The sequence below is a fragment of the Nonomuraea helvata genome (assembly GCF_039535785.1).
Lineage (GTDB): Bacteria > Actinomycetota > Actinomycetes > Streptosporangiales > Streptosporangiaceae > Nonomuraea > Nonomuraea helvata.
Window position 1 is genome coordinate 2,041,721 of the sequence record NZ_BAAAXV010000001.1, and the last position, 54,919, is coordinate 2,096,639.

The window sequence follows — 54,919 nt, forward strand, 5'->3', positions numbered from 1 at the left end:
GGAGAGGGCGCCGCCACCAGGAACGTGCCGCCGACCCGGAATCGGCGGGGCGATCCGATGACGGAGAAGTGTTGATTGCCGCGTGCGTACCTGGATCACGAACCTGCGTCCTTTCGATGCCCTCGCCGTACAGGCGGTGCTCGAGCGAACCACCGACCTCCGCGAGGCAGAGCGTTTCATCAGGCTCTTCCACGCCGAGAACCCCAAAGCCGGAGGCCTGAACGCCCGCCTGCGCGACGTCGCCAGGGATGTGGGCCGCCACGGAACCTACACGCACACGTACGAGGAGCTGGAGTTCGGCGCCCGGGTGGCCTGGCGCAACAGCAACCGGTGCATCGGGCGGCTCTACTGGCGCTCGTTGAAGGTACGTGACCGCCGGCAGGTGACCACGGCCGAGGGGGTGGCCCTCGAGTGCGTCGCCCACCTGCGCGAGGCCACCGGGAACGGCAAGATCAGGCCCACCGTCACCGTCCTGCCCCCCGACACGCCCGCCCGCCGAGGGCCGCGGATACTGAACGACCAGCTCATCCGGTACGCGGGCTACCGCGGCCGCGACGGGAGTGTCGTCGGCGACCCGCGCAACGTGGAGCTCACAGAAACGGCCAAGGCGCTGGGGTGGCGCGGCAGGTCGGGCCGGTTCGACGTGCTGCCGCTGATCATCCAGCCGGGCCTGGGCGATCCGCTCCTGTGCAACCTGCCGGGGGACGCGGTGCTGGAGGTGCCGCTGGTTCACCCCGAATATCCGTGGTTCGAGGAGCTCGGCCTGCGCTGGCACGCCGTACCGGCTATTTCGGATATGTGCTTGGAGATCGGCGGCATCTGCTACCCGTGCGCGCCCTTCAACGGCTGGTACATGGGCACCGAGATCGGCGCCCGCAACCTCGCCGACACCGACAGGTACGACCAGCTCCAGGTGGTCGCCGACCGGCTGGGCCTGGACACCTCCACCGAGCGGACGCTGTGGCGCGACCACGCGCTGGTGGAGCTGAACGTGGCGGTGCTGTACTCGTTCGAGCAGGCGGGGGTCACGATGACCGACCACCACACCGAGTCACGGCGCTTCCTCACCCACCTGTCACGCGAGGAGCAGGCCGGGCGCGTCTGCCCCGCCGACTGGTCGTGGATCGTGCCGCCGCTGTCGGGCGGCGTCACCCCCGTCTTCCACCGCTACTACGACACCCGCGTCCTCGTCCCCGCCTTCGTCCACCACCGTTGACCGCTCCTTGCCTTCCCCGCCTAGAACATGGTTCGGTTAGGGCATGGCAGAACTCGTGCTCTCATCCCTCGACCAGGGCGTGCTCACGCTCACCTTCAACCGTCCCGACACACTGAACGCGTGGACGGTCGCCATGGGGCGGCGCTACTTCGACCTGCTGGCGGAGGCGGAGAAGGACCCGGAGGTGCGGGCCGTGGTGGTCACGGGCGCGGGCAAGGGGTTCTGCTCGGGGGCGGACTTCAAGGCGTTGTCCGCGATCCGGAGCGGCTCCTACGACGAGGAGCCCGACCCCCGGCCGAACACGTTCCCGGCGACCATCGGCAAGCCGATCATCGCCGCCGTCAACGGGGCCTGCGCGGGGCTGGGCATGGTGCACGCGCTGGTCTGCGACCTCGTGTTCACCGCCGCGGAGGCCAAGTGGACCACCGCGTTCCCGCGCCGCGGGCTGATCGCGGAGTACGGGCTGTCCTGGGTGCTGCCCAGGATCATGGGGCAGCAGCGGGCCATGGACATCCTGCTGTCCGGGCGGGTGTTCACCGGGGCCGAGGCGTACGAGCTGGGGCTGGTGAACCGGGTGGTGCCGGGCGAGTCGGTCGTTCCCGAGGCTCAGGCGTACGCGCGGGAGCTCGCGGCCTACAGCTCGCCCGCGTCGATGGCGGTGATCAAGCGGCAGGTGTGGCACGACTGGGACACCACCCTGGAGGCCTCGTCCGCGGCGGCCGTCCAGGAGATGGTCGCCTCCTTCGGCCGCCCGGACTTCGCGGAGGGCGTCGCGAGCTTCCTGGAGCGCCGCCCGCCGAACTTCCCGCCCCTCTGACACCCCTGGGAGGTGTCCCAGGGGCGCGGCGGCGGAGGCTACCGGCCCACGCGGTCGTCCCACACGCAGGTGAGGTGGACGACGCACTTATTGACGACCTTCTTAGCCAGCAGGTCAGCGTCTTCGGCTCTCTGTGTTTACATGAGTAAAACGGACATCAGCGTGGCCTCGTCGCCTGCCGACCGAGGCCGGGCAGCAGCGATCCGGTGGAAGCCGATTCCGCGTCCGTCCGGCGAGCCGGGCGGACCGTGGCTGAGAACCGCGTTGTCGGGGCCTGACTCCGCATTCCTGGATGGGAGTGCGGCTCTTGGGCCACCGCCCCGCCGGACGCTGTCCCGTTGGTGCGGACACCAATGGGGGCGGGGACCGGACGCCAGTCAGGCACCCGGCCGTGACTGAACGTTACCGCCCGATTACCTTCAGTCGCAGCCGATCGTCCCAGAAAGCCAATAACAGTTCTTCGGGCAACTACGGGTTCATGTAGCGGACAGCCGAAGTGATCTTCAGGTACGTGTCAGCCACGGCGCCGTACCAGGCCCAGATCCAGGGCGGCCAGCACGGCCGAGGTGCGGTCGGAGACGCCCAGCTTGCCGAAGACCCGCAGCAGGTACGTCTTGACCGTGGCCTCCCCGATGTACAGCCGCCTGCCGATCTCCGCGTTCGTGAGCCCCTCCGCCACCAGCTCCAGGACCTCCCGCTCGCGGGCCGACAGCACGGGCACCCCGGGCGCGGCCCGCCGGTCGGCCAGCCGCGCGGCGACCGAGGGTGAGAGCACCCTCTCGCCGCGGGCCGCCGCCCGCACGGCGCGCGCAAGGTCGGCCCGTGACACGTCCTTGAGCAGGTATCCGGCCGCCCCGGCCGACACCGCCCGCAGGATCTCGCCGTCGTCCTCGTACGTCGTCAGCACGACCACCCGCTGAGCGGGCCCGAGCCGCCCGATGGCGCCGATCCCGTCGCCGCCCGGCATGCGCAGGTCCATGAGGATCACGTCGGGCCGTAACCGGGGCACGACCGCCACGGCCTCGTCCGCCGACCCTGCCTCGCCGACGACCTCGATGTCCGGCTCGGCCTGGAGCATCCCCCGCAGCCCCTCGCGCACGACGGGGTGGTCGTCCACGATCATCACCCTGAGCACGGCAGCTCCACCGCGACCGTGGTGCCCTCGCCCGGGCAGCCGGTGACCTGTATGGTGCCGCCGAGCCGCGCCACCCGGTTGCGCATGGCGCGCAGGCCGTACCCGTCGCGGACGGCCGAGGGGTCGAAGCCGCAACCGTCGTCGCTGATCGACATGCGCACGGCCGAGCCGGGGACCTGCTCGAGCTCCAGCCGCACGGTGCGGGCGCGGGCGTGCTTGCGCACGTTGGCCAGCCCTTCCTGGGCGGCCCGCACCAGCACCTCCTCCACGGGGCGCGGCACGCCGACGTCCCCCGTGACGGTCATCTCCACCGGCAGCTCGAACCCCCTGGCCAGCCGGCCCAGCGCCTCCTCCAGCGAGGCGCCCTCCAGCGCGGGCGGCGCCAGGGCGGCGATGAGCGCGCGGGTCTCGGCGAGGTTCTCCTTGGCGGTCTGCGCGGCCCGCGCGACGTGCGGGTCGCGCCCGTCCCCGGCCGCCTGCAGCAGCATGAGGATGCTCGCGAACCCCTGGGCCAGCGTGTCGTGGATGTCACCGGCCAGCCGCTCGCGTTCGGCCAGGATCCCCGCCTCCTTGCTCACCTCGGCCAGCTCCTCCCGGGTGCGGTCGAGCTCCTCGATCAGCCGGGCCCGCCCGGTGTTCTGCCGCGCGAGCCGGTCGATGAAGATCCCCAGCAGCGAGTTGGCCGACAGGCCGATGACGATCGCCACCGTGATCAGCAGCGGATGCGCTCCGTTCTCCGCCATCAGCTGGATCGCGGGACCGGCGAACATGGCGACCATCACGGCCACCGCCCGTGCCGCCCGCAACGCCATGAACGTCATGGGGATCAGCGCCGACAGCGCGACGGCGGACTCCGGCGCGACCAGGTAGGCCGCGGTGAACAGGACGAGCATCGCGGCGACGTGCCACCAGCCCTCCTTGATGGGCGCGACGGGCGCCCGCACCGCCTTGTGCCCCCACACCGCGTATGAGGCCGTGATCAGGAGCAGCAGGACGATGGCGACGGGCGCCCCGCCGTCCACCACGATGGCGACGATGGTCGCCACCAGCACGATCGCGAAGTACGCGTCCCAGAAGGGGTAGGAGCGTAACCAGGCGTTCTCCGCCCGCGGGTCCACGGGACCACCCATGAACCGGGATTTTACCGGGGGGACGTGTCCACCGATCAGTGGATACAACCGGACCCTCATCCGCGTGATGGTGTCGGTATGAACCAGAACACCTATCGACGCCTGATGCTCATCCTCACCATCGCCTACGGCGTCCTGATCGCCGCGCTCGCGATGCTCGGGCTCGGCAACCTCGGCCTCGTGGCCATCGTCGGCGGGCTCGTCGTGGGCCTCGGCTGGGCGCTCACCGCCGTCGTCGCCAAGCGCGGCCCCACCCCCTGACCTCTCGATCGGCCCATGATGACGGGATCTGATCGGGTCAGTGGCAGAGGGCCGACCGGGCGGTGTCTCTGACGATCTCGGCCACGCGGCAGGCGGCTTGCTCCAGTTCAGGCTGCACCTTCTCCACCTCCGCCGACCCTATCTCTCCCTCCGCGTACGGCAGGCTCCGCACTCGTTCCATCCGCAGGTACGTCGGCGGGTGCGTGTCGTCCACGCGGGTCTTCTCCTCGCGGGCGGCCTGGCGACGGCGTTCGAGCTCCTCGTCCGGGACCGCGGCCACACTTGCCTGCAGTTGGTCCCACAGGTCCGATGCCCCCAAGAGGACCGCGCTCGGCTCCAGGAAATTCCTGGCCGAGGGGGCGCGGGTGGTCAGCACATCAAGCACCGAGGCCATGGCCCGGGAGCCCGCCACGCGCGCGCCCAGCTCGTCAGCCCGGTATTCGGCACGCTGCGACGAGCGGTACAGCAGGAGCTCCAACGCGAAGATGAGTGCCCGTACGGGAAGACCGGCCAGCACCAGCAGGGCCTGTGCGAAGAGACGGTCCAGACCATCGTCCTGATGCCAGTCGAACCTCGTCACCCCGCGCAGTTCCCTGAGGGAGTCCAGCGCGGTGCCCACGAAGAGCCCGTGCCTGGAGTCGCCGTTGCTGGAGTGGGCCATCTCATGCGCGAGAACCGCGATGCGCTCCTGCGGTGTGAGGATCAGCCAGAGCGGATAGCCGATCATGACCAGGCGCCGGCGCCGCCATCCATAGGTGCCGAACGCCGCGTTCACCGTACCGTCGAGGGCCACGGCGTCGGCTCTCGGCGCTCCCACCCCGGCGCCGATCCGGTCGAGGAGAGCGTACAGATTCGGGGCCTCCTCGCGCGTCAGGGGCTGAACGTCGGCGGGGAAGCGGGGGACGCGGGGGCGGACCAGCCACGCCAGGCCGAGGGCCACGACGCCGAGGAAGAAGGCGAAGATCGTCATGCGGGACAGCAGGTACCCGCCGGCGACGAGGAAGGCCGGGCCAAGGAAGTGGACCAGGCAGGCCAGGGCGTAGGAGGCGATGCGTGCCAGGCCTGCGGATAAGCCGGGCGCTGAGCGTGATTCAGAGGACACGACACAGCAACGTGCCAGAGCGCGGACACGCCAGGGTCACGATTCAGGGCCAACGCCCGGGCGTCCCCGAATGGCTCCCGGAACGACTCAGGCCCCCGGTCCTTGATCTAGGACCGCGGGCCTGAGCCATCTTGTTCGAGCGAAGCTCCCGCGATAGGACTCGAACCAGCTTCTCAATGTTTGGATCAGTTCATGTCGGTCTGGATACGCGGCCAGCCCAGCCACTCAAGTCCAGATCCGTTCGGACCTGTTCATGTGGCCTGGCTCCCGCCTTGGCTCCCCTGCGGATGCTCAGCCAATCACGGCCCCTCGCGCAGGGATAACTCATCTATGCGTCGATGAACATCGATGTTCATGCTCCAATCAGGGTGCATGTAGGTCACACTAGTACCTGTGAGTTGGACACTGGGGCTTGAGTACTTGAAAGTACTTGTATGGCCTGCAATTACTTGTATTGCAATAGTCCTATTCAGAAAGCCTCTCCATGGGCTCATTGGGCGCATATCTAAAGTCGGCGCAGCTGGTGCCGAGGTAGAATTCACCCAAGCCGAAGAGATACTAAAACAGGCCGATGAAACGATAGAGGCAATTGAAAACAAGAGCGAAACAGGAACTTCCGACTCAGTTTCAAATTCCGGTCTAGATAATTCACGGCTTGAAGTTCACAGTACAGTGCATGGAACGACGACCTATTACCTAGCAGAAAATGTGCGCCGTTCTGCAATCGAGCAGGTGCTACGCGAGGGAGCTCGACTCGGATGGGAATGGGCTCGCACTGGAGAGCAGAAGCCTCCGGACTTGGATATTGTCTGGACTTCAGATGGCAGTCCGCAGATTATCAACTCGACAACAAACGTTCGGCAGCGCATTAGCTACCAGGCCTATCGGCGCAAGTATTCTCGATATGAGGATCAGATAGCACTTGCCCTTGAGCGGATACTGCCACAAGCCACACTTGAACGCGATCGGGTGATAGATGATTGCGAGTTCGATTTCATCGTTTCCATGAACGGAAAGAAGATAGCAATAGAAGTTCAATTAATACAGCAACCTGGCGCCCTGTTGGATAAAATGCAGAACAAATTTTCGAGGATGACAGAAGGAGTGCGGAGTACACTCGACGGTATGCTACTGGTTATACAGGAGCTGCCTAAACTGCAGGTTGTAGAACTATTCCATGAGGCAGGGATAGACATAGTCAAATGGATTGATTCGTCAGACGATTTGAGTTTGCGGCGATCCATAGAAAGACTTGCGGAACAGTAGGGGTGGTTATCTCGCACAATCCATCCCGTCTGCCGTCGACCCACCGCGGAGCGGCAGCGGGCCGGCGACGGAGGTGCAAGCCCGGCTTGACGTGTCCCTGCGCTTGGGCGCCTTCCACGGTCATGCGACCCCCAACGGTCACTGCCGGGCTTGCGGCGTAGGCGGCGGTCTGCTGGGCTTGCCTGGGTCGATGGCAGGCGGGATGGGCTTCCGCACCAGTCACCCCACCACCGGCACGTGAGCGCGACGCCATCCCGGAGCCGGAGCGCCCCCGCCGGAGGCATGTACTAAGGCCAGCCCTGTGACGCCTCTACTTACGCTGACCAGCTCGACCCCGTGAGCAGAGCAGTGCGCCCCCATAGCGGCCCTGTCCTCGGCCGCGCCAGCCGACCGGCGTTTGCGGGTCGGGCATGGAGCCCAAGTGGAGTGCCCGGCCCGCGTCGCGTCGGCGGCGCGTGCGGCCCGGTCAGGGCCGCTTTAAGTATGTAGAGAAAGTTCTCACAGGCCACATTCGCTACACGTTCGCTACCGGCTCGTTGGCATGCCGACGGCGGCGGCCAAGTCGGTAAGCTCGGGTAGTTCGACGACCTCGACGCCTCGCTCTTGAAGCAATTCGACGCCCTGACAGTCAGCTACGAATAGGCTGGGCTCTCGCCACGCAATCACGACTCTAGGAATGCCGGATGCAAGGATGAGGTCTGTGCAGGTTGTTGGACGTGATTTCCGGAATGAGCAGGGTTCCAGAGTGCTGTAGATGGTTGCCTCGCGGAGAGAGGCATCCCCGACTCTCGATAGCGCCGACTCTTCAGCATGGACATGCAGATCGATGTCTCTTGAGTACCCGCTGGCAATCTCGTTTCCATCTTTGCCCACGATGATCGCGCCAACAGAGAAGGCCGTCGATGATGGCGGGCACTTCTTGGCGAGCTCGATCGCTTTCATGAGCCACCGGTGATCGACGTCAGGCGTTTGTGCGGAGTTCATGACGTGCTATCTCCGGAGGACTGCTTGGGCAGATAGCGGATCAAGACAACATCGCCGACACGTTGGACGTCAGCGATTTTCATCCGATGGGCAGTCCCGCCCGGGAAAACGCCATCACTGACGAATCGGGGAGCCTTCGAGTCACCAACGAAGATTGGCGCGATTGCGAGGTGAATCTCATCAGCCAGGCCGTGGGTGAGGAACTGGGTATGGATGGTGCTGCCGCCCTCGACCATGAGGCGGTGCACACCACGCGATCCCAGATCGTCAAGCATCGTGGGCAGATCCAGACTGGGCCCGGTCCCCACTACATCGGCGAGATCGTCCAAGCTTTTCCGGACCTTCGACACGGTCGAATCGGGACAGTAGACAACCTTGTCGCCGCCGTAGTGCCAGAACCGGAGGTCGGGGCTTAGATCCCCGCTTTCGGTAACGGTGACCTTGAGAGGGTAGGCAGGAAGTCCCCGGGCTACTCGTTGAGCACGCCGTTCTTCGGAGTTGACCAGCAGACGTGGGTTGTCTTTCCGCATGGTGGTCGCACCGATGAGAATTGCATCGCTCTCGGCGCGAACCTGATCGACGCGGTCGAAGTCCGCAGCGTTGGACAACAGGAGCCGCTCGGGTGTCGTGTCGTCGATGTAGCCATCGACTGACATGGCACAGCTCAGGAGTACGTACGGGCGCTGCTGCATTACCTGATGGTCCTCTGCTCGATGGGCAAGCTCATGCTTGGTGGGCAATGAGTCCGTCGAAGGCTTCCCGGAACTCAGCGACGGCGGGTACTGAGTGCCATCGCTCCAATTGTCCATCGAGTTTGGTTAGCTCCGTGATGATCCGCGCTGACCCGGTTGCCTGACCGATTCCGAGAGCCTGCAGGCCGGTCGAAGCCGCTTGTTCAGGCTCGCGGGCGCCGACGTAGGCAAGTGATTCGCGGGCGAGGTAGACGCCCCGGTCACGGTGGTAGGTGGCCGGAAGGTTCTCGATCGCCGTGCGGAACCCCTCTGCCGCATCGGTGTACTGGCCGACCGCGTAGAGGCTTCGTGCGCGGTGGATCTCGATGTAGGCGTCATCCATCCATGAGCCCCAGGAGAAGGCTGGATCCATGTCCCGGTCGGTGATGAGGTCGTGCGCGAGATCTAGCATCTGATTGGCGTTCCGGTTGTCGCCTGTCAGAGCGTAGCCGTAAGCACCGTTGGTGGCGGCGATGGCACCGAGCCGGGTGTCAGGACGAGCTTGTCGGGCAGCCGCGGTTGCAAGGTCGATCGCGGTGAGCCCGTCGTGCATGTCGCCGGCCAGCTGGCTCTTACGGGCGAGGATGAACGTTGTGAGGTCAGGGACCCCTGTGGCGTACGACCATTCCAGGGCTCTGTCCGTCCAGAACTGTGCGGAGCGGAAGTCGCCGGTGTCCTGGTAGAGCCAACCGCATAGTTCGGCGTACTGCGTCTGGATGTACAGCAGTTCGTTAGCGTCGGTACCTCTGTAGCTGAGTCTTAGCTGGCGAATGGCATCGATCTGACTCTCGACGGTGGGGATGGCCCGGAGCGGTCCCAAGAGGTTGTCGTTGTCGATGAGGACGCGGCGAAGCTGGCGGAAATGCTCGGCAGGTTTGAGATCGGGGGCCGTGATGGCCTGAGGTGAGCCGAGAACGCTTGATTGAGCGGAAGCCGATGGGCTGGCGGACGCTGCCGCCATAGTGCCCAAGCCCAGGCCGCTGAGGAACGTACGGCGAGGCAGAGTCACGAAGATGATCCCTCCGTCTTGTGTACGGCAGGGGATGGTGACCCCCGCCTCATCTGACTCTGCGGGGAACTCGGACGTTGGGGCCACAACCTGGCGCGTGTTGGCCACATGGTCAGGGTGATTGGCCACATGGTTGGAGTGACGAATGCCATTCGGGTTGGAATCGATGAGTTCCCACAGTCGGAGAAGAGCTCCACTGGTGTTGAGTTCTCGGTCCGCTGCCTCAGCGAGTTCGCGTGGTGATTTACGTTCTCCACGTTCAATTCGAGCCAAGTAGCTGGGGTTATAGCGGACCAATTCACCCATCTTGACGAGAGAGAGTCTTCGACGATCGCGCCATGCTCGCAGCTCAGAGCCCCACAGGTGCAAGGGAGAACGATCAGGTGTTAGCTCTCTTCTCGGCTGCCCCATGTTGCCTCCGTGAGGTCAATGTGGTCATCCGCCTGGGCCACTTAGAAAGTATCGCCGAATTCATCGGGACGCGCCAACCTCGAAACATGGGAATTCGCACCACAGGGGTGCGGCCCTCGATTCGGAGGTGAGCTCCGTGAAGCTCTTCATCGACGTCACCGGCAAGTCGTTCATGGTGACGAAGGAAGCGGTCGAGAAGTCCGACCAGAACGGGCGTCAGAAGTCCGAGCGGGAGACCGGCCGACCGATGTGGGTCACGCAGGTCATGGCGCTGGACGAGACGGGCGGCGAGATGATCAACATCACCACGGCCGGTGAAAGGCCCACGGTGACCGTTGGTTCTCAGGTCGCCCTGTTCAAGCTGGAGGCACTGCCTTGGGCGACCAACGGTCGCAACGGCGTGGCCTACCGCGCGGCTGACATCAAGCCCGCTGGTGCTCCGGCCAGCAAGTAGACCGCCTTCCTCGACCCCATCCCAAGGAACGAAAGAGTTCCGTACGCAAGGTCGAATTCGAGATCACTCACCACAAAAGCCCACACGAAAGGACATCACGATGGGCCTGTTCAGCAAGAAAGACACCGGCACTCAAGCTTCGTCCGGAAAGTCCAGCAAGAAGGCGTCCCCCAAGTTCAACAAGAACGACGGATGGCACAGCACCGTCGAGCAGTTTGACGCCTTCCGCGAGTGGCTCTACAGCGACAGCGCGGAGCCGAAGAACAAGTAGCACATCGTGAAACGCCGGGTCTGGAGGTTGCACCCTCCAGCCCGGCTCACAGCACGGGATCGGTCCTAGTTCTCACACTCGACCGGCCGTGTTCTCAACCCCCCACCCTCGCCACGAGGAGGAGAGCCATGTCCAAGCGTACCTTCGGGACGCATTACAACAACAGGGGCGGCGTCGGCCGTCGCGGCAGCTCCGTCACAGTGATCCAACAGAACGTGCAGTACAGCTACCTGCGCACCGCAAAGATCACTTTCTACGTCGTGATGGCCATCGTCGGCCCTTTCACGGCTGTGATCTCCACTCAATACCTGCACCCGCTCGCCGCCGTGCCCCTCGGGCTGATAGCCGGCACCATCGTCGGCGGTCTGGTCGCCTGCATCATCGCCATCTGGCCCGTCCTGCGTGCCATCTGGTGGTGGCTGCCGGAAATCACCCTCGCCATGCTGCTGATCGGCGGCTGGGTGTACCTCCAAGACCAGATCAACCCGATCATCACGGGCATCGTCTACGCCAGCACCATCGCCGCTATGGGTCTCATCCCGGTGGTGCGTCGCTACCTGCTGGCGCTGCTGTGGTGTCTGATCGTCCGGCACCGCCTGCGCACCTGCTTCAGCTCCTTCCTTCCCGCTGACCGGCACGGCCACCTGCCCTTCATCGGCCTGGCCAAGCCCATCCCGGTCGGGGAACGTGTCTGGGTCTGGCTGCGTCCCGGCCTGTCCCTGGAACAGATCGAAACCCAGCTCGACAGAATCGCTGTCGCCTGCTGGGCCGCCTCGGTCACGGTGACCAAGGCTCGCACCTCCAACTCTGCCGCCATCTATCTGGACATCAAACGCCGCGATGTCCTCGGCGGCCTGGTCGGCTCCCCCCTCACCGAGGACCTGCCGACTGACGTCCCGGCCATTCCCCGGCCGGTCGCAACCGTTCCGGCGCAGCTTGACCTGGCTGACGTGCCGGACATCGACGACACCGACCCCACCGAGCGTCCGGCCAAGAAGAACGGCCGACCCCCGGCCGTCACCGGCACCCCTGTCAAGACGGCCACGGACAACAACCCTGACCTCGACTGGATCTGACGCGTCGTCGGCTACCGGGAGAACCTCGTTTGCCCCTCCCGGTAGCACCTCTGCCACGCCTTCAGACACGTAAGAGGTGACGCTGCCATGCACGCGGCTCTTTCTGAACTCACGGTCACGATCCCGGTAGCGCCGTCGATGTCCATGTTCGACCCGGTGTTCGTCGGGATCGATGAATTCGGCAACCCGGTCTACCTCGACCTGGTGTATCACAACCTGCTGGATGCCGGAGAACCCGGCGGCGGCAAGTCCGTACTGATCCAAAACCTCGTCGGGCACGCCTTCCTGTGCCACGACTTCACCCCGGTCCTGCTGGACCCCAAATGGGTCGAACTGGGGATGTGGATGGAAGCCGCCGAAGCAGCCGGCGGCGTCTTCGTCGGCCCTGACATCGAGGCGGCCCTTCGCGTCCTGCGGCGCCTGCAAAAGGTGATGGACCGACGCTATTCCTGGCTGGTGGCGCACGGCCGCCGCAAGTTCCTGCCGAGCGACCTCATCAAAGTCATCGGCATCTTCATCGACGAACTCGCCTACTACACCGCCACCACCGGCACTCCCGAGCAGCAGAAAGAGTTCATCGCTCTCGTCCGCGACCTGGTCGCACGAGGCCGCGCCTGCGCCATGCCGGTCATCGCCGCCACCCAGCGGCCCAGCGTGGACATCATCCCCACCTCACTACGCGACCTGTTCGGCTACCGGGCAGCCTTCCGCTGCACCACCCCCAACAGCTCCGACATCATCCTCGGCCACGGCTGGGCCTCGGCCGGATTCAACGCCCAAGCCATCAGCCCGACCACACCCGGCGTCTTCTACCTCATCGCCGAAGGCGGCATCCCTCACCTGGTCAAAGCCGCCTACCTCACCGACGCGCAAATCCACCAGCTCGTCGACTACGTCACCTGGATCCGCCGCAACGGCGATCCGGCCCCCGTACCCCTGGCTGCCTGAACGGAGAACCACCATGTCCCACGACCACGACACGGTCCCGGCCCTGAGTGAGGTGCCCTGGCCCGATCAGCCACCCCACGACCTGGAGGTGCTGCCCCTGTGCTGCGTCGAGTGCAGCAATGACACCTTCATCGAGATCACCATCACCACCGACCGAGGCCGCGAAAGCGCCCTGGAATGCACCTGGTGCCGGGAGGTGTACGTCAATGACCGCTGACACCATCGCCGCGATCACCTGGCTGGAAAGCCCTCAGATCATCGGCCACACCCGCTGGTACGACGAACTCAGCCGCCCCTACACCTGGCGACTGCCCATGTTCTGGCTCAAGAACGACATCGACCCGGGCGAGGAACTGACCGCGATGACCGTCCCGGCCTCCGCTTACGACGACCCCCACTGGAGGCCGCTGTGATCTACAAGGCCTACCACCCCAACGGCAGCCCCGACCTCCGCAACTGGATGGTCCAGTGCGACAACGGCTGCCCCAACATGATCCCCATCCTGAACGCGACCCCGTCCGGCTGGTTCATCGGCAGACGCGAGAACTCCCGCTGTTACTGCCCGGCCTGCACCGAGATGCTCGCCATGTGCCTGATCTCCTGGGGCCTGGTCTGCCCGGTCTGCGGCTCCCCGCAGCTCACCCTCGGCACCGACAGCGATGGCACCGCCGAATTCGTCCTGTGCGACGGAGAGTGCCGCTCCACCTATCTGGCCACCGACGGCTGGCACTGCGCCTGCTGCGGCGATCCCATCACCCTGCCTGACGGCAACGACTGAAAACACGAGCGAGGGCCGGACCAATCCGCCAAGATCTCCGGCCCCCGTCTCTCAAGCCCACTCCCAGCGACCAAGCAAAGGAGCAGAACCGTCATGCACTCTATCTCCGCGTCGGCTGCCCGGATACCGCAGCTCGATCGGCTCAACGCCACGCCTGGTACCCGTGTCGTCTTCTACGACCCCACCGGCAGCGAGTATGGCCTGCCCACCTACCCGTGGAAGTGGGCTCCCAAGCACCTGAAGACCCGACGCCAACTCGCCGCCCTCGGTCTACGCCCCGGCGGACAAGCCCCTGTCGCCCAGATCCTGTGGCGCAAAGGCGGACGCGTCGCCTACCTCTACGACATCGCCCGCGCACTGCCCAAGCGCAAGCCCACCGGCAAGCAGCTCGACGCCCTCGGTAAAGCCCTGCGCGCTCGCCGCGCCCGTCGAAGCGAGCGGAGCGCATCATGAGCCGTTCGATCGAAAACCCTGACTACGCCGCCTTCCTCAGGCGGATCATCCGCGCCTACAGCAAGCGCATCGCCGACGGCGACATCGAAGCCCTCGCCGACTTGGCTGGCGTCGTCGCCGAACTCGACCACGCCATCGCCCAGGCCGTCATTCAGCTGCGTGTCCAGCACGGCTACTCCTGGGCCGACATCGCCCGCCCTCTCGGCATCACTCGCCAGGCCGCGCAACAGCGCTGGGGCGGTGAGAGTTCATGAGCGCCAGCGGAACCGTCTACCTGCTGCACTTTGACCGGCCCTACAAGCATGCCCGCCACTACATCGGCTGGACGCCCGGTGACCTGAATCGGCGACTTCGCCAGCATCGCAACGGCACTGGCGCCCGCTTGCTGCAAGTCATCACTGCCGCAGGCATCGACTTCGTCGTCGCCCGCGTCTGGAACGGCGGCCGCAACCTCGAACGCTCCTTGAAGAACCGGGGCGGAGCCTCACGCTCCTGCCCGTTATGCGGAGTCATCCCGCGCGTCACCGGCTGGGAGCCGGTAGACCACGACCACCCGGCACCGGCAGAGACCACCACGCCCGACGCGATCACCCTCGTGGACGCCACCTGCGCATGCAACCGGATCACCACCGTCGTCGCAGCCCTGCTCGCCACAGCCTCCTTCACCTGCGGCGACTGCCACCAACCCGTCGTCCCACTCACTCGCGACGTACAGGGAGAACACCATGCCCTCACCGTCTAACCACGCCGAACGCATCGAATCCGGCGTCCAGCTCCTCATCCTGCTCCTGGTCGGCCTCATGGCCGGAGCAGCCTCCTTCACCCACGTCCACGATTGGACCATGGCCAACAGCCCCGAAGGAACCGGCGAATGGTTCGGCTGGGCCAACGCCGTCATCTCCGAACTCACCCCCACCGCCTCCGGCCTGGAAGTCCGACGCCGCAAGCGCAACGGCCAACCCATCGCCTACCCAATGATCGTGCTCATCGCATCGGCCATCCTGTCCGTCGCGGCACAGATTGCCGTCGCCAAACCCCACCCCACCGGCTGGTTGATCGCCGCCATCCCCGCACTGGCCTTCCTCGCCCTCACCAAGCTGGTGCTCTCACGCACCACCACAACCGAATCGGCGACACCCCAAGAGGCCACGGAACTCGAACTTGTCCTGGAATCCACGCCCGAACCTGCGGTAACGCCCCTCGGCCACGAGCGCCAGGACCACGCGCCCACTGACCACCGCACCCTCCAGGAGCAGCCCCCGGCCCTGCCAGCTCTGCCGGTCCTCCAACTACCCACTCCCGCCCTGGAAGGACAGCACTAACCCATGCCCACCCAGCTCGACACCGCTTCGGCGCTGGCTCTCACCCCCGGGACCACTTCTCCGGCCCCGGGCGTGGGGGCGAACACCGAAAGCCGTCTGTCCAGCCCCTTCGCCCGCGAACCCAGCCAGCAGATCCGCACCGCTCTGCAACGCGCCGCACGACCCGGCTACTCCGCCTGGCTCCGCCACGTCGAATCAGCCGCCGCCTGCACGCACCCGGTCCGCCTGCACGGCCACCTAGCCACCGTCGACGCGAGCACTGGCGAGATCCTCACCCACCGGCACACCTCGACCCTGCCGGACGGCGTCATCTACAAAGCCTGTGGCAACCGACGCCACACCGTCTGCCCCGCCTGCGCCACCACCTACCAACACGACGCCTACCACCTGGTCCGCGCCGGACTCGTCGGCGGCAAAACCATCCCCGACAGCGTCCGCACCCATCCGGCCGTCTTCGCCACCCTCACCGCCCCCTCCTTCGGCCTCGTCCACACCCGCGACGTACGCCACTGCGCCTGCCGCGACAAGACCCGCTGCACCTGCCGACCTGCCCCCTGCCACGCCCGACGCAACGCCCCGACCTGCCCCCACGGAACCCCGTTGGCCTGCTGGCAGCGCCATGCAGCTGGTGACGAACAGCTCGGCCGGCCCCTGTGCGCCGACTGCTACGACCACGCCCACCATGTCGTCTGGAACCACCACGCCGGAGAACTCTGGCGCCGCACCAAACAACACGCCGAACGCCACCTCAACCAGCTCGCCCGGCAACGCGGCCTGCCCAAAATCCGACTCTCCCACGGCAAAGCCGCCGAATACCAAGCACGCGGCGCAGTCCACTTCCACATCCTGCTCCGCCTGGACGGCATCGACCCCAACAACCCCGACGCCATCATTGCGCCTCCCGAGGACATCTCCGCTGACGATGTGATCGCCGCCGTCACCCTGGCCACCACCACCATCGCCTACACCACCGACCCCCACCCCACCCGCCCCGACGGCTGGCCCATCGCCTGGGGCGACCAACACGAGATCCGACCCATCACCCTGTCGGCCTCCGGAGACGCCCTCGACGACCAGGCCGTCGCCGCCTACCTCGCCAAGTACTCCACCAAAGGCACCGAAGCCACCGGTCACACCTCCCGGCGACTCACCCCCGACACCATCGATCTGTACGCCAACCCCCGCGGCACCCACCCCGAACGGCTCATCGCCGCCGCCTGGACCCTCGGCCAAACACCCGAATGGGCCGGACTTCGCAGGTGGGCCCATATGCTCGGCTTCGGCGGACACTTCCTCACCAAAGCCCGCCGCTACTCGATCACCTTCGGCTCCATCCGGCAAGAACGAGCCGCCTACAAACGCGCACAAGCCCTCAACGACGGCCACCCAAGGCCAGAGGGACACCCCGAAACAGCGCCATTCCAGCGTCAAGCAGACCTTGACACCAAAACCGAGGAAACCACCCTCGTCATCGGATTCCTCGCCTACGCAGGCACCGGCTGGCACACCACCGGTGACCGACTCCTCGCCAACACGGCAGCGGCACAAGCCCGCGAACGCACCCGAGCAGGACTCGAAGAACTCGCCCACGACGCCTGGGAACAGAGCTCGTCCATACCGCTCGCAGCCTGATCAACCCTCAGAACGCGAACGGAGTTCACGCATGACAAGCCCCCGTACGTCCCCTAGCGAGCCAGCGGTCGTGCCGCTGCTCTACAAACCCGAGGAGGCCGCAGTCCAGCTTCGGATCAGCCGTACGAAGGTCTACGCCCTGCTCCGCACCGGTCAGATCCGATCGGTGAAGATCGACGGGTCCCGCCGCATCCCGGTGGCCGCCCTCGTCGAGTACATCGAGAGTCTTGAGAGGAGGGCAGCGTGAGCGACTTTTCGATCTACTTCGACGCGAGCAAGAACGCGTGGATCGCTGCGGTCTCACTCGGCTTCGACGGTGCCGGCCACCGTGTCCGGCGCAAGGTGTCGGTCGTACTACCTCGCAAGTGGCAAGATCGCCCGGCCGACGAGCAACGCGAGCAGGCGGCCAAACTGCTCGCCCCCAAGGTCAAGAAGCTCCTGGAAGAGGCCGAGAAGGGCATCAAGACGCAGGCCAACTACCGGGTGAGTGACGCCGTCGAGGACTTCCTCATTCACGGTCTCAAGGGCCGCAGCATCGGCACCATCACCCACGCCCGGTCGACGGCCGAGAACCAGATCAAACCGAAGATCGGCAACTACCGGCTCAAGGACCTGCGAGCCGAACACGTCGATCTATGGCTCGACGAACTGGCCGAAAGCCTCGCCACAAAAACGATCGTTCAGATACACGGGTTGCTGACGCGCGCGATCCGCATGGCCGAGAAGCGCGAACTCGTCGGCCGCAACGTCTCGGCCCTGTGCGAGACACCATCCGGACAAGAGGGACGGCCGAGCAGGTCGCTGACGCTGGAGCAGGCCGTGGCCGTTCTGAGAGCCTGCGAGGGCGAGAAATTCGGCGCGTACGTCATCACGTCGCTTCTGACCGGTATCCGGCCTGAAGAGGCCCGCAAGCTGCTCTGGAGCGCAGTCGACCTGAACGGCCGGCCGAACGCCGAACCGCCTGTCCCACCGTCCATCTCGGTGCTTCGCGCCGATCGGGTGGGCGGTGATACCAAGACCAAGAAGTCACGACGAGCACTCGCCCTGCCCGCTCTCGTGGTCGACGAACTCAAGCGGCACCGGACCCGTCAGAACGCGCAACGCCTGGCCGTTGGTGAGGCGTGGCGGGACCATGATCTCGTCTTCACTCGCGAGGACGGAACTATGCTTGATCCCATGCGTGTGTTGCGCGGCCTGCGCGTCATCACAAAGAAGGCAGGCATTGGCAATCGCTGGAAGGTGCGGGAGCTCCGGCACTCGTTCGTGTCGATCCTGAGTGACGGGGATGTCTCCGTGGAACGTATCGCTGATCTCGTCGGGCACTCGACACCCACCACCACGCAAACCGTCTACCGGCACCAGATCAGGCCGGTCATCGTTCATGGCGCCGAGACCATGGACGCCGTCTTCGGCAATGGAGATCAAACCGGCTAGTGGCTCCCCGATTGGCTCCCGGAACGACTCAGGCCCCCTATCCTTGATCAAGGAAGGGGGCCTGAACTGTGTGTCCTCAGCTCAACCGAAGCTCCCGCGATAGGACTCGAACCTATAACCTGCCGGTTAACAGCCGGCTGCTCTGCCGTTGAGCTACGCGGGATCGTGCGTCTGCGCACTTCGCCGGGGCTGTTGGGCCCCTTCGCTGTGCGCAGGAATAGATTAGCGCACTCCTGGAGTGCGTGTCGCATCGTAAGCGGGGTAGGGCCGGAGACAGCGGAGGTGCAAGATGCGTTATCGGATGACATTCGCTGCTGGTATGGCGATCGGCTACGTGCTGGGCAGCCGGGCGGGTCGCGAACGGTACGAGCAGATCAAGCGGACGGCGCAGCGTGTCGCCGACAACCCGAGGGTCCAGGAGGTCGCCGGTGTGATGGGCGCCCAGGCGTCGAAGCTGGCGGGAATGGCCCGTTCCAGGGTGGGCGACACGCTGCAGAACCGCATTCCCTTCCTCAGTTCCGACCGGCACGATCCCGACACGGGCACGGGCTGGCCGGATGAGGACGTCGTGGACCGCAAGGCTCGCGAGAGCGGCATACCGTACTGATCATGCGCGCGGCATGGGCGGCTCAGACGCCCATGCTGCGCCGCAACCCCTCCAGGGCCTGCTCGGCCTGCGCACGCAGGCCGGGGTCCTCGGGGTCGAGGCCGTCGTCGAAGACGAAGGTCCAGCCGAGCACCTCGCCGCCGGGCCGGCGCCTGGCCACCAGCCGCACACCGCCCCTTCCGGGCAGCTTGACGTGCTTGTTGACCACGATCGTGGAGTTGACGCGCTCGCGCACGGTCTCGGGCACCAGCCGCGGCTCCGAGATCTGCTCGGCGTGCCACGCGCCGTCCATGGTGAGCACCCGCACCCCCTGCTCGTCCCACGACGCCTTGTCGATCTCCTCGTACGGCACCCGCGTCCCGTCCGTCAGGTAGAGGGCGAGGTTCGTGGCCACCACGTAGCCGGAGGTCGCGCCGGCGGCGTAGGTCAGCACCCGCTCCCCCGGCTCGGTCTCCAGGGACTTGCGCACATCGGCGGGCAGACGGCGGAAAAAGCTCATTCCACCACGGTATCGGCGAGCAGATCGAGGGTGAGCGCCGCACTCCACGAGAAGTCCCGGCACCCGCGCCCGCTGCCGTCGAAGGGGTCGAAGCACTCGCGGAAGCCGGCCTGCCGCACCAGGCGCAGCGTGCAGTTGGTGAGCTGCTGGCCGAGCTGGTCGAGCGAGTGCACGGCCGCGGCCCTGCGCAGCAGCCAGTTGGTGTTCACCCAGGAAGGCCCGCGCCAGTAGCGCGTACGGTCGAACTGGGTGGCGCGGATCTCGCAGCTCGGCACCGGATAGCCGGTGGCCCCCATGAACCTGGCCGACTCCAGCACCTCCACGGCCGCGCGCAGGTGGTCGCTGGGCAGCCCCGGGTCCAGCAGCGGACCGAAGGCGCCCACCGTGCAGACCCGGATCAGCCGGTCGGTCCGCAGGTCGCGGGCGTAGAAGCAGCCGTCCCAGAGGCGGTCGAGCATGGCCTGCCTGATGCGGTCGGCCTGCTCGGCGTGGGGCGCCGGGTCGGCGCCCGCCAGGGGCGCCAGCTCGGCCAGGGCCTGGCAGGAGGCCAGCCAGATCCCGTTGAACATCGGGTCCTCGATCGCGAACGGGTGCTCGTCCCGCAGGTACTCGGCCCGGTATCCGGCGTCCCGGTAGCGCATGGCCAGCCAGACGTAGCGGTCGTGGTCGCTGTCCGGGTGGCGCTCGTCCAGCTCCACGTTGCGATAGCCGTACCTGATCGCGGGCAGCGCGGCCAGCGCGTCGTCCCAGGACGGGCTGTCGTCCATGCCCGACTCCCACGGGTGCACGATCGCGGCCAGGCCCGCGCCGCCGAGGTCGCGGGCCGAGGAGAGGTAGGCGTGCTGGGCGACCAGCGCCGGGAAGGCCCTCCTGACGAACGCGACGTCGCCGGTGTGCCGGTAGAGCCACCACAGGGCCAGCGCGTGCATCGGCGGCGAGGTGAGCCCCGAGGTCAGCACGTGTGGCGCGGCAGCATGCTCCTGCGAGCGCCACACGGAAGGACCAGGGAAGTACGCCTCTCGCGTGTGGAAGACGATGTGCGGCACCATGCCGGTGGCCCACTGCCCGCGCAGCAGGCTGAGCAGCTCGTCGCGGGCCCGGTCGGGCCGGTGCCTGGCCAGGCCGATGACGACGAACGCGGAGTCCCAGCTCCATTGGTGCGGATAGAGACCTGGCGCGGGCACGGTGCCAGTGCCTGTCCAGTTCGCCTCGAGCACGGCCAGCGCCTCGCGCCCGAGCGCGGCATCGTCGACCGCGGGCCGCGCCTCCATCACCCAACTATGCCCGCGGATGCCGCAGGAAGCTATGTCCTCTTGACCCACTTCGTGAGGAGCATGGCGCCCAGCGCCACGGCGCCGATGATGAGGCCCCACTTGAGCAACGTGAGGGCGAGGCCCACGAGGGGGCCGAGGAGCACGAGCGCGGCCACGATCGCCGCGGCGAACAACAGAATTCGTCCCATGTCCGCAACGGTAAGAGATCCTTTAAGCAGATTGCAGGCGAGACAGGGTTGAATCAGGGACAAGTCAGGGGTCTCCCCGACTCTTGGAACCAACCGGCCGAATCCCCCGTTTAGCCGGTAGGACCAAGGGGGCATCGGGGGCCCGCTTCACCGGGGAGCGTGATGAACCTGGGACCACCCATGAGCAGGGAAGGCGTCGAGCACGCACTGCGCGCTCGCGCCGACGAACGTGACCGTATCTCCGGTGACCTGCTCGATCTCGAATCCCACACCACCTACCAGTTGCTCAGAGGAGCCTCCTTACGCGGGGCGACCCAGCGGAGATGGGCCGCGGCGCAGGAGTCGCTGGCCACGCTGTGGTCGCTGAACGACGCGTACCGGGCCGTGTTGCGCGACGCCGAGCAGATCAGGGCCGCCCGCGCCAAGGTGGGCGCCGAGCAGCTGGCGGAGCTGACCGAGCTGCTCGCCGGCGTGTCCGTGGTGCTGCGGGCCGCGGCCAAGCCGGTCGAGCAGCGCTCGCTCCTCCCCCAGCAGGACGAGCGGCTGACCCTCGACCAGACCGTGGCGCGGATGGACGCCGCCTTCCGCGAGGTCACCTCCGCCCTCAATGACATCGACGCGGTGTGGAACGCCGTGCTGCCCCGGCTCGACGGGGCCGACAGCGACCTGCGCCACATCCGCGACCTCGAACGCGACCTCGGCGAGAGCGCGGACCTGACGGCGCACGAGGCCGAGCTGAGGCGGCTGCGCGCCTCGGTCCTCGAAGACCCGCTCGGCGCGCCCGTCGAACAGGACCTCGACCGGCTGGCCCGGCTGCTGGCCGGCTCCCGCGCGGAGCTGGAGCTGGCGCTCACCGTCAAGGCCGAGTACGCACGGCGCAGGGAGGACCTCGTGGCCGCGCTCGACCGGGTCCGGGCGGCCGAGAGCGAGGCCCGGCTGGCCCACGGCGCGGTCGTCGTCAAGATAGCCCTGCCGCCGCAGGCCCAGCCGCGCAGCCGGGCCGAGTCGCTGGCCGCCGGGCTGGACGCGCTCGACGCCTCCGCCGACACTTGGGTGCTGCGGGCCAAGCGCCTGGCGGGGCTGGAGGAGGAGGCCCGCAAGGCCGCAGACCAGTCGCTGGCCACGGCCAAGGCGCTCTACGGCCTGGTGGGCAGGCGTGACGAGCTGCGCGGGCGGCTCGGCGCCTGCCAGGTGATGGCGGTGCGCAAGGGCCTGGCGGAGGACCCCGCGGCCTCCGAACTGTTCGAACGGGCGCGCGTGCTGCTGTGGAGCGCGCCCTGTGACCTGACGAAGGCGGCGGCGGCCGTCGAGACGTACCAGCGCGCGATACACGGAGGTAAGGGATGACCCGCTGCGCGCAGCCCGGCTGCACGGGCACGATCGAGGACGGCTACTGCGACCTGTGCGGCCACTCGGCCGGCGCGCCCGCGCCTCCCTCCCCATCTTCGGTCCCGGTCCAGACCCAGCCGGTGAGCAGGTCGGTCACCTCGCCGGTGAGCAGCGGCCGGTCGCGGGCGGGCAGGCTGGCCACCATCGCCGACCTGCCGTCGGTGCCCTACCGCGACCCGACCACGGCCGTCATGAGCGACCCCGTGGTGCCCGAGGACAAGCGGTTCTGCGCCAACCCGGCGTGCGGGAAGATGGTCGGCCGGTCCAGGGAGGGGCGGCCCGGGCTGACGGACGGGTTCTGCCCGCACTGCCGTACCCAGTTCTCCTTCACCCCCAAGCTGGGCAAGGACGACCTGGTGGCGGGCCAGTACCGGGTGCTGGGCTGCCTGGCGCACGGCGGGCTGGGCTGGATCTACCTGGCCTCCGACGAGAACCTCGACGGCATGTGGGTGGTGCTCAAGGGCCTGCTCAACACCAACGACGCCGAGGCTCTGGCGGCGGCGGAGGCGGAGCGGAAGTTCCTCACGACGATGGACCACCCCAACATCGTCAAGATCCTCAACTTCCAGCGCTCCGGCGGCTTCGGTTACATCGTCATGGAGTACGTGGGCGGCCAGTCGCTCCACGAGCTGCGCCGCCAGGGCCCGCTGCCGCTGCGCGAGACCCTCATGTACGGCAGGGAGATCCTGCAGGCGTTCGCCTACCTGCACGAGCACGGCATGGTCTACTGCGATCTCAAACCGGCCAACGTGATCAGGGTCGGCAAGCGGCTCAAGCTCATCGACATGGGCGCGGTGCTGCCCATCGGCTCGCCGGCGGGCTCCGGCTGGGCCACGCCCGGCTACCACGCCCCGGAGGTCGAGACCGCTTCCGCCGCCGCCACCGCCGACCTCTACACCGTGGCCAGGACGCTGGCGGTGCTGGCCGTCCCGGGCTTCGTCCCGTACGCGAACGGCGTGGCCGCGCCGCTGCCCGACGACTGCGGGCACCCGTCCTTCACCCGGCTGCTGCGCAAGGCGACCGCCGTCAACCCCGCTGACAGGTTCCAGAGCGCGGAGGAGATGGAGGAGCAGCTCATCGGGGTGCTGCGGGAGGTGAGCGCGCTCGAGGACGGCGTGCCGTACCCGGCGCCCTCGCCGATGTTCGGGCCGGAGCGGACCGCGGTGGGCACGGCGCTGTCGGAGGACGGCGACAAGGTGTTCGGGCCGCTCGACCCGGCAGAGGTCGCGGCCGCCCTGCCGGTGCCGCTGGTCGATCCGGCCGACCCGGCGGCGGGCGCGCTGGCCGGGCTGCTCGGCCGCGACAGCAAGGAGCTGATCGACCAGCTCGCCGCGATGCCGCAGACGCCCGAGACGAAGCTGATGCGGGCCAGGCTGCTGGCCGAGGAGGGCGCGGCGGGGGCTCCGGTCGTGCTGAGCGAGCTGGACAGGGAGCTGCCGGGTGACTGGCGCGTGACCTGGTACCGCGGGGTGCTCTCGCTGACCACGCGGCAGACGGACGAGGCCGTGTCGATGTTCGACTGGTGCCTGTCGGCGCTGCCGGGTGAGCTGGCGCCGAAGCTGGCGCTGGCGTTCGCGCTGGAGTGCGCGGGCAAGCCGGCGGCCGGCTGGTACGAGGCCGTCTGGCGGACCGATCACTCCTACGTGAGCGCGGCTTTCGGGCTGGCCAGGTCGGGCCGGATGAGCGTGCTGGACGAGGTGCCGTCCCACTCGATCTACCGGGTGTCGGCGCAGGTGGCGCAGGCGATCTCCGTCGTACGGCGGCCCGATCTGAGCCTGCTCACCACGGCCGACCTCGTGGGCGCGGCCGACCGGCTGGACCGGCAGACCGACCTCCACCCGCGCCGCCGCGACCTGCTCACCGCCGAGCTGCTCACCTCTGCGCTGACCTGGCTCGACGGCCATACCCCGTCGTCCGGCGCGCAACTGGCGGGCGCGCCGTTCACCGAGACGGGGCTGCGCAGGCGGCTCGAGTCGATCTACCGCAAGCTGGCGGTCGCGGCCGAGTCACGCCAGGAGCGCCACGAGCTCATCGACCAGGCGAACGCCGTACGACCGAGGACGTGGTTGTGATGGATCCGCAGCGTAGCGAGGACATCCATCACAACCCTCCGAGCGAAGCTCGGCAATCGGACGCTGCGATGCGGGTGATTTGTCCTGTATGTGAGGCGGCCGTGCTGGAGGGTGAGACCTACTGCGAGGCGTGCGGCCACACGCTCGGCGCGCCGGCCTGCGCGTCGTGCGGTGCGCACGCCGTGGACGCGGAGGGCTACTGCGAGCGGTGCGGCGCCCGCCAGCCCACCGGCAGGGACCATGCGGAGACCGTGCTCGACGGCGGCGCGGCGGCGGCCGTCACGGACAAGGGGCTGCGCCGCAGCCGCAACGAGGACGCGGTGGCGCTGCTCACGTCCGGGGCGAACATCGTGACCGTGGTCTGCGACGGCGTGGGCAGCTCGCCCAGGGCCGACGAGGCGTCCGCGGTGGCCGTCGAGACCGCCTCCGCCGCGCTGGCCAGGGGGCTGCCGCACGATGAGGCGTTCGACCTGGCCGGGCGGGCGGTGGCCAAGCTCGCCACGTCCGTCCACGACGCGCCGGCCAGCACGTACATCGCCGCCGTCGTCGAGGAGGGCCGGTTCACGCTCGGCTGGGCCGGCGACACCCGGGCCTACTGGCTGCCGGACCCCGAGCGAGGCTCGGCAATGACACAGGGTGTGCTGCTGACCGAGGACGACGCGGTCGAGACCGGCGAGATCACCGCCTGGCTCGGCGCCGACGCCGTCGACGTCGCGCCCCACGTACGCACCTTCGCCCCGAAGGAGCCCGGCCTGCTGCTCGTCTGCAGCGACGGCCTGTGGCGCTACCTGGACGGCTACGCCTTCCCCACCACCGGAACCCCCATCGAGATGGCCCGCGAGATGCTGCGCCACGCGCTCGACTCCGGGGGCCAGGACAACGTGACCATCGCCTTGATCCCCTTAGGAGTGACGCATGGGTGACCTGCCCACTTTCACCCTGACCATCGACCAGAACAAGTACCTCCCGACCGACGGCCGCGAGGTGCACGCCATCCTCACGGTCACCTCCACCGGCGGCGTGGTCACGCAGTCCGTGACCGCGGAGGCCGCCGAAGTGATCATCATTGACACGTCCGGTTCGATGAGCGGCGGCAAGATCCGCGAGGCCAGGCAGGCGGCCGCGACCGCCGTGCACACCCTGCGCGACGGGGTCAACTTCGCGGTGATCGCGGGCACGGAGCGGGCCAAGGTGATCTACCCGGGCGGCCACGCCAACCTGGTCAAGGCCAGCCCGGCCACCAGGGCCGAGGCCGAGCGGGCGATCAGCCGGCTGTCCGCGCACGGCGGCACCGCCATGGGCGAGTGGCTGAAGCTGGCGGGCCACCTGCTGTCGGCACACCCGTCGGCGATCAGGCACGCGCTGCTGATGACCGACGGCCAGAACAACGAGCGGCCCGAGGTGTTCGCCTCCGTGCTGGCGGGCTGGAGCGGCAAGTTCGTGTGCGACTCGCTGGGGATCGGCGAGGACTGGGTGCCCGCGGAGCTGCGGAAGGTCTCGGAGGCGATGCTCGGCACGTTTGACTTCGTACGGAACCAAGGGGATCTGTCCGAGTTCTTCCGGAGGCTGACGCAGGCGTCGATGAGCAAGACCGTGGCCGAGCTGGCGCTGCGGGTGTGGGTGCCGCAGACCGCCACGCTGAAGTTCGTCAAGCAGGTCTCCCCCACGCTGCTCGACCTGACCGGCAAGCGCACCGACGTGAACCCGCTGACCGGCGACTACCCGACCGGCTCGTGGGGCACCGAGGAGCGCGAGTACCACATCTGCGTGGAGGTGCCGCCGGGCCAGATCGGCCAGGAGATCAGGGCCGGCTGGGTCAAGCTCGTACGCCCCGACACCCAGGACGTCCTGGCCAGCGGGAACGTGCTCGCCCAGTGGACCGACGACCTGGCGGCCTCCACCCGGATCAACAACAAGGTCGCCCACTACACCGGCCAGGCCGAGCTGCACGAGCTCATCCAGGACGGGCTGAGCGCCAGGGCGATGGGCGACGTCGACACCGCGACCGCCCGTCTGGCCAAGGCCAAGGAGCTGGCCGCCGAGTCGGGACGCGAGGACACCGCCAGGCTGCTGGAGAAGGTGGTCGAGGTCGATCCGGCCACCGGCACGGCCAGGCTGCGCAGGAACGTGGACAAGGCCGACGAGCTCGAGCTCGACACGGGCTCCGTCCGTACCAGCCGGCTGCGCAAGGAAGGAAGCTGATGGCCACCTGCCCGCAGGGCCACGCGTCGGGTGACGACGAATACTGCGACGTCTGCGGCGCCCAGATGGCCGGCGCCCCCGCACCCCAGCCGCAGGCCCAGGCCGCGGCGCCGGGGGCCGAGTCGTGCCCGGTCTGCCAGACGCCGCGCGCCGGGCAGTTCTGCGAGGTGTGCGGCCACGACTACACCGGCGGCAGCGCCCCTGTCTCCGTCCCCGTGGGCGGCGGGGCCCATTGGGAGGCCGTGACCGCCGCCGACCGCACGTACTACGAGAAGGTCATCGCCGAGGGGGGTCCTGACGCGACCGCGATGGCGTTCCCGCCGTACTGCCCCGAGCGCTCGTTCGCGCTGGTCGGCGAGCAGGTACGGGTAGGGCGGCGCAGCAGGGCCAGGAACGTGGCCCCCGAGATCGACCTGACCGGGCCGCCCGAGGACCCGGGCGTCTCCCACCTGCACGCCGTGCTGCTGGCCCAGCCGGACGGCTCGTGGACGCTGGTCGACCCCGGCTCCTCCAACGGCACCCAGGTGAACGGCAAGCCCGTCAAGGTCAACGTGCCGGTCAGGATCGGCCCAGGCGACAAGATCCACCTGGGCGCGTGGACCGTCATCACCATCAGGGAGGGCACGCCGTGACCATGGTGCAGGCCCAGTCCCAGGCGCCCGTGGTGGCGCCCGCCGCTCCGGCGCCCGTGCGCCGGAGCGTGCCCGGCAGGATCCGGGTCGTCACCGGCGTCACCGTCGCCTCGCTCGCCCTGCTCTTCGCGGCGCTCGCGGTCGGCAGCATGACCGCCCGCGACGGCCTACGGGTCATCGGGCGCGACGCGGGGCCGCAGGTGGTCGCCACCGCCGATCTCTACCTGGGGCTGAGCGACATGGACGCGCAGGTGGCGAACGTGCTGGTGATGGGCGACCAGTACGCGCCGCAGCGCAAGCAGGCGCTCGACCGCTACGAGCAGCAGCGGTCCAAGGCCGACGAGGCGCTGATGCAGGCGCTCTCGCTCGCCGACACCAGGGCCGAACGGGAGACCGTGCGCTCGGTGCTCGACAAGCTGGGCCGCTACGAACGGCTGGCCGGCCAGGCGCTGCTGCTCGACGAGCGATCCAAGCACGCGCCAGGGCCGCCTCCCCAGGAGGTGGTGCTGACCTACCGCGAGGCCACCAAGCTGATGCGGGTCGAGCTGCTGCCCCAGGCGTACAACCTGACCTTGGAGAGCGGCACGATCGTGCGCGCGACCTATGACGAGAAGACCGTCATGGTGCCGCTCCTGCGGATCGCGGTGGTCCTGGCCGGGATCCTGGCGCTGAGCTGCCTGATCTGGCTCCAGGTCTACCTGGCGCGCCGCTTCCGCCGGGTCTTCGGGCCGGCGCTGCTGGTCGCGACCGTGACGACCGCGATCGCGCTCCTCGCCGGGTTGAACGTGCTCGGGACGGACGAGGCCGCGCTGCGCCAGGCCAAGTCGGCCGGCTTCGACTCGGTGCTGACGCTGGCCAAGGCGCGTTCGATCAGCAACAGCATGCAGGGCGACGAGAGCCGCTACCTGCTGGACAAGGAGTGGGCCGACACCTACGAGCACACGTTCCTGGACAAGGCGATGTCGGTCGTCTACTTCAAGGCGGGCAATCTGCGGACGTACCACAACCAGGTCGCCACGGGCTCCAAGGACTTCCTCGGCATGCTGAGGGCCGACCTGGTCGGCAAGGAGGGCGACGACGCGCTGGAGGCGTACCGCAGCTTCCAGGCCTCCGACACCAAGTTCCGTGAGCTGGTGGCGAACGGAAGGACCGACGAGGCGGTCGCCGAGCGGCTCGGCCCGGTGACCACGGCGTTCGACGCGTACGACCGTGCACTCCTGGCGCTGTCCGCCAAGAGCCAGAGCCAGTTCACGCGCGCGATCGAGCACGGCGAGAGCGCGCTGGACAACCTGTGGCGGCTGCTGCCGTTCGCCATCGGCGGGATCGGCCTGCTGGTGATCGCGGGCGTGTGGCCACGACTCAAGGAGTACCGGTGAAGCGGGCGCTGGTGGTGGTGCTGGCCCTGGTCGCGACGGCGGTCGCGGGCTGCGGGACGGACGGGCAGGAGTCGGTCCTGGACAAGGACAGGATCGTCATCGCGGTACGCCCCGACCTGCCCTCGGTCGGATTCCGCCGGCCCGACGGCACGTTCGAGGGCTTCGACGTGGACGTGGCCGCCTACATCGCCCGCAAGCTGCACAAGGAGGCCACCTACATCGGGGTGCTGGCCGCCGACCGGCAGAAGGTGATCACCAACGGCCGGGCCGACCTGGTGCTGGCCACCTTCACGATCGACCAGGAGCGCAAGAAGGACGTGCTCTTCGCAGGGCCGTACCACATCTCCTACCAGGACATCCTGCAGCGGCCCGACGAGACGATCAAGAACGTGCGCGACCTCAAGGGGCGCAGGATCTGCGCCGTGCAGGGCTCGAACGCGGCCCAGCGGGTCGTGGAGGAGCGCGAGGTGGCGGCGCAGCTCGTGCCGTTCAACGACTACAAGGCGTGCCTGTCGGCGCTGAAGAGCAAGCAGGTGGACGCGGTGACCACCAACGACGTCATCCTGGCGGGGCTGGCCAACCAGGACGGCTCGGGGCTGAAGCTGGCCAACGCGCAGTTCAACGAGCAGCGCACCGGAGTGGGCATGCGCAAGAGCGACGTGCCGGGGTGCGAGGCGGTCAACCGGGCGATCACCGACATGTACCAGGACGGGACGGCGAGCAGGCTGCTGCACCGGTGGTTCGGCAAGGCGGGGCTGGATCTGTCGACCATCGCGGTGCCGCAGTTCGAGGGCTGCTCCTGAGCAGCGGACAGGCTCCCGGACATGGGACGGGCCCGGGCGGCACTCGCCCGGGCCCGTTCCCTTGGATCAGTCCAGGTAGTCCCTGAGCATCTGCGCGCGCGTCGGGTGGCGGAGCTTGGCCAGGGTCTTCGACTCGATCTGCCGGATGCGCTCCCGCGTGACGCCGAACTCCCTGCCCACCTCCTCCAGCGTGCGCGGATGGCCGTCGGCCAGGCCGAAGCGGAGCTGGATGATGCGCTGCTCGCGGTCGGACAGCGTGGCCAGGATGTCGTCGAGCTGGTCCTGCAGCATGATGAAGGCCGCGGCCTCCATGGGCACGACAGCGTCGGCGTCCTCGATGAAGTCGCCGAGGTCGGAGTCCTCCTCACCGATCGGCGACTGCAGCGACACGGGCTCCTGGGCGATGCGCTGGATCTCCACCACGCGATCGACAGGGAGGTCCATCTCCTTGGCGATCTCCTCGGGAATCGGCTCGCGGCCGAGGTCCTGGTGGAGCTGACGCTGCACGCGTACGAGCTTGTTGATGGTCTCCACCATGTGCACGGGGATGCGGATCGTCCGCGCCTGGTCGGCGATGGCACGGGTGATCGCCTGCCTGATCCACCATGTCGCGTAGGTGGAGAACTTGTAGCCCTTGGTGTAGTCGAACTTCTCGACCGCCCGGATGAGCCCGAGGTTGCCCTCCTGGATCAGGTCCAGGAACAGCATGCCGCGGCCCACGTACCGCTTGGCGATCGACACCACGAGCCTGAGGTTGGCCTCGATGAGCCGCTGTTTGGCTCTGGTGCCCTGCCAGACGAGCTCCCTGAACTCCGGGAAGGCCAGACGCGAGACCCCGTTGGCCAGCTTGTCCTCGGCGAACAGGCCGGCTTCGATCGACTTGGCGAGCTCCACCTCCTCCTCAGCGGTCAGTAGGGGCACGCGGCCGATCTCCCGTAGATATATACGGACCAGATCACTGGTCGGAGCCCGCTTGCCGACGTCTTCCTCATCGGCGCGGGTGGATTCCTCGTCGCCCTGGGGCTCGAGGACCTCCACGCCGTTCTCGGCGAGCATTCGCACGACGCGTTCCAGCGCGTCGGACGGCAACTCGGACCGGTCAAGCGCGGCTGCGACGTCATCGACGGTTACGCTCCCGCGCTCCCTTCCCTTCGCGACGAGATCCGCCACCTGATCTACCGATGGCGAACTGCTTGGCAGCACCGATGCACCCACGGGAGACAGTCTGCAGTATTGGTTCCATCAAATGGCAGACCCATTTTTGTCACCGAAGGTAAGGCGATCGTCCTTACCGAATTGAGATCGCTTATAGGTTTGGCCGGAGTTTGATCAGGAAATCAAAGTCAATTACGCAGTCTGGTTTCAGGCGCCCGGCGACACCCCCCGGCCGGACGCGACTCTTCTGCTGCCCTGACCTCGCTGTCCAGCGCCTCCGTCAGCCGTTGGACCGCGCCAGGTTCCCTGGTCAACCGCCCGGATATGCCGCCTGCGACCGCGGCCAAACTGTTATCAACCACCGGCGTGACAGGCCCGGTTCTTGGGGGTTCGGCAGGCGTTCGCGACCGGGCGTCGCGGGCACCGCCCCCGCGAAAGTCGGTCACGAACGCGGGTCAGCTCCCGGCGGCGCGGTCGCGGAGCACGCGGCGCTGCTGCTCCAGGGCCACCAGCTCCCCGAACAGCTTGTTGTACTCCTGCGGCTCCTCCACCGGATTGAGCCGCTGGATCCGCGACTTCACCTGAGCGATCGCCCGGTCCACCGCGATGGCCTCGATGGCCGCCAGCATGGCCCCGGCATAGCGCTCCTCGGCGTGCGCGTCGGCCTGGATCGGCTCCACCGCGAAGCGAGTCACCAGCCCCCGGGCGCCCTCCTCGTGCGCGTGCTCCAGCAGCAGATCGACCCACTCCCGACCGCCGTAGGCACCCGCGACCACACCCCCGGCGGCCACGATGATCCTGTGCAGCAGCACGTGCTCGGGAGCCGTGAACGCCTGCGGGTCGAGCGCGTCGAAGCGCGGCCCGAGCAGCGCTGGGCGCTGCACGGCCAGCTTGAGCAGCTCGCCCTCCACCCGCACGCTCGGGTCGACGGGCGCCGCCTGGGGCGCGCGCCGCGGGCGGCCCTGCTGCGCGCCCGCCGCCTCGGAGATGCGCTGCATGACGAACCGCTCGTCCATGAAGCCCAGCCACCGGTCGAGGTCGATGGCATAGCGCTTGCGCAGCCCCACGTCCTTGATCCCGGCCACGATCGGCGCGGCGGCGTCGAGCGCGGCGATCTTGCCTTCGTTGCTGCGCAGGTCGTAACGGGAGATCGTGCTCCTGATCGCGAACTGGAAGAGCGGCTCCCTGCTCGCGATCAGATCCCGCACGGCCGCGTCGCCCTGCTTGACGCGCAGGTCGCACGGGTCGAGCCCGTCGGGCTGCACCGCGACGTAGGTCTGCGTGACGAACTTCTGCTCGTCGGCGAACGCCCGCAGCGCCGCCTTCTGCCCCGCCGCGTCACCGTCGAAGGTGAAGATCACCTCGCCCCGGAACTCGGCCTGGTCGAGCAGGAACCTGCGCAGGATCTTGATGTGCTCCTCGCCGAACGACGTGCCGCACGTGGCCACCGCCGTCGGCACCCCGGCCAGGTGGCACGCCATCACATCGGTATAGCCCTCGACGATCACCGCCTGAGCCCGCTTGGAGATCTCCCGTTTGGCGAGGTCGATGCCATAAAGCACCTGGCTCTTCTTGTAAAGCGGCGAGTCAGGCGTATTCAGATATTTCGGACCTTCATCGGAATCGAGCAACTTTCGCGCCCCGAATCCGATCACGTCCCCGGTGGCGTCCCTGATCGGCCAGATCAGCCGCCCCCTGAAACGGTCCATGGGGCCCCGCCGCCCCTCCTTGGCCAGGCCGCCCTTGACCAACTCCTCAGCGGTGAACCCGCGCCCCAGGAGATGGCGCGTGAGCGCCTCCCACTCGGCGGGCGCGTACCCCACCCCGAACAGCTCGGCGTCGGCCCGCTCGAACCCCCGCTCCGACAGGAACCGCCGCCCGGGCGCCGCGTCGGGCCCGAACAGCTTGTCGGCGTAGAACTCCGCGGCCGCCTTGTGCGCCTCGATCAGCCTGGCCCGCTCGCCATGGTCACGCCTCGGGACATAGCCCCCTTGCTCATACTGCAGCTGGATGCCTGCCCGCTGTGCAAGCCGCTCGATCGCCTCGTTGAACGGCAGATGCTCGATCTTCTGGACGAACGTGATCACGTCGCCACCTTCGGAGCATCCGAAGCAGTTCCCGGTCAAAATATTGTCTTCTAGGACAAACGCATGCCCATGGTCGACAGTGGCACAGAACACCTCCTCGACCCGGTCGGTCTCCTCGATCGACTGCACCACCCAGCCACGCCTGGCGAACGCCTTCACCGCTCCGGTGAACCTCAGACGATGCTCGTCGATCAGGAAGAAATCTTCGGTGAGGTCCTCGTTGACAAAGTGAACACGGAAGATCGAGCTTGGCTCCCTACCGGGAAAGCCAACCCTGACCTGCTCCGTTATGCCGTACGTGCCGATCCCGAGCCTGGTGCATACGGCGCGGACGAACTCCAGCGTCGCCTTGTCCGCGCAGTTGAGCATGATCGTTCCGTCTTTGGCGACATGTCCGTCGGCGGCCAGATAGCCCGCGAGCCAGCCGTAAAGGTACGGCACGGACTCATCCAGCGAAGGGAGCTCCTTGAAGAACCGCGGCAGGTGGTGGACCAGGAGTTGCCTGCTGTTTCCCGAGGCCCCTTCGGAGCCCTCCGTCACATAGCTGAGGGGAAACCACTTGAGCAGTTGCGCGTCCTTGACGCTGTCAAGCGTCGCCCTGCTTCCCGTTGCGGCTCGGGTGCCGTCACCGAAAGTGATTCCATGGGCGATGCCAAAGGGCGATGGGGTGGTGCGCTTGATGCGCGAGCCCGGGAACACCGTGACCAGCCGCTGGCGCGGCTTCAGGTCCTTGGTGATCACTTCTGCACGTTTGTCCTGCTTGCGCCCGGATCGCACGAACCAACGATGCTCGGGCGTGGCGAAGATCTCCTTCTGCTGCCCGTTGCGGGTCACCACGATCTTCATGAGCGACTGAACACCGAAGGACATGAACGGCGCGTCCACCCACGTGCCGTCCGATGCGAGAATCCGGTGCACCCCGCCCGCAAGCTCGGCGATGGGACGCACGCCCTCCCAGGTCATGACCTGCGTCTCCGCCGCCAGGCAGAAGTACATCCCGCGCTCGGGGGTGACGTTGAAGGACGGGCTCTTCTCGTCGTGGAAGGGGCACAGGCCCTTGAGATTGCCGCCCCCCGCGTTGCGCAACTGGATGTGTTCGCCGATCACATCGGCGATGGGTGAACGCTCGCGTACGAGCGCGATGTCGACATCACGGATCCGGCCAGCCACGCCGGTGAGTCTATGCCGCCCCACCGACGCTTCCGGCCGGTACGGGTGCGGTACGGGATAGGCGGGCATCACCTGTGCGTTGCTAAAGGGGGAAAGCGGCTCTGCGAGGTCTCCCGGTCGGCTACAAAGGTAAAGGTTGTCGGTGGAAACGGTGACACAGGTGGAGATCATGCGATCGGGGCATCTCGGACGATGGGCGGCCGTCATGGGCGCCGTGCTGCTGGCTGCCGGCTGCTCCCAGGCCACCGGGCTGGCCGGGGTGAGCGTCCAGTCGCCCGCCGGCCTCCGGCCCTCCGCCGCCCCGTCCTCGACCGTCGTGGCCTCGACGGGCCCGGCGACCTCCGCGACGCCCAGCCCGACGGCTGAGCACCAGGCGGCCGAGCAGCCGCCCAAGGGGGACGACCCGGTCAGGGTGCCGCCGCCGAAGCTGTCGAAGTACGAGTACGCGTTCCCGGTCAAGGGCTGCAGGACGACCTATCAGCGCCAGCTGCTCGTGCTGCCCAAGACGACGATCTGGGCCCAGCAGGGGTGCGCGTTCGTGGCGCCGATCGGCGGCGTAGTGGACGAGGTGAACGTCCAGAACAAGTGGCGCCCGGCCACGGACAACGGGGCCGACCGCGAGGGCAGGTTCGTCACGATCATCGGGGACGACGGCGTGCGCTACCTCGGCGGCCACCTCGACTCGATCGCGGACGGCATCAAGCCGGGCGTCCGCGTCAACGCGGGCCAGTTGCTCGGACGGGTCGGCAAGTCGGGCAACGCCCGCGACACCGGGGCCAATCTCTACTTCGCGATCTCGTGGAAGACGGGCCCGGCCTTCTGGTGGGTACGCAGGGGCATGGTCAAGCCGTGGGACTACCTCGACGCCTGGCAGTCCGGCAACCGCACGTACTCGCCCAGGGACGAGACGCTGGCACTCCGCGGCAAGCTGGGCGAGACGCCGCGCTGCGCCGTGCAGTGCTCGTCGAAGAAGACCCCGCAGGCCCAGAAGACGAAGCGGCCGAAGCGAGACAGCGGCACCACGGTCACTGTGACCCCGTCGATAGCTCCTTTTGGTCAACAATGACGCCTGACCTGATGAGCTCCTGGATCTCGTCCACGACGTCCCAGACGTTGACGTTCATGCCGGCGATCACCCGGCCGCCGCGCAGCCAGTACGCGATGAACTCCAGGCTCTCGGGCTCGCCCCGGTAGACGATCTCGTCGTAGCCCTCGATGTCGCCGGAGAACTCCATGCTCAGCTCGTACTGGTCGGTGTAGAAGTACGGGATCCGGTCGTAGACCACGTCCTGGCCGAGCATGGACCGGGCGGCGGCCGGGCCGCCGTGCAGAGCGTTGGCCCAGTGCTCGACGCGCAGGCGGCGCCCGTACAGCGGGTGGTGGGGCTCGGCCACGTCGCCGGCGGCGAACACGTCGGGGTGCGAGGTGCGCAGGGCGGCGTCGGTGAGTACGCCCTGGCCGACGTCGAGCCCGGCCTCGCGGGCGAGCCCGACCTCGGGCACGGCGCCGATGCCGGCCACCACCATGTCGGCGGCGAGCCGCTCGCCCGAGCTGAGCCGCACGCCGGTGTCGGTGATCTCGGCGGCGGCGGTGCCGAAGCGCAGGTCCACGCCTTTGCCGGCGTGCAGGCGGGCGAACAGGTCGCCGAGTTCGTGGCCGAGCGCCCGGTTGAGCGCGGTGGGCTCGGGCTCGACGACGGTCACCTCGCAGCCCGCCGCGCGGGCGGCCACCGCGGTCTCCAGCCCGATCCAGGACGCGCCGACGATGAGCACGCTGCCGACGGCCGCGAAACGCTCCTTGAGCGCCTCGCTGTCCTGGACGGTACGCAGGTAGTGAGCGGGTCCCGGCAGCCGTCTGGGAGTGGCTCCGGTGGCGATGAGCAGTTTGCCGTACGGCTGCCGCGACCCGTCGCTGAGCCTGACCAGGTGGTTGTCGGGCTCGATGCGGGTGACGCGGGTGCCGAGCCTCAGGTCCACGCCGTTGTCGGCGTACCACTCCGGACCATGGATGAAGATCTTCTCGCGTTCGCTCTTGCCCTGGAGGTACTCCTTGGACAGGGGCGGTCGTTCATAGGGCCGTTCGGACTCGGCGCCGATCAGCACGATCTCGCCGTCGAAGCCCTCCTCGCGCAGCGTCTCAGCGGCCTTGGCCCCCGCGAGTCCGGCGCCGACGATCACATATGTGGCCATGGGCGCAGTATCCGCCCCCTCGGGTCAGGGGAAAAGGCTGGTGACCAGGCTCATGGAGAAAGCTTGGTCAGCGGGAGAGCCTGCGGTGCCAGGCCACGGCCGAGGTGTCGGTGAGCGAGGCGATCTGGTCGATCACGACGCGGACGCGGGCCGCGTCGTCGGAGGCCTCCAGGTACGCGGGCCTGAAGGCGGGCTCCAGCGTGCCCGGCGCGCCCAGCGTGATCATCGCAGCCAGCTCGGTGATGAGCTCACGCTGCCTGGCCTGTTTGGCGTTGTGGTCGCTGGTGGTCATGACGTAGTGGGCGGTCACGCCTTTCAGCAGGGCGCACTCCAGGCGCGTGGCGTGGGGGACGACGAGGTCGGCGCGGTGGCGGGAGCCGTACACCTCCTTGGTGGCCGCCTGGGCGGAGCGGCAGAAGCGGCCGATGAGCCCGCTCGTGAGGGCCTTGAGGCCCGCCAGGTCGGCGAGCGTGGCCTCGAAGCGGCGCGGCCAGAGCGGGTCGGTGATCAGCCGGGCGAAGATCTCGTCCAGCTCGTTGAGGTCGGCGTACGGGGCGTACCACGTGCGGGTGGTCTCGCACACCTGCGTGCGTTCGACAGGCGACCGGAGCACCTCGGGGGTGACGTGGCCGGAGTGGAGGGCGTCTTCGAGGTCGTGCACGGAGTAGGCGACGTCGTCGGCCCAGTCCATGATCTGGGCCTCGAAGCTCACCCGCCCCTCCGGCGCGCCGTCCCTGATCCACCGGAACACGGGCAGATCATCGTCGTATACGCCGAATTTTGGGGATTTTTCGCATGTCCAGGGATATTTGATGGAAGCGTCGAGGGCGGCCCGGGTCAGGTTGAGCCCGGCGCTGCGGCCGTCCTCGGTGAGGACCTTGGCCTCCAGCCTGGTCAGCAGGCGCAGGCTCTGCGCGTTGCCCTCGAAGCCGCCGCACGAGGCCGCCAGCGCGTTGAGCGCCACCTCCCCGTTGTGCCCGAACGGCGGGTGCCCCAGGTCGTGCGCCAGGCAGGCCGTCTCCACCAGGTCGGGATCGACGCCCAGCGTGGCGCCCATCTCCCTGCCGACCTGAGCGCATTCGAGGGAGTGCGTGAGCCGGGTGCGCGGGATGTGCTGGCCACCGCCGAGCGTCTCGCCAGGGCCCACGACCTGCGTCTTCGCGGCCAGCCTGCGGAGCGCGGCGCTGTGCAGCACCCGGGCCCGGTCGCGCTCGAACGCGGACCGTTCAGGATTGCCGGGAGGTTCCGGAACCCAACGGTCCTGATCGTGCTGGTCGTAGTACGGCATTGCTCCGGTGATTTTATCCAGTTTCCGGTCTCCGCTAAGGTCAAGCCTCGCGAGAACCCCTTCCCCGGGAGCCCTCCCCCATGACGACAGCGTTCCGAGCGGTGCTGGCCTTCACACTGCTCGCCGGTTTCTACGTTCTGGTCGGCCTCATCCTGGTGGCGGCCATCTTCTTCGACGTCCTGCTCCTCGTCGACTTCCACGCCAACACCCTCAAGATCGCGATCTTCCTCACCCTGGCGGCGGGCGCGCTCGTACGGGCGCTGTTCGTGGTGAGCCGCCGCCAGGGCGGCGAGCAGCCCGGAGTGCCGGTCGGGCGCGAGCACGAGCCGGTGCTCTGGCAGACGGTCGAGGAGCTCGCGCAGCGCGTCCGCACGGCTCCGCCGGACGAGATCCGGCTGGTCGCTGAGGTGAACGCGGCCGTCTCCGAGGACACGCGCTGGCTGGGGATGAAGGCGACGCGGCGGCGGATGTTCGTCGGCCTGCCGCTGCTGCAGACACTTACGGTGGACGAGATGCGCGCGGTGCTCGGGCACGAGCTGGGCCACTACAGCGGCGCCCACACGCGCCTGGGCGCGCCGGTCTACCGGGGGCGGGTCTCCCTCATCGCGACCATCCAGGGGCTGCGCAACCAGCCGTTCTTCCAGCGCCTGTTCACCTGGTACGCCAAGCTCTACTTCCGGGTATCGCAGGCCGTCTCGCGCAAGCAGGAGCTGGAGGCCGACCAGTTCGCGGTCGCGATCAGCGGCCGGCAGGCCATGGCGGGCGCCCTGCGCAAGATCCACGCCACCGCGACGGGCTGGAACCTGTACGTCAACGACTACCTCTCGCTGACCGGCGCGGGCGGCACCAGGCCGTCCTCGGTGTTCGGGGGCTTCCACGCGCTCATGAGCGACCCCGACCGCCAGGCCGAGATCGCCAAGCTGGGCGCGGAGCCGGAGGAGGTCTCGCCGTACGACTCCCATCCCAGCCTGGCCGAGCGCCTGGCCGCCATCGAGCACCTGCCGGAGCCGCCGCACGTACCCGACCCCCGGTCCGCGCTGACGCTGCTGCACGACGCGAACGTGGCGGTGCAGGCGGTGGAGCAGGCCATGTGGACACCGGAGGCGCTCACGGGGCTGCGGCCGGTGGCGTGGGAGGAGCTGGTGGCCCACGGCATGTACGCGGGCCGCAACGCCGACGCCCTGCGCGACCTGGCGGTGGCCGGGCAGCGGGTGATGGGGGCCGCGCGGCCATACCTGGACGCCGCCTTCGAGGCGATCGCGCGGGGGCGGCAGGCGGACCTGGAGGCCGTGCTGCGCGAGCTCGGCTGGAACCCGTCCGACACCCTGCTGGCCGGTGTGCTGGGGCAGGCGCTGGAGGCGGTGCTGATCCAGCTCGGTCAGGCCAAGTGGACCCTGTCCTGGTCGGGGCCGGCGCGGCTGCTGTACGACGACGGGGAGGAGGTGGCGCTGTCGGAGTACGCCGCGCAGGTGGCGACCGACCCGGCGGCCGTGCCGGGGCTCCGGCAGTGGCTGGGCGATCACGGCATGCGCCACGACTACGTCCCCTTCGAGGAGTCCGCCCCTGAGGTCCCGGCCTCCCCGGTCTCCTCCGTCTAGCTCTGTCTCATCAGCGCAGCGCCCGCTCCAGCATGGGGCGGCGCTCGGCGACCCAGTCGTGGCAGGCGCGTACGTGCGCCACCGCCCCGCCTTCGCGCAGCCTGACCGCGTACGCCATCCCGGCGGCCGCGTCGGCCGCGATGCCGCGCCAGCACCTGTCCTGCCACCACAGGATCGTCTCGACCACCTCGTCGCGCCCGCGCCGCCCGTAGGCGTCGCAGATCAGGCGTACCCGCCGGGCCGCGTCGGCCGGGTCCTCGACGGCGGGGCCGAGGCCCGCGTACTGCCAGCAGACGTGCGCCACGTCGTGGATCCGCCGGCCCGGCCCGGCGATGTCCCAGTCGATGAACGCCACCGGTCGCAGCTCCTCGCCCCGGTAGACGGTGTTCCTGGGCGACAGGTCGTTGTGGCAGACGACCTCCTCGTCCCCGGCCGGCGGCGTGCCGGCGGTCAGGTCGTGGAACTCGCGCACCAGCTCGGCGACCCGCGCCAGGCTCTCGTCCGAGGCGACGCCGTCCGGCTGCGCCTCCTCCCAGGCCACGTGTCCGTCCACGAAGCTCAGGACCTCGCGGCCATGCTCGTCGAGGCCAAGGAACCGGGGCGCGCCCGCCCACCCGGCCCGCTCGAAGAGGCGCAGCAGCTCGTGCACGTACGCGGCCCGCGGCCCGGGCGTTCTGCGTACGGTGTCGCCGACGCGGACGACGGCGTTGACGAAGCCCCCGGGAAGGTGCGTCTCGGACATGGTCCTCCGTTTGAGGGTTCTGTACGGTCAGCCGCAGAAATCAAGTGAAAAGTCTCACTGGGTACGTCAATGAAAGACTTTAAGCCATGAACGAGAACGAGATCATTGCATTCGTGTCCGGCTTCCCCGGCGTCGTGGCCATGACCGTCAGCGAGGACAGCGGCGCGCCCGAGATCGCCTGGGGAGACACGTTCTTCTACTACGACCCGGAGGGCACGCTGGAGGCCCGGCCGCGTCAGCCGTTCGCGACCATCGTCACCAAGGACTACGACGGGTACGACACCGCCTCCGACCTCAACAGGCCGGGCGTGTTCCGGCTGAACATCGCCGTCGGGAGCAGTGAGTTCCGGCGGCTCGTCGGCTATCCGCCGAAGGAGCACGCCGACCACCACGCCGACACCGACTACACGGCCGAGGACCGCGTCGTCCCGCACCCCGTCTACTCGCGTCAAGGCTGGATCTCGATCGTGAACCCGGGCGAGCAGGCCCGCCCTCTCCTGGCCGAGGCCCACGCCCGCGCCGTGGCCCACCACCGCCCCCTCAGGGACGCGTAGGGATCACTCGTCGTGCAGGTCCACCGGTGTGACCGTGCCGGAGAGCCAGTCGCGCCGGAGGATCGCGTAGCCGACGGAGTCGTGGAGCTTGCCGTCCGGGTCAGGCCACGCCTCCCGGTAATGGGACTCCTTGACGTAGCCGCTCTTGCGGAAGACCGCTCTCATCGCCCGGTTGTCCTGGCGGGTGTTGCCCTCGATCCGGTTGATGTCCGGCAGCTCGGCGAACAGGTAGCCGGTCAGCCAGGCGACCGCCTTGGTGCCGAGGCCCCGGCCCCGCCACTCCTGCCCGATCCGCAGGTCGAACATGGGAGTCCCGTCGGTGAGATCCATCAGCTTGATCAGGCCGGCGTGCTCCCCGTCGGCGAGCACCCAGAACGTCCTGAACTCCGCGTTGTCGTAGAGGCCGTCGGCGACACGGCTCTTCACGGCATCAGGGTCCTGGGTGCCCGCGTGGAAGGGCCACTCCTGCCCGGTCAGGAAGTCGACGAGCAGGTCGGTGTCGTCGGGGGAGAATCTCGCGAACTCGATGCGCATCCCCGCATCCTCCGCGTCGGCTCCGCCCCCGGGCAAACGAATTAGTCCTTGGCGATCACCTGGTTTGGCCTGTTCAGCCAGATCCACTGCGCCTCGGGCGTGACCGTCACGCCGATCCGCTCCGGCTCGGGCTCGCCCCATATCGGCCACATCCGCTGCGCCGCACCCCGCGACCCGAGCAGCTCCATGATGAGGGCCGCGCCCGGCGGGTCGTCCTGGCGCGCGCAGATCGTCGTGAGCGACGAGAACCGGCCGCTCGCCGTGCCGTCAGGCCCGACCACCAGCCGCAGGGCGTGATCGTCACCGAACCGGCAGACGATCACCGCCCCGGGCCGGGCCTGCGCGACCCAGGCGTACGGCACGGGGCGCACGGCGTACGTCCCGTGCACCCCGTCATACGGCGCCCGCTCGGGGCAGCCGGCCGCGCCGTCGCCCACGACCAGGTGCGGCATGGCGCCGGCGGCCGCCAGGTTCTTGGCGGCCTGCTCGGCCACGGCGGCGTCCGCCTCGATCGAGGTCACGCTCCCCTGCTGGCCGACCAGGCGGCCGAGCAGCGCGGCGGTCCACCCCGTGCCCGTGCCCACCTCCAGCACCCGCTGCCCGGACACCGGCCCGAGCAGCTCCAGCAGGTCGGCGACCGCGCTCGGCGCGGGACACGAGCACTCGCCCGCCATGATCTGCCGGTCCGCGTAGACGGCGTCCCACCAGGCCGACGGGTCGGCGTCGCGGTCGATCGGCACACGAGCCCCGTCACGCTCGAGCGACTCGCCGACGAGCGGCACGAACCAGTGGCGGGGAACCGCCCGCAGCGCCTGCTCGATCGGGCGGGTCAAGGGTGCGCGGTGCTCGGTGATGGCCGCGATCATGGCGTCCACCCGCCAGGCGATGTGCGGCAACATCACGCCTCCCCGTACGTGCGAGGATGCCGGCTTTCGTGCCATCCCACAGCTCCACCTCCACAACCGCTGGGAAACGCTATCCGTGACGGTACGGCTACGATCCGAATGCGGCAAGGGGTTCCACGGAAGTGACGGGAGCCCCCGGTATCCGGCTCCTACCGCCGCCGGAAAACCGTTTGAGCCTTCCTTCCGCGTTCCGGTAGGTTGCCGGCGGCCCCGTCGCAGTGAGGACAGAGGACAAGACCGCGTGACCCCGCCTGCTCTTCAGACCTGACATCTTCTTCCGCTCACCTTCAAGCCGGCCCTTCCGTCGGCTCTGCCGGGCTGTCTGTGTGCGCCCGGTCATGCAGCGTTTGAGGCCGCGCGCAATCGGCCTCGTGTCAGGTCTAGAGAGATCATGTCTTCACAACCTCATACTGTGCTGCCCTGGGTCGTGCGTCGGACCAGGCTGCCTCTGCTGTCGTTGCGGTGCGTGGACTGCCGGTCGGGGGCGGCCACCACCGGCGATGGCAGGTTCCGCGTCAACGCCAACGGCAAGCTGCTGGACGTGTGGCTGCTGGTCCGCTGCGTGTCCTGCGATCGGACGAGCAAGCTCACCGTGCACGAGCGGGCGCCGGTCAGATCCGTCGATCCGGCCGAGCTCGAGGGCTACCACGCCAACGATCCGGAGCTGGTGGCGTCCAGGCTGTTGGATCCGCTGCTCGCCCGGCGCAACCGCGTCACCCTGGACTGGGAGGGGGCCTGGCGGCTGGACACCCCGTCGGCATGGCTCGACGAGGCGTGGCCGGTCAAGGTGGAGGTCGTCTTCGAGGATCCCGTGCCGGTGCGGCCGGAGCGGCTCATCGCGCAGGGCCTCGGCCTCAGCAGGACCGAGGTGCTGCGCCGGATCAAGTGCGACATTCCGCTGCGCCGCCCGACCAGCGCCGGGTTCACGTTCACCGTGATAGCCGGGGATTAGCGGGGATGTAGAGTGCGGGCCCGTCCTCAGCTCAGGCGGGCTCGCAGGAGGCAGAATTCGTTGCCTTCGGGGTCGGCCAGGACGTGCCAGGGCTCCTGGCCGGTCTGGCCGACGTCGGCTGGGCGCGCCCCGAGCTTCAGGAGGCGTTCGAGCTCGGCGTCCTGATCGCGGTCGGTGGCGTTGACGTCGAAGTGCATCCGCAGCAGGCCCGTCTTGGGCTCGGTGGTGGGGCTGAAGATCAGAGTCGGCTGCAATCCGCCGAACCCTTCCCGTGGTCCGACTTCGATCGAGCCGTCGTCCTCCGTGTCGAGCACGACGAAATCCAGCACCTCGCACCAGAACGCCGCCAGCCGTTGCGGGTCCTGGCATGGGATTATCAGTTCGGAAATGCGGCAAGCCATGGTCGGCACACTACAGGGAAATCCGGATGCGACGGGTCGGCGAGGCGGTGTGTGATCGGGCCGGAACAGGCGCACGAGTGGGCAGCGGTCATGCGGGCGTCGTTCGACGGGTCGACGTTCACCGAGGAGCGCCGGCACGCGATGGCCTCAGGTGCGCCGTATGCCGGCGCGCGGTGCCTGGCCGTCCGCGATGAGCGGGGCGACGCGGTGGCGGTCGTGGCGCCGTCGCCACCTACCGGTCGGCCGGCCTCGAGCGGTTGCCCGAGAGACGGGACCTGTACCGCGACGCTCCCTGAGGCTTGTGCGACGCTTCGGGGAGGGTCCCGGCCAGGGTGCGGCACCATACGGGGACGCGCGTACGACGAGCACCAAGGAGGCGAGTAGATGAGCGTCGCCAACAGCCTCGCGCACGGCGTGGAGACGGCTGTCCCCGGCACACTCCACGCCCGCACCATCATCGGCGGCATCAGGGTCCGGCCGCAGCCGGGCCGCCAGGTCCGCTTCGGCCGGGCCAAGCGGCCGACGGTCGACCTGAGCGTGGGTACGGACGACCAGTCGGTGAGCCGTCTGCACGCCGAGGTGACGTACGAGGACGACTACTGGTGGCTGCGCAACGTGGGCCAGCAGCTCATGCGCCTGCCACGGGGCCAGCTGATGCACCGGTCATCCGATCCCGTCCCGCTGGCGGCGGGCTACACCCCGCTGTTCATCAGGGGGTCCGGCCACCGTCAGCACCTGGTGGAGCTCTTCGTCACCGGCCCCTACGGCGACACCCAGACCGAGCGCCACGAGGCCGAGACCGTGCCGCCGAAGATCTGGGAGATCAGCCCCATGGAGCGCCTCCTCCTGGTGGTCCTGGGCGAACGCTACCTGCTGTACGAGGAGGCCCCTCGGCCGCTCACGTACAAGCAGGCGGCGGCCCGGTTGGCGTATCTCCGCCCGGAGGACGACTGGCGGCCGAACATCATCGAGGACCGCATCGAGGCCGTCCGCTACCGCCTCCACGCCGCCGGCTTCCCCTACCCGCTCCGTCACGACAAGGCAGAAGGCCGCCCCTACGACAACAACCTGCTGCACAACCTCCTCAGAGGCCTGGTGGAGTCGACGACCCTCGTACCGCCGGACCTGGACCTCCTGGAGTCCACACTCGTCAACCTGCCAGAGCGGTGAGCAGGTCCTCGACGCCGCCGAAGGCGATCGCCGCGTCGAGGGGGTTGGCGTAGGACCGGTGGGTGACGATGAGCCCGTCGCGTACCCGGGCGACCATGACCAGGTCAGAGGCGAAGCGCCGGCCGGTGGCGGTGACGGTGCCGTGCAGCCGGTACTCGGCGATGACGACCTCCGGGTCGGCCGTCCGGTGGATCCGGACGTCGGTGACGCCGTCGAAGCGCTGCACCAGCGCCCCCTCGCGCAGATGGGCGCGGAATGCCTCGCGGCCCGGCTCCTGGGCCGGCACGCCCGGCGGCAGGTACGGCATCTCGAAGACGGCGTCCTCCGCGAACAGGTCGGCCATCTCCTCTGACGGGCCGTGGGCGACGACGTTCAGCAGCTGCTCGACGATCTGGTGTGCGCCGGCAACGGTCATGGCATACTCCTCACTTAAGCGGGGCGTTCGCACCGCTTAATCGTTATACGGGGCGATCGCCCCGGTTGGCAAGGGGGACGAGTGGAGAGCCAGCGGCCGATGCGTGCCGACGCCCGGCGCAACAGGGAACGCATACTCCAGACCGCCCGCCAGGCCTTCGCCACCGAGGGTCTGGGCGTGTCACTTGACGAGATAGCCCGCCGGGCCGGAGTCGGCCCCGGCACCGTCCACCGCCACTTCCCGGCCAAGGAAGCGCTGATCGAGGAGGTCCTCACCGAGCACCTCGCCTCGCTCACCGAGCAGGCCCGCCAGGCCGTCAGGACCGACCGGGACGGCTCGGCGTTCTTCCCGTTCCTGCACAGCCTGATCAGCGAGGCCCGCGCCAAGCAGGACCTGGCCGACGCGCTCTCCCAGGCCGACGTCAAGCTGTCCGAGCGCACCCAGGAGACGGCCCTTCACCTGCGCCAGGCCTTCGGCGAGCTGCTCGTACGCGCGCAGGAGGCCGGCACCGTACGGACGGACGTGGACGCCGAGGACGTACAGGCCGTCGTCCTGGGGGCGCTCACCGCCGAACGGCAGAATCCCACCCCCGACCGGCCCGGCCGCATGGCGGCCGTCGTGCTCGACTGCCTGCTGCCCGAAGGAGGCTAACCGGCCCGCCTGCGGCAGACCGCCCGGGCGATCAGGAACGCCACCACCGGCACCACGAACACAGCCACCCGCAGCCCGGCCACGACCGTCGTGTACGTGTCGTGCGGCACGGTCAGCAGCGCGCCAGGGGCCTGCGCGGGCGGCGGGAAGGCGGGCGCGGAGTGCATCCGCGGCGACGCCTCCGACACCCACGTCCCGGCCCACAACACCGTGAAGAACGCGATGACCGCGACCCCCAGCGCCGTCCGCACCGGGGCCTGCGACGGCCGGTCCAGCAGGTGGTGCTGATCGCCGTCGCCCGTGAAGCGCCGTTCGATGAACGGGTAGAGGAGCAGGACGCCGAAGAAGACCGTGAGGACGAGCGGCGGGATCCAGAGGCCGGGCTGTAACACGTACCCGCCGATCATGATCTCCCACGGCGGGACGAGCCGCTGCGCGCCGTCCAGCACCCCGAAGTACCAGAACGGCTGCGCCGACGGCACATATCCGCCCGCCCGGTACGCTCCGTGCTCCCACACCGGGTTGACCCGCACGAACGTGGCCAGCGCCGCGATGGCCCCCATCGTGAACAGCGCCGTGGCGCCGTTCTTGACCGCGAAGTACGGGAAGAACGGCCCGCCCGTCACCCGGCGGTCGTCAGCGGCATTGGCCCGCCGCTTGTGTTCATGGTCGCGACCGCTTCGCTCGGTGTGCTTCTGCCGCCACGTGAGGACCAGCGCGTGCAGCGGCACCACCGCCATCAGGACGCCCGGCACCAGCAGCACATGCGTGACGAAGACCCGCGGGATGACCTGCCCGGGGAACCCGCCGTCGAAGGCGAACGCCGCCAGGTACGTGCCCACCAGCGGGATCGACAGCAGCAGCCCGTGCGCCTCGCGCAGCCCGGTCATCGCGAGCTGGTCGCCGGGCAGCGAGACGCCCAGGAACGACTCGAACAGCACCAGCCCGAACAGCACGACCCCGAGCATCCAGGTCAGCTCGCGCGGCCGCCGGAACGCGCCGGTGAAGAACACCCGGCACAGGTGGGCCACGATCGCCAGCACGAACACCGTGGCCGACCAGTGGTGGAGCTGCCGCATCAGCAGCCCGCCGCGCACGTCGAGGCTGATCTCCGTGGCCGACGCGAAGGCCACGCCGGGGTGCGGCTTGTAGAACAGCGTGAGGAACGTGCCCGTGAGCACCAGTAGCGCGAAGGAGTAGAGCGCCAGCTCGCCCAGCAGGAACGTCCAGTGGCTCGGGAACAGCTTGCGCAGCTGCGGCCGGAGCCAGCGGGCGAACGGCAGGCGGTCGTCAAGGTAGATCGCGGAATCGACGGCCGCCTTTGCGGAACCCGCGACCATGCGGGCGCGCCGCTTGGGCTTGGTAGGAGTGGCCATGAGGGCCTCCTGATGGGGGTGTGATCTGATTCTGCACCCGCCGCCCGCCTTTCTCAAGAATTGGTGTAAACCAATTGGTCTAATCCAATTTGCTATCTTCCAGAACTTTAATTGGATTAGACCTCTCCTGGGCTGTTTACCAGCGCAAACGGCAACTTATCCAGGTGGTGCAGTTTCATCATCAATTTCGCCGGTAGAGTCCCGGGCAGAGGCGTTGGATTGGAGCGTGTGGTGGCCAAGTACGTTTACGACTTCACCGAGGGCAACAGGAATCTCAAGGATCTTCTCGGCGGCAAGGGCGCGAATCTTGCCGAAATGACCAACCTCGGACTGCCCGTTCCCCCCGGATTCACGATCACCACTGACGCCTGCCGCCACTACCTGGCGACCGGCGTCGTACCGGACGGCCTGGAGCAGGAGGTCGCCGAGCATCTCGACGCGCTCGAGAAGCAGATGGGCCGGCGGCTCGGACAGGCCGACGACCCGCTGCTGGTGAGCGTGCGGTCCGGGGCGAAGTTCTCCATGCCGGGCATGATGGAGACCGTCCTCAACATCGGGCTCAACGACGAGTCCGTCCACGGCCTGGCCAAGCAGGCGGGCGGCAACGACCGCTTCGCGTGGGACTCGTACCGCAGGCTCATCCAGATGTTCGGCAAGACGGTGCTCGGGATCGACGGCGACCTGTTCGAGCGCGCGCTCGACGAGCTGAAGGGCAGGCGCCAGGACACCGACCTCGACGCGGGCGAGCTGCAGCGGCTCGTGGAGACGTTCAAGGGCATCGTCCGCGAGCAGACCGGCAAGGACTTCCCCACCGACCCGCGCGAGCAGATGCGCCTGGCCGTCATGGCGGTCTTCGACTCCTGGAACGCCCCCCGGGCCATCCTCTACCGCCGCCAGGAACGCATCCCCGCCGACCTCGGCACCGCCGTGAACATCGTGGCCATGGTCTTCGGCAACGTCGGCGACGACTCCGGCACCGGCGTCGCCTTCACCCGCGACCCCGGCACCGGCACGCAGGGCATCTACGGCGACTACCTGCAGAACGCCCAGGGCGAGGACGTGGTGGCCGGCATCCGCAACACGATCCCGCTGGAGGAGCTCGAGCGCATCGACAAGACCTCGTACGACGAGCTGCTCGGGATCATGAAGACCCTCGAGAACCACTACAAGGACCTGTGCGACATCGAGTTCACGATCGAGCGCGGCAAGCTCTGGATGCTGCAGACGCGGGTCGGCAAGCGCACGGCGGCAGCCGCGTTCTGCATCGCCACGCAGCTCGTGGACCAGGGCCTGATCACGCTCGACGAGGCCGTCACCCGTGTCACCGGCGACCAGCTGGCGCAGCTCATGTTCCCCCGCTTCGACGCCGACGCCGACAGGAAGCGGATCGCCAAGGGCATGAACGCCTCCCCCGGCGCCGCCGTGGGCAAGGCCGTCTTCTCGTCCGAGCGGGCGGTGGAGCTGTCGGAGCAGGGCGAGGACGTCATCCTGGTCCGCCGCGAGACCAACCCCGACGACCTGGCCGGCATGATCGCCGCTAAGGGCATCCTGACCAGCCGCGGCGGCAAGACCTCCCACGCGGCCGTGGTGGCCAGGGGCATGGGCAAGACGTGCGTGTGCGGGGCGGAGGAGCTGGAGGTCTCTCCTGCCGAGCACCGCTTCACCGCGCCCGGCGGGGTGGTGGTGTCCGAGGGCGACGTCATCTCCATCGACGGGACCTCCGGGGAGATCTTCCTCGGGGAGGTGCCGGTCGTCGACTCGGCGGTGGTCGAGTACTTCGAGGGCGCCCCTCCGGAGGACGAGCTGGTCAAGGCCGTGGACCGGATCATGCGCCACGCGGACTCGGCGCGGCGGCTGGGCGTGCGGGCGAACGCCGACACCCCTGACGACGCGGCGCGGGCCCGCCGCTTCGGCGCGCAGGGCATCGGGCTGTGCCGCACGGAGCACATGTTCCTGGGCGAGCGCAGGCAGCTGGTGGAGGACCTGGTCCTGGCCTCGACGGACGAGGAGCGCCAGGCGGCGCTGGACGCGCTGGAGCCGCTCCAGAAGGCCGACTTCACCCAGATATTTCAGGCGATGGACGGCGCTCCCGTCACCATCCGCCTCATCGACCCGCCCCTCCATGAGTTCCTCCCCGACATCGTGGACCTCTCGGTCAAGGTCGCCACGGACAGTCCCGCCGACAGGGTCACAGAGAAGGACCGCCGGCTCCTGGCCGCGGTGAAGCGCCTCCACGAGCAGAACCCGATGCTGGGCCTGCGGGGCGTCCGTCTGGGCCTGGTGATCCCGGGCCTGTTCGCGATGCAGGTGCGGGCCATCGCCCAGGCGGCCAAGGAGGTGCCGGGCGCCCGGCCGGAGATCATGATCCCGCTCGTGGCGGCCGTACAGGAGCTGGAGTCGGTACGTGAGGAGGCGGAACGGATCCTCGCGGAGACCGGCGTGGAGGCCCTGATCGGCACCATGATCGAGGTCCCGCGGGCGGCCCTGACGGCGGCCCAGATAGCGGAGGCGGCGGAGTTCTTCTCGTTCGGCACCAACGACCTCACCCAGATGGCCTGGGGTTTCTCGCGGGACGACGTGGAGTCGGCCTTCTTCTCCCGCTACCTCGACCTGGGCATCTTCGGCGTCTCCCCGTTCGAGACCCTGGACAGGGAGGGCGTGGGCCGCCTGATCAGGATCGCCGTGGAGGAAGGCAGATCAGCCCGGCCGGACCTGCACCTGGGGATCTGCGGGGAGCACGGTGGCGACCCGGACTCGGTGCACTTCTGCCACGAGGTCGGGCTGGACTACGTCTCCTGCTCACCGTTCCGCATCCCGGTGGCCCGCCTGGAGGCCGGCCGCGCCGCCCTCGCCGAAACCGACTCCGACACCCGCTGACCCACAGGCCGCCATGGGGGCTCCGGGCCGAAACGCGCGGTCCTCGCATCAGGGGGCGCTACGCGCCATGCGAGCACTCGGGCCCTGCCTCCCAGGGGCTCCGCCCCTTCGACCCCGCAAAGGCGCGGTCCTCGCTGACGCTCGGGCGTGCCGATGGGGATCGGGGCTCCGCCCCGATCCCCGGGCGAGGGGCATACCTGCCCCCTCGCGCTCCCCCTGACGCTGGCCGGAAATCCACACGGTTGGGTCGTATGCCGTGAAGCCACAGCTCAAGACCGGAGAGGACGGCGGAAGAACCCATAGGCACACCGCAATGGCAGCCGAGAAAGACCGGGCGGCAGAGATGGCGGGACCGAACGTCCTTCCTGTTCGGTAACCGAGATCGCCAGAACTAGGCGGCGTGGGCTTCGAACCAGACAGATCCGAGATCATGACCGGCAGTGAGGCGGACATCCGCATCCAGAGCGGCGGCCAAGTGGCGCAGCAGCGCAACGGTCGGTGCGGTGCCGCCTTCCTCGATGCACTCGATCTCGTCCTCGGTCATGCCCGCTCGCTCGGCGACTTCGGCAATGCCAAGCCCGAGTGCGACGCGCCGATCGTACAGGGCCTTGCCAAACGCCAGCGCCTCGCGAATGGCGATCCGTTCGGGATCTTCGACCTGCTCGCAAGGGCGTACCCAGCGGGTGTGGTACCCGGACATCACACGTGCCTTTCGAAAATCTCGGTTATCGGACCCCAATGATCGCGCTCGCAGATCTTCTGCGCTCGAACCGCACGTTCGATCTGCCTTTGATCATGTTGCTTGGTCTTGTGGAAAACCGTGAGCAACACGATCGTCCTGTTCGTAGTACACCAGTACGTTAGCCGGGCGGCAACCACGCGAAGCCGAACCCGCAGCTCCCCTACCCGTCCCTCCAAATGATCCGACCACGGCCCGCCGAGTTCAGGCCCTCTTTCGGCCAGCATGCCTGCGAGTTCATCGACTCTCTTGAAGTCGCTCCCGCTGAGATCGGCAAGCCATTCTCGTATCGGGTTCCAGTTCGAGGCCGTACAGCTCCCGCATTATCCCTCCCGCCACCGTGGCTGACAGTAGCGGGGGTTCGCGCTGTGTGAGACTGGGTCAGAGGAACGCCCCCATTTGTCTCATGCCGCAACCGGCGTGGACGAGCGGTGTGGGCCGATCCGGGAGGACCCCGATCGCTGGTCAGGTTGATTTCTGGCCGTCGAGCGTCTCGCGCAGGATGTCGGCGTGCCCCGCGTGCTGGGCGGTCTCGGCGATGAGGTGCAGCAGCACCTGGCGCACGCTGCGCACCGCTCCCGGCTCGTTCCAGGGCGCCTCCGGCAGCGGGTGTGTCGCCGACAGGTCGGGCACGGTGGCGATGATCTCCTCGGTACGGGCGGCGACCTGCTCGTAGCGGGCCAGGATCCCGGCCGACGTCTCGCCGGGCAGCATCAGGAAGTCGTTCTGGTGGTCGATCGCCCACTGCGGGATCTCCCGTGCGGTGCCGGCCGCGAGGTCGGCCCAGGTGACACCGTCCGGCAGGTCGTGGCGCATCGCCGACGGGCCCTCCAGGACGAAGCGCAGCCAGCTCTCCTCCATGGAGGCGACGTGCTTGATCAGCCCGCCGAGGCACAGCGCGCTGACCGTCGGGCGCTCGCCGAGTCGCTCGTCGCCGAGCTCCCGGACGGTGTTGGTCAGGGCTGAGCGCGCGGTCGCGAGCGCGGCGAGCAGGTCGCCCCGCTCGGTGTCGAGGGTCGAGGGGGGCGTGGTGGTGTCGGTCACGGCGTTCGGGTCCTTCGCGTTGTCGTCGCTGACTGGGACGCGACAACGGTCGCAGGTGAAGCGGACAGGAAGTGTCCGCTACTCAGGGCACTATGGGAATCATGCCGAAGACCTCAGCGCGACTGCTGGCGTTGCTCTCGCTGCTCCAGACGCGCCGCGACTGGCCGGGGGCGCTGCTGGCCGAGCGGCTGGACATCAGCCCGCGCACCGTGCGCCGCGACGTCGACCGCCTGCGCGAGCTCGGCTATCCCATCGTGGCCTTCAAGGGACCCGACGGTGGCTACCGGCTCGAGGCCGGCACGGAGCTGCCTCCGTTGCTGTTCGACGACGAGCAGGCCGTCGCTCTGGCCATCGCACTCCAGATCGCCACCACCACCGGTGCCGGCATCGAGGAAGCCGCGGCGCGCGCGCTGAACACCGTCCGGCAGGTCATGCCCGCACGGCTGCGCCACCGGATCGACACTCTCCAGGTCACCGCCGTCGAGCGGCCGGCAGCGAGACCGGACCCACAGGTCGACAGCGGCGTGCTGATGGCACTCAGCGCGGCTGTCCACGCCCGCGAGGTGCTGCGCTTCGACTACACCCCCGAATACCCGGACGACCAGGCCACGCAGACCCCGCCGCGCCGGGTGCAGCCGCACCACCTCGTCGCCTGGGGCGGGCGCTGGTACCTCGTCGCCTGGGACCTCGACCGCGAGGACTGGCGTACTTTCCGCGCCGACCGGATCGTCCCGCGCACCCCCACAGGGCCCCGCTTCACCCCGCGCGAGCTGCCCGGAGGCGGGGTGGCCACCTTCGTGACCGGCAGGTTCCGGGGCTCCGACGGCTCCGGCGACTGGCCCTGCCGCGGCGAGGTGATCCTCGACCTGCCCGCCTCCGCCGTGTCCCGCTTCACCCGCGACGGAGTCGTCGAGGAGCTCGGCCCGGACCGCTGCCGGCTCGTCCTGGGCTCGTGGTCATGGCCCGGCCTGGCCGCCGCCATCGGCAGGTTCGACGCCGACATCGAGGTCGTCGGCCCGGCCGAGCTCAAGGACGCCTTCGCGCACCTGGCGCGCCGCTACGCCGACGCCGCGGCCGGCGCACCCGCCACGCCTCCGCCCGCCCGATGAGCCAGGTCAGGTGGCGAACGAACGCAGGTCGGCGGTGCTGAGCGCCTGCTCCGCGCCGAACTCCTCGAAGGTGCCGACCTGGCGGAAGCCGAGGCGGGCGGCGAGCTTCAGCGAACGCCGGTTCGCCGTCTGGGTCACGACCACGACCGGCTGGTCGGGGAGCTCGTCGGCGGCGGCGCGCAGCACGGCCGCCGCGGCCTCGAACGCGAGCCCCGCGCCCCACACGCTGCGCCTGAGCACGTAGGACAGCTCCAGTTCCGCGCCGTCCTCCGTGACGTGTCCGGGGCGCTCGGCGGACCGGCGGTGGAGGGCCAGCGTTCCGATGAGCTCGTCGGTCGTGGCGTCCGCGATGACGAAACTGCCGGGCGTGGAGGTCAGGTCGGCCGCGCCGACCGCGTCGATGTACCGCTCGACGTCGCCGCGGGGCCTCGGCCCGCCGAGATATGCCCTGACCTCGGGATCGGTGGCGAGCTCGATGAGCCCTTCGCGGTCGATGCCCTGTGCTTTGCGGAGCAGGAGCCGATCTGAGGCGATTTCCGTCGCGGACAGCGTGTGCAGTTGGATCATGGATTCATCCTGGCAGCGAGCTGAGGGGATGCGTACGGACTGCGGACCTCTCGAAGGCGGCGCTTCCCGGGTGACCACGGAGCCGGTCAAGCAGGCGCACCGTAACGGCGCTCAGCCGGTGAAGGGTCAGCGGCCGTTTCCTGGAAGGTGATCAGGCGAAGTGCGGCGGGTGGCCTGCCCGTGCGCAGCCGTAAAAAATCATGCTTTTCAACGCACAACGGGCCGCCCGCCGGAACAACGGCGAGCGGCCCGTCAAATGACGACTGGAAACTAGTCGTTCAGGTGCTGGCGCAGGTAGGACTCGACGCCGTCGATGGAGATGCGCTCCTGGGCCATCGAGTCGCGCTCCCGGATCGTGACCGCCTGGTCCTCGAGCGTGTCGAAGTCGACCGTGATGCAGAACGGCGTGCCGATCTCGTCCTGGCGGCGGTAGCGGCGGCCGATCGCGCCCGCGTCGTCGAACTCCACGTTCCACCGGCGGCGCAGCTGCGCGGCCAGGTCGCGGGCCTTCGGCGACAGGTCGGCGTTGCGCGAGAGCGGCAGCACCGCGGCCTTGACCGGCGCGAGCCGGTGGTCGAGCCGCAGGACTGTGCGCTTCTCCATGACGCCCTTGGCGTTGGGCGCCTCGTCCTCGCTGTAGGCGTCGAGCAGGAACGTCAGCGCCGCCCGGTCGACACCGGCCGCCGGCTCGATGACGTAGGGGACGTAACGCTCGCCCGTGTCCTGCTCGAAGAAGCTCAGGTCGACGCCCGAAGCCTTGGAGTGGGCGGTGAGGTCGTAGTCGGTGCGGTTGGCGATGCCCTCGAGCTCACCCCACTCCGAGCCGGCGAAGCCGAAGCGGTATTCGACGTCCACCGTGCGCGTGGAGTAGTGGGAGCGCTTGTCGGCCGGGTGCTCGTAGAGGCGCAGGTTGTCCTTGTTGATGCCCAGGTCGGAGTACCAGCGGAAGCGCTCGTCGATCCAGTACTGGTGCCACTCCTCGTCCGTGCCCGGCTTGACGAAGAACTCCATCTCCATCTGCTCGAACTCACGGGTGCGGAAGATGAAGTTGCCCGGCGTGATCTCGTTGCGGAACGACTTGCCGATCTGGCCGATGCCGAACGGGATCTTCCTGCGCGCCGACTGCTGCACGTTGAGGTAGTTGATGAAGATGCCCTGCGCGGTCTCGGGCCGCAGGTAGGCCAGGCCCGACTCGTCCTCGACCGGGCCGAGGTAGGTCTTGAGCAGACCGCTGAACTGCCTGGGCTCGGTGAAGGTGCCCTTGTTGCCGCAGTTGGGGCAGGTGATGTCGGCCAGGCCACCCTCGGGCGACTTGCCGTTCTTCTCCTCGTACGCCTCGATGAGGTGATCGGCGCGGAAGCGCTTGTGGCAGGAGAGACACTCGGTCAGCGGGTCGGTGAAGGTGTCGACGTGGCCGCTGGCCCGCCACACCTCGGGCGCCAGAATGACGCAGGAGTCGAGGCCCACCACGTCGTCGCGCGACTGGACCATCGACAGCCACCACTGCCGCTTGACGTTGTTCTTGAGCTCGACACCCAGTGGACCGTAGTCCCACGACGCGCGCAGTCCGCCGTAGATCTCGCTCGACGGGTATACGAGCCCGCGGCGTTTGGCGAGGCTGACGATGGTGTCCATGACGTCGGTGCGTCGTGCCATTTTGGTTGATTCTCTTTCCGGCTGGAGGTCGGCGAGTTGAAATTGGTGAGATCCCAGCTTAGGGGACGCACACACCCTCTCGCTCGCCAGTAATCGTTACTGCCCGTCTTGTAGGTAGACGTCCTCGTAGGCGCCGGGTTCGTTGACCATGAGGATCATCAGCGGGTACAGCGCCATCCTCGCAGCCGACAGGGCCCTGCGGTAGAACCCGGCGCCCTCCCACTCCGTGACCAGCGCCCACAGGTTGGGCTCATCGATCGAACGGGCC

Annotated in this window: 59 protein-coding genes and 1 tRNA gene (1 of these 60 only partly in view); 34 read left to right on the forward strand and 26 right to left on the reverse strand. The window is 68.5% G+C overall.

Annotation, left to right across the window (positions count from 1 at the left end):
* Positions 1-82 precede the first annotated feature (82 nt).
* A complete protein-coding gene (locus ABD830_RS09325; protein WP_344986104.1) occupies positions 83-1,216 on the forward strand; it encodes a nitric oxide synthase oxygenase in 1,134 nt (377 codons plus the stop codon).
* 43 nt (positions 1,217-1,259) lie between these two features.
* The gene (locus ABD830_RS09330; protein WP_344986105.1) at positions 1,260-2,033 is read left to right on the forward strand and encodes an enoyl-CoA hydratase-related protein; all 774 of its coding nucleotides are present in this window, start codon (positions 1,260-1,262) and stop codon (positions 2,031-2,033) included.
* Positions 2,034-2,547: 514 nt separating this feature from the next.
* Here the strand turns inward: ABD830_RS09330 and ABD830_RS09335 are convergent.
* A complete protein-coding gene (locus tag ABD830_RS09335; RefSeq protein ID WP_344986106.1) occupies positions 2,548-3,168 on the reverse strand; it encodes a response regulator transcription factor in 621 nt (206 codons plus the stop codon).
* Positions 3,156-4,298, reverse strand: coding sequence for a sensor histidine kinase (locus ABD830_RS09340; protein WP_344986107.1), 1,143 nt, complete (start codon positions 4,296-4,298; stop codon positions 3,156-3,158). The genes ABD830_RS09335 and ABD830_RS09340 overlap by 13 nt, the downstream gene beginning before the upstream one ends.
* Positions 4,299-4,376: 78 nt before the next feature.
* On the opposite strand from ABD830_RS09340, the gene ABD830_RS09345 reads away from it, so the two are divergent.
* Complete coding sequence (locus tag ABD830_RS09345) at positions 4,377-4,559, forward strand: hypothetical protein (protein ID WP_344986108.1); 183 nt, start codon at positions 4,377-4,379, stop codon at positions 4,557-4,559.
* A gap of 37 nt (positions 4,560-4,596) precedes the next feature.
* On the opposite strand, the gene ABD830_RS09350 is transcribed toward ABD830_RS09345, so the two are convergent.
* A complete protein-coding gene (locus ABD830_RS09350; protein ID WP_344986109.1) occupies positions 4,597-5,661 on the reverse strand; it encodes a M48 family metalloprotease in 1,065 nt (354 codons plus the stop codon).
* Positions 5,662-6,054: 393 nt separating this feature from the next.
* Between ABD830_RS09350 and ABD830_RS09355 the strand changes: the two genes are divergently transcribed.
* Complete coding sequence (locus tag ABD830_RS09355) at positions 6,055-6,927, forward strand: hypothetical protein (RefSeq protein ID WP_344986110.1); 873 nt, start codon at positions 6,055-6,057, stop codon at positions 6,925-6,927.
* Positions 6,928-7,452: 525 nt separating this feature from the next.
* Here ABD830_RS09355 and ABD830_RS09360 read toward each other — a convergent pair.
* From ABD830_RS09360 to ABD830_RS09370, 3 genes are read right to left on the reverse strand one after another with little or no spacing between them, the layout of a single operon-like run.
* Complete coding sequence (locus ABD830_RS09360) at positions 7,453-7,869, reverse strand: cytidine/deoxycytidylate deaminase family protein (RefSeq protein WP_344986111.1); 417 nt, start codon at positions 7,867-7,869, stop codon at positions 7,453-7,455.
* A gap of 38 nt (positions 7,870-7,907) precedes the next feature.
* Positions 7,908-8,603, reverse strand: a complete 696-nt coding sequence (locus tag ABD830_RS09365; RefSeq protein WP_344986112.1) for a RibD family protein — start codon at positions 8,601-8,603, stop codon at positions 7,908-7,910.
* Positions 8,604-8,634: 31 nt separating this feature from the next.
* A complete protein-coding gene (locus ABD830_RS09370) occupies positions 8,635-10,062 on the reverse strand; it encodes a helix-turn-helix domain-containing protein (protein ID WP_344986114.1) in 1,428 nt (475 codons plus the stop codon).
* A 136-nt stretch (positions 10,063-10,198) separates the two neighbouring features.
* Here ABD830_RS09370 and ABD830_RS09375 point away from each other — a divergent pair, with 136 nt between their 5' ends.
* The 14 genes from ABD830_RS09375 (at position 10,199) to ABD830_RS09440 (ending at position 18,430) form a co-directional block, all read left to right on the forward strand.
* Positions 10,199-10,516 carry a hypothetical protein gene (locus ABD830_RS09375; protein ID WP_344986115.1) on the forward strand — a complete coding sequence of 106 codons (318 nt, stop codon included), beginning with the start codon at positions 10,199-10,201 and terminating at the stop codon, positions 10,514-10,516.
* A gap of 100 nt (positions 10,517-10,616) precedes the next feature.
* Positions 10,617-10,787: a hypothetical protein gene (locus ABD830_RS09380; protein ID WP_344986116.1), complete on the forward strand. Its 171-nt coding sequence runs from the start codon at positions 10,617-10,619 to the stop codon at positions 10,785-10,787.
* Between the two features lie 128 nt (positions 10,788-10,915).
* Positions 10,916-11,863 carry a hypothetical protein gene (locus ABD830_RS09385; protein ID WP_344986118.1) on the forward strand — a complete coding sequence of 316 codons (948 nt, stop codon included), beginning with the start codon at positions 10,916-10,918 and terminating at the stop codon, positions 11,861-11,863.
* 87 nt (positions 11,864-11,950) lie between these two features.
* Positions 11,951-12,811, forward strand: a complete 861-nt coding sequence (locus ABD830_RS09390) for an FtsK/SpoIIIE domain-containing protein (RefSeq protein WP_344986119.1) — start codon at positions 11,951-11,953, stop codon at positions 12,809-12,811.
* A 13-nt stretch (positions 12,812-12,824) separates the two neighbouring features.
* On the forward strand, positions 12,825-13,028 hold the full coding sequence (locus ABD830_RS09395) for a hypothetical protein (RefSeq protein WP_344986120.1): 204 nt from the start codon (positions 12,825-12,827) through the stop codon (positions 13,026-13,028).
* Positions 13,018-13,224: a hypothetical protein gene (locus ABD830_RS09400; protein WP_344986121.1), complete on the forward strand. Its 207-nt coding sequence runs from the start codon at positions 13,018-13,020 to the stop codon at positions 13,222-13,224. Before ABD830_RS09395 ends, ABD830_RS09400 begins: the two co-directional genes overlap by 11 nt.
* Positions 13,221-13,589 (forward strand): hypothetical protein, encoded by a 369-nt coding sequence (locus ABD830_RS09405; protein WP_344986122.1) that lies wholly within the window; start codon positions 13,221-13,223, stop codon positions 13,587-13,589. The genes ABD830_RS09400 and ABD830_RS09405 overlap by 4 nt, the downstream gene beginning before the upstream one ends.
* A gap of 93 nt (positions 13,590-13,682) precedes the next feature.
* A complete protein-coding gene (locus ABD830_RS09410; protein ID WP_344986123.1) occupies positions 13,683-14,042 on the forward strand; it encodes an RRQRL motif-containing zinc-binding protein in 360 nt (119 codons plus the stop codon).
* Entirely contained in the window at positions 14,039-14,296 is a 258-nt protein-coding gene (locus tag ABD830_RS09415) for a hypothetical protein (RefSeq protein WP_344986124.1), read from the forward strand. Before ABD830_RS09410 ends, ABD830_RS09415 begins: the two co-directional genes overlap by 4 nt.
* Positions 14,293-14,784, forward strand: coding sequence for a hypothetical protein (locus tag ABD830_RS09420; RefSeq protein WP_344986125.1), 492 nt, complete (start codon positions 14,293-14,295; stop codon positions 14,782-14,784). The genes ABD830_RS09415 and ABD830_RS09420 overlap by 4 nt, the downstream gene beginning before the upstream one ends.
* Complete coding sequence (locus ABD830_RS09425; RefSeq protein ID WP_344986126.1) at positions 14,768-15,364, forward strand: hypothetical protein; 597 nt, start codon at positions 14,768-14,770, stop codon at positions 15,362-15,364. Before ABD830_RS09420 ends, ABD830_RS09425 begins: the two co-directional genes overlap by 17 nt.
* A 3-nt stretch (positions 15,365-15,367) precedes the next feature.
* The gene (locus ABD830_RS09430; protein ID WP_344986127.1) at positions 15,368-16,996 is read left to right on the forward strand and encodes a replication initiator; all 1,629 of its coding nucleotides are present in this window, start codon (positions 15,368-15,370) and stop codon (positions 16,994-16,996) included.
* A gap of 31 nt (positions 16,997-17,027) precedes the next feature.
* Complete coding sequence (locus tag ABD830_RS09435; RefSeq protein ID WP_344986128.1) at positions 17,028-17,243, forward strand: helix-turn-helix domain-containing protein; 216 nt, start codon at positions 17,028-17,030, stop codon at positions 17,241-17,243.
* Positions 17,240-18,430 (forward strand): tyrosine-type recombinase/integrase, encoded by a 1,191-nt coding sequence (locus ABD830_RS09440; RefSeq protein ID WP_344986129.1) that lies wholly within the window; start codon positions 17,240-17,242, stop codon positions 18,428-18,430. The genes ABD830_RS09435 and ABD830_RS09440 overlap by 4 nt, the downstream gene beginning before the upstream one ends.
* A 91-nt stretch (positions 18,431-18,521) precedes the next feature.
* Here ABD830_RS09440 and ABD830_RS09445 read toward each other — a convergent pair.
* Positions 18,522-18,593 (reverse strand) — tRNA-Asn (locus ABD830_RS09445).
* Positions 18,594-18,719: 126 nt separating this feature from the next.
* On the opposite strand from ABD830_RS09445, the gene ABD830_RS09450 reads away from it, so the two are divergent.
* Entirely contained in the window at positions 18,720-19,037 is a 318-nt protein-coding gene (locus ABD830_RS09450) for a YtxH domain-containing protein (RefSeq protein ID WP_344986130.1), read from the forward strand.
* Between the two features lie 22 nt (positions 19,038-19,059).
* Here the strand turns inward: ABD830_RS09450 and ABD830_RS09455 are convergent, their stop codons facing one another.
* Genes ABD830_RS09455 through ABD830_RS09465 form a run of 3 tightly spaced genes read right to left on the reverse strand, consistent with a single transcriptional unit; the run spans position 19,060 to position 20,998 of the window.
* Entirely contained in the window at positions 19,060-19,536 is a 477-nt protein-coding gene (locus ABD830_RS09455; protein ID WP_344986131.1) for a hypothetical protein, read from the reverse strand.
* Complete coding sequence (locus ABD830_RS09460) at positions 19,533-20,807, reverse strand: amylo-alpha-1,6-glucosidase (RefSeq protein WP_344986132.1); 1,275 nt, start codon at positions 20,805-20,807, stop codon at positions 19,533-19,535. Before ABD830_RS09460 ends, ABD830_RS09455 begins: the two co-directional genes overlap by 4 nt.
* Positions 20,808-20,839: 32 nt before the next feature.
* Positions 20,840-20,998, reverse strand: coding sequence for a hypothetical protein (locus ABD830_RS09465; RefSeq protein ID WP_344986133.1), 159 nt, complete (start codon positions 20,996-20,998; stop codon positions 20,840-20,842).
* Between the two features lie 180 nt (positions 20,999-21,178).
* On the opposite strand from ABD830_RS09465, the gene ABD830_RS09470 reads away from it, so the two are divergent.
* The 7 genes from ABD830_RS09470 to ABD830_RS09500 all read left to right on the forward strand — a co-directional run bounded on the left by ABD830_RS09470 (position 21,179) and on the right by ABD830_RS09500 (position 29,472).
* Positions 21,179-22,345 carry a coiled-coil domain-containing protein gene (locus ABD830_RS09470; RefSeq protein WP_344986134.1) on the forward strand — a complete coding sequence of 389 codons (1,167 nt, stop codon included), beginning with the start codon at positions 21,179-21,181 and terminating at the stop codon, positions 22,343-22,345.
* Complete coding sequence (locus ABD830_RS09475) at positions 22,342-24,459, forward strand: serine/threonine-protein kinase (RefSeq protein ID WP_344986135.1); 2,118 nt, start codon at positions 22,342-22,344, stop codon at positions 24,457-24,459. The genes ABD830_RS09470 and ABD830_RS09475 overlap by 4 nt, the downstream gene beginning before the upstream one ends.
* A gap of 101 nt (positions 24,460-24,560) precedes the next feature.
* Complete coding sequence (locus ABD830_RS09480; protein ID WP_344986136.1) at positions 24,561-25,382, forward strand: protein phosphatase 2C domain-containing protein; 822 nt, start codon at positions 24,561-24,563, stop codon at positions 25,380-25,382.
* On the forward strand, positions 25,375-26,661 hold the full coding sequence (locus ABD830_RS09485; protein WP_344986137.1) for a vWA domain-containing protein: 1,287 nt from the start codon (positions 25,375-25,377) through the stop codon (positions 26,659-26,661). Before ABD830_RS09480 ends, ABD830_RS09485 begins: the two co-directional genes overlap by 8 nt.
* Positions 26,661-27,293 (forward strand): FHA domain-containing protein, encoded by a 633-nt coding sequence (locus ABD830_RS09490; RefSeq protein ID WP_344986138.1) that lies wholly within the window; start codon positions 26,661-26,663, stop codon positions 27,291-27,293. The genes ABD830_RS09485 and ABD830_RS09490 overlap by 1 nt, the downstream gene beginning before the upstream one ends.
* Positions 27,290-28,669 carry a hypothetical protein gene (locus tag ABD830_RS09495; protein ID WP_344986139.1) on the forward strand — a complete coding sequence of 460 codons (1,380 nt, stop codon included), beginning with the start codon at positions 27,290-27,292 and terminating at the stop codon, positions 28,667-28,669. The genes ABD830_RS09490 and ABD830_RS09495 overlap by 4 nt, the downstream gene beginning before the upstream one ends.
* Positions 28,666-29,472: a transporter substrate-binding domain-containing protein gene (locus tag ABD830_RS09500; protein ID WP_344986140.1), complete on the forward strand. Its 807-nt coding sequence runs from the start codon at positions 28,666-28,668 to the stop codon at positions 29,470-29,472. The genes ABD830_RS09495 and ABD830_RS09500 overlap by 4 nt, the downstream gene beginning before the upstream one ends.
* 66 nt (positions 29,473-29,538) lie before the next feature.
* Here the strand turns inward: ABD830_RS09500 and rpoD are convergent, their stop codons facing one another.
* Together rpoD and dnaG are read right to left on the reverse strand one after the other, a co-directional pair.
* On the reverse strand, positions 29,539-30,642 hold the full coding sequence (rpoD, locus tag ABD830_RS09505; protein WP_241563834.1) for an RNA polymerase sigma factor RpoD: 1,104 nt from the start codon (positions 30,640-30,642) through the stop codon (positions 29,539-29,541).
* 440 nt (positions 30,643-31,082) lie between these two features.
* On the reverse strand, positions 31,083-33,884 hold the full coding sequence (gene dnaG, locus ABD830_RS09510) for a DNA primase (protein WP_344987651.1): 2,802 nt from the start codon (positions 33,882-33,884) through the stop codon (positions 31,083-31,085).
* Positions 33,885-34,053: 169 nt separating this feature from the next.
* On the opposite strand from dnaG, the gene ABD830_RS09515 reads away from it, so the two are divergent.
* Positions 34,054-34,950 carry a M23 family metallopeptidase gene (locus ABD830_RS09515; RefSeq protein ID WP_344986141.1) on the forward strand — a complete coding sequence of 299 codons (897 nt, stop codon included), beginning with the start codon at positions 34,054-34,056 and terminating at the stop codon, positions 34,948-34,950.
* Here ABD830_RS09515 and ABD830_RS09520 read toward each other — a convergent pair.
* The gene (locus ABD830_RS09520) at positions 34,910-36,073 is read right to left on the reverse strand and encodes an NAD(P)/FAD-dependent oxidoreductase (RefSeq protein WP_344986142.1); all 1,164 of its coding nucleotides are present in this window, start codon (positions 36,071-36,073) and stop codon (positions 34,910-34,912) included. The two genes, ABD830_RS09515 and ABD830_RS09520, sit on opposite strands and share 41 nt — an antisense overlap.
* A gap of 67 nt (positions 36,074-36,140) precedes the next feature.
* Entirely contained in the window at positions 36,141-37,361 is a 1,221-nt protein-coding gene (locus ABD830_RS09525) for a deoxyguanosinetriphosphate triphosphohydrolase (protein ID WP_344986143.1), read from the reverse strand.
* Between the two features lie 80 nt (positions 37,362-37,441).
* Here ABD830_RS09525 and ABD830_RS09530 point away from each other — a divergent pair, with 80 nt between their 5' ends.
* On the forward strand, positions 37,442-38,959 hold the full coding sequence (locus ABD830_RS09530) for a M48 family metallopeptidase (protein WP_344986145.1): 1,518 nt from the start codon (positions 37,442-37,444) through the stop codon (positions 38,957-38,959).
* Between the two features lie 10 nt (positions 38,960-38,969).
* On the opposite strand, the gene ABD830_RS09535 is transcribed toward ABD830_RS09530, so the two are convergent.
* Positions 38,970-39,701, reverse strand: a complete 732-nt coding sequence (locus ABD830_RS09535; RefSeq protein WP_344986147.1) for a phosphotransferase — start codon at positions 39,699-39,701, stop codon at positions 38,970-38,972.
* An 86-nt stretch (positions 39,702-39,787) separates the two neighbouring features.
* Between ABD830_RS09535 and ABD830_RS09540 the strand changes: the two genes are divergently transcribed.
* Positions 39,788-40,255 (forward strand): DUF6194 family protein, encoded by a 468-nt coding sequence (locus ABD830_RS09540; protein WP_344986148.1) that lies wholly within the window; start codon positions 39,788-39,790, stop codon positions 40,253-40,255.
* A gap of 3 nt (positions 40,256-40,258) precedes the next feature.
* Here the strand turns inward: ABD830_RS09540 and ABD830_RS09545 are convergent, their stop codons facing one another.
* Positions 40,259-40,789 (reverse strand): GNAT family N-acetyltransferase, encoded by a 531-nt coding sequence (locus ABD830_RS09545; protein WP_344986149.1) that lies wholly within the window; start codon positions 40,787-40,789, stop codon positions 40,259-40,261.
* A gap of 41 nt (positions 40,790-40,830) precedes the next feature.
* On the reverse strand, positions 40,831-41,688 hold the full coding sequence (locus ABD830_RS09550) for a methyltransferase domain-containing protein (RefSeq protein WP_344986151.1): 858 nt from the start codon (positions 41,686-41,688) through the stop codon (positions 40,831-40,833).
* Between the two features lie 418 nt (positions 41,689-42,106).
* Between ABD830_RS09550 and ABD830_RS09555 the strand changes: the two genes are divergently transcribed.
* Positions 42,107-42,646, forward strand: coding sequence for a DUF1062 domain-containing protein (locus ABD830_RS09555; RefSeq protein WP_344986153.1), 540 nt, complete (start codon positions 42,107-42,109; stop codon positions 42,644-42,646).
* A 26-nt stretch (positions 42,647-42,672) separates the two neighbouring features.
* On the opposite strand, the gene ABD830_RS09560 is transcribed toward ABD830_RS09555, so the two are convergent.
* Positions 42,673-43,047 (reverse strand): VOC family protein, encoded by a 375-nt coding sequence (locus tag ABD830_RS09560; RefSeq protein ID WP_344986154.1) that lies wholly within the window; start codon positions 43,045-43,047, stop codon positions 42,673-42,675.
* 384 nt (positions 43,048-43,431) lie between these two features.
* Here ABD830_RS09560 and ABD830_RS09565 point away from each other — a divergent pair, with 384 nt between their 5' ends.
* A complete protein-coding gene (locus ABD830_RS09565) occupies positions 43,432-44,217 on the forward strand; it encodes an FHA domain-containing protein (RefSeq protein WP_344986155.1) in 786 nt (261 codons plus the stop codon).
* On the opposite strand, the gene ABD830_RS09570 is transcribed toward ABD830_RS09565, so the two are convergent.
* A complete protein-coding gene (locus ABD830_RS09570) occupies positions 44,198-44,632 on the reverse strand; it encodes a nuclear transport factor 2 family protein (RefSeq protein WP_344986156.1) in 435 nt (144 codons plus the stop codon). The genes ABD830_RS09565 and ABD830_RS09570 overlap by 20 nt on opposite strands.
* Positions 44,633-44,713: 81 nt before the next feature.
* Here ABD830_RS09570 and ABD830_RS09575 point away from each other — a divergent pair, with 81 nt between their 5' ends.
* A complete protein-coding gene (locus tag ABD830_RS09575) occupies positions 44,714-45,283 on the forward strand; it encodes a TetR/AcrR family transcriptional regulator (RefSeq protein ID WP_344986158.1) in 570 nt (189 codons plus the stop codon).
* Here ABD830_RS09575 and ABD830_RS09580 read toward each other — a convergent pair.
* On the reverse strand, positions 45,280-46,659 hold the full coding sequence (locus tag ABD830_RS09580; protein WP_344986159.1) for a cytochrome b: 1,380 nt from the start codon (positions 46,657-46,659) through the stop codon (positions 45,280-45,282). The genes ABD830_RS09575 and ABD830_RS09580 overlap by 4 nt on opposite strands.
* Before the next feature lie 231 nt (positions 46,660-46,890).
* Between ABD830_RS09580 and ppdK the strand changes: the two genes are divergently transcribed.
* Complete coding sequence (gene ppdK / locus ABD830_RS09585) at positions 46,891-49,536, forward strand: pyruvate, phosphate dikinase (protein ID WP_344986160.1); 2,646 nt, start codon at positions 46,891-46,893, stop codon at positions 49,534-49,536.
* 391 nt (positions 49,537-49,927) lie between these two features.
* Here the strand turns inward: ppdK and ABD830_RS09590 are convergent, their stop codons facing one another.
* From ABD830_RS09590 to ABD830_RS09595, 3 genes are all read right to left on the reverse strand, one after another.
* A complete protein-coding gene (locus tag ABD830_RS09590; RefSeq protein ID WP_344986161.1) occupies positions 49,928-50,236 on the reverse strand; it encodes a helix-turn-helix domain-containing protein in 309 nt (102 codons plus the stop codon).
* Positions 50,236-50,502: a type II toxin-antitoxin system RelE/ParE family toxin gene (locus tag ABD830_RS54145; RefSeq protein ID WP_378520827.1), complete on the reverse strand. Its 267-nt coding sequence runs from the start codon at positions 50,500-50,502 to the stop codon at positions 50,236-50,238. Before ABD830_RS54145 ends, ABD830_RS09590 begins: the two co-directional genes overlap by 1 nt.
* Before the next feature lie 238 nt (positions 50,503-50,740).
* Positions 50,741-51,319 carry a DinB family protein gene (locus tag ABD830_RS09595; protein ID WP_344986162.1) on the reverse strand — a complete coding sequence of 193 codons (579 nt, stop codon included), beginning with the start codon at positions 51,317-51,319 and terminating at the stop codon, positions 50,741-50,743.
* A gap of 101 nt (positions 51,320-51,420) precedes the next feature.
* Between ABD830_RS09595 and ABD830_RS09600 the strand changes: the two genes are divergently transcribed.
* Positions 51,421-52,428, forward strand: a complete 1,008-nt coding sequence (locus ABD830_RS09600; protein ID WP_344986163.1) for a helix-turn-helix transcriptional regulator — start codon at positions 51,421-51,423, stop codon at positions 52,426-52,428.
* 6 nt (positions 52,429-52,434) lie between these two features.
* Here the strand turns inward: ABD830_RS09600 and ABD830_RS09605 are convergent, their stop codons facing one another.
* The 3 genes from ABD830_RS09605 to ABD830_RS09615 all read right to left on the reverse strand — a co-directional run.
* The gene (locus ABD830_RS09605; protein ID WP_344986164.1) at positions 52,435-52,995 is read right to left on the reverse strand and encodes a GNAT family N-acetyltransferase; all 561 of its coding nucleotides are present in this window, start codon (positions 52,993-52,995) and stop codon (positions 52,435-52,437) included.
* Between the two features lie 270 nt (positions 52,996-53,265).
* The gene (locus tag ABD830_RS09610; protein ID WP_344986165.1) at positions 53,266-54,651 is read right to left on the reverse strand and encodes a glycine--tRNA ligase; all 1,386 of its coding nucleotides are present in this window, start codon (positions 54,649-54,651) and stop codon (positions 53,266-53,268) included.
* A 96-nt stretch (positions 54,652-54,747) separates the two neighbouring features.
* A protein-coding gene (locus ABD830_RS09615; protein ID WP_344986166.1) for an antibiotic biosynthesis monooxygenase family protein crosses the window boundary here: on the reverse strand, positions 54,748-54,919 show its 3' portion. 116 nt of this gene lie beyond the right edge of the window; 172 of the gene's 288 nt are visible here — the last part of the coding sequence; its start codon lies off the right edge, out of view; its stop codon occupies positions 54,748-54,750.

Bases quoted from the DNA above. Each gene is read 5' to 3' on its own strand.
- ABD830_RS09560 (WP_344986154.1), bottom strand. From the start codon at position 43,047: ATGGCTTGCCGCATTTCCGAACTGATAATCCCATGCCAGGACCCGCAA.
- ABD830_RS09485 (WP_344986137.1), top strand. From the start codon at position 25,375: ATGGGTGACCTGCCCACTTTCACCCTGACCATCGACCAGAACAAGTAC.
- ABD830_RS09610 (WP_344986165.1), bottom strand. From the start codon at position 54,651: ATGGCACGACGCACCGACGTCATGGACACCATCGTCAGCCTCGCCAAA.
- ABD830_RS54145 (WP_378520827.1), bottom strand. From the start codon at position 50,502: ATGCTGGCCGAAAGAGGGCCTGAACTCGGCGGGCCGTGGTCGGATCAT.
- ABD830_RS09455 (WP_344986131.1), bottom strand. From the start codon at position 19,536: ATGAGCTTTTTCCGCCGTCTGCCCGCCGATGTGCGCAAGTCCCTGGAG.
- ABD830_RS09490 (WP_344986138.1), top strand. From the start codon at position 26,661: ATGGCCACCTGCCCGCAGGGCCACGCGTCGGGTGACGACGAATACTGC.
- ABD830_RS09525 (WP_344986143.1), bottom strand. From the start codon at position 37,361: ATGCCGTACTACGACCAGCACGATCAGGACCGTTGGGTTCCGGAACCT.
- ABD830_RS09385 (WP_344986118.1), top strand. From the start codon at position 10,916: ATGTCCAAGCGTACCTTCGGGACGCATTACAACAACAGGGGCGGCGTC.
- ABD830_RS09390 (WP_344986119.1), top strand. From the start codon at position 11,951: ATGCACGCGGCTCTTTCTGAACTCACGGTCACGATCCCGGTAGCGCCG.
- ABD830_RS09530 (WP_344986145.1), top strand. From the start codon at position 37,442: ATGACGACAGCGTTCCGAGCGGTGCTGGCCTTCACACTGCTCGCCGGT.
- ABD830_RS09370 (WP_344986114.1), bottom strand. From the start codon at position 10,062: ATGGGGCAGCCGAGAAGAGAGCTAACACCTGATCGTTCTCCCTTGCAC.
- ABD830_RS09600 (WP_344986163.1), top strand. From the start codon at position 51,421: ATGCCGAAGACCTCAGCGCGACTGCTGGCGTTGCTCTCGCTGCTCCAG.
- ABD830_RS09340 (WP_344986107.1), bottom strand. From the start codon at position 4,298: ATGGGTGGTCCCGTGGACCCGCGGGCGGAGAACGCCTGGTTACGCTCC.
- ABD830_RS09330 (WP_344986105.1), top strand. From the start codon at position 1,260: ATGGCAGAACTCGTGCTCTCATCCCTCGACCAGGGCGTGCTCACGCTC.
- ABD830_RS09360 (WP_344986111.1), bottom strand. From the start codon at position 7,869: ATGAAAGCGATCGAGCTCGCCAAGAAGTGCCCGCCATCATCGACGGCC.
- ABD830_RS09540 (WP_344986148.1), top strand. From the start codon at position 39,788: ATGAACGAGAACGAGATCATTGCATTCGTGTCCGGCTTCCCCGGCGTC.
- ABD830_RS09400 (WP_344986121.1), top strand. From the start codon at position 13,018: ATGACCGCTGACACCATCGCCGCGATCACCTGGCTGGAAAGCCCTCAG.
- ABD830_RS09435 (WP_344986128.1), top strand. From the start codon at position 17,028: ATGACAAGCCCCCGTACGTCCCCTAGCGAGCCAGCGGTCGTGCCGCTG.
- ABD830_RS09475 (WP_344986135.1), top strand. From the start codon at position 22,342: ATGACCCGCTGCGCGCAGCCCGGCTGCACGGGCACGATCGAGGACGGC.
- ABD830_RS09465 (WP_344986133.1), bottom strand. From the start codon at position 20,998: ATGGGACGAATTCTGTTGTTCGCCGCGGCGATCGTGGCCGCGCTCGTG.
- ABD830_RS09605 (WP_344986164.1), bottom strand. From the start codon at position 52,995: ATGATCCAACTGCACACGCTGTCCGCGACGGAAATCGCCTCAGATCGG.
- ABD830_RS09535 (WP_344986147.1), bottom strand. From the start codon at position 39,701: ATGTCCGAGACGCACCTTCCCGGGGGCTTCGTCAACGCCGTCGTCCGC.
- ABD830_RS09365 (WP_344986112.1), bottom strand. From the start codon at position 8,603: ATGCAGCAGCGCCCGTACGTACTCCTGAGCTGTGCCATGTCAGTCGAT.
- ABD830_RS09395 (WP_344986120.1), top strand. From the start codon at position 12,825: ATGTCCCACGACCACGACACGGTCCCGGCCCTGAGTGAGGTGCCCTGG.
- ABD830_RS09345 (WP_344986108.1), top strand. From the start codon at position 4,377: ATGAACCAGAACACCTATCGACGCCTGATGCTCATCCTCACCATCGCC.
- ABD830_RS09460 (WP_344986132.1), bottom strand. From the start codon at position 20,807: ATGGAGGCGCGGCCCGCGGTCGACGATGCCGCGCTCGGGCGCGAGGCG.
- ABD830_RS09550 (WP_344986151.1), bottom strand. From the start codon at position 41,688: ATGTTGCCGCACATCGCCTGGCGGGTGGACGCCATGATCGCGGCCATC.
- ABD830_RS09570 (WP_344986156.1), bottom strand. From the start codon at position 44,632: ATGACCGTTGCCGGCGCACACCAGATCGTCGAGCAGCTGCTGAACGTC.
- ABD830_RS09425 (WP_344986126.1), top strand. From the start codon at position 14,768: ATGCCCTCACCGTCTAACCACGCCGAACGCATCGAATCCGGCGTCCAG.
- ABD830_RS09520 (WP_344986142.1), bottom strand. From the start codon at position 36,073: ATGGCCACATATGTGATCGTCGGCGCCGGACTCGCGGGGGCCAAGGCC.
- ABD830_RS09470 (WP_344986134.1), top strand. From the start codon at position 21,179: ATGAGCAGGGAAGGCGTCGAGCACGCACTGCGCGCTCGCGCCGACGAA.
- ABD830_RS09580 (WP_344986159.1), bottom strand. From the start codon at position 46,659: ATGGCCACTCCTACCAAGCCCAAGCGGCGCGCCCGCATGGTCGCGGGT.
- ABD830_RS09450 (WP_344986130.1), top strand. From the start codon at position 18,720: ATGCGTTATCGGATGACATTCGCTGCTGGTATGGCGATCGGCTACGTG.
- ABD830_RS09430 (WP_344986127.1), top strand. From the start codon at position 15,368: ATGCCCACCCAGCTCGACACCGCTTCGGCGCTGGCTCTCACCCCCGGG.
- ABD830_RS09545 (WP_344986149.1), bottom strand. From the start codon at position 40,789: ATGCGCATCGAGTTCGCGAGATTCTCCCCCGACGACACCGACCTGCTC.
- ABD830_RS09590 (WP_344986161.1), bottom strand. From the start codon at position 50,236: ATGTCCGGGTACCACACCCGCTGGGTACGCCCTTGCGAGCAGGTCGAA.
- ABD830_RS09410 (WP_344986123.1), top strand. From the start codon at position 13,683: ATGCACTCTATCTCCGCGTCGGCTGCCCGGATACCGCAGCTCGATCGG.
- ABD830_RS09380 (WP_344986116.1), top strand. From the start codon at position 10,617: ATGGGCCTGTTCAGCAAGAAAGACACCGGCACTCAAGCTTCGTCCGGA.
- ABD830_RS09420 (WP_344986125.1), top strand. From the start codon at position 14,293: ATGAGCGCCAGCGGAACCGTCTACCTGCTGCACTTTGACCGGCCCTAC.
- ABD830_RS09515 (WP_344986141.1), top strand. From the start codon at position 34,054: ATGCGATCGGGGCATCTCGGACGATGGGCGGCCGTCATGGGCGCCGTG.
- ABD830_RS09415 (WP_344986124.1), top strand. From the start codon at position 14,039: ATGAGCCGTTCGATCGAAAACCCTGACTACGCCGCCTTCCTCAGGCGG.
- ABD830_RS09565 (WP_344986155.1), top strand. From the start codon at position 43,432: ATGAGCGTCGCCAACAGCCTCGCGCACGGCGTGGAGACGGCTGTCCCC.